We start from the raw sequence: 44,510 nt of genomic DNA, 5'->3' as shown, positions 1-44,510 counted from the left end.
TTTTTCGTGCGGCCGGCAGTAGGAAAGCGCGAGCAAGGCGTAGCCGGTGACGAGATTGGCGTCGCCTTCCAGCCAGCGGGCATTGGAGTTGGTCCACGAACCGTCTTCGTGCTGGCGCTTGGCCAACTCGGCCGCCAGCTCCGCACGCCAATTGTGCTTCGTGCCGTCGGCTGCCACAAGCTGGTCCTGGCCGAGAGCGTCGAGCGCCTTGGCGAAGGTGTGGTAGTAGTAATAGAGGCCGGCGTCGCCCATGCCGGGGTTCGTGTCCAGCGAATAGTTCTTTTGCACCCATTCGACCGCAGCACGGACACGCGCATCGTCCGCTCCGACTCCGGCGAAGATCATGCTCTTCAGCCCGGCGTAGGTCATCGAGCCGTAACTGCGCAGGCCGCCGTTGTCGAGCTTGCCGGCAAAGCTCTCGCCGCCCGCCGCCACGGTGTAATAAAAACCGCCGTCGGGGTTCTTGGCCGCAAAGGGCGTCGTGTTGTGCTCGGTCTCCAGGTTCTGGCATCGCGAGACGAAGATCAGCGCCTTCTTCATGGCCTCGTCGTCGGGTCCGTTGCCGGCGGCCTTCAGGGCATCGATGAAGAAACCCGTATTTGACAGGTCGGGCCGTTTCTTGCCGCCGTATCCGGCGCCCCCGTAGTTGAAGCTCGATTCGTCCTGGCCTTCGGCTTCGTCCCATTGCAGACCCGTGACGAAGCGTTCGGCGTTCTTCAGCAGCTTGTCGTAGCGGCCGTCGCGGTTGGCCTCTCCGAAGACGAGCATGGCCAGGCAGGTCTCGTAGTTCTGGTGCGCGCTGCCGCTGTGATAGATGCCGCCGTCGTCCTGCACGAAGCCTTCCACGTATTTCAGCGCCTTGGCCACCATCGGGTCTTTCGCCGAGAGGCCGCTGCGCAGCAACGCGGTCGTGACGAGCGCCGTGACGGCGGGACCCGCTTGCCGGCTGAACGAGCCGTCTTCGGCCTGACCCTTCTGACGCAGATAGTCGATCGCCTTGCCCACCGCCCGCTGTCGGGCCTGGTCGCCGTCGTCCTTTTTGCCATCGGCGGCACGGACTGTGGAGGTCGAAATGATCGAGGCGGTGAAACAGACGACCGTTATCTTAAGGCGAAGCGACGGCATGACAGTCTCCCAAGCAAAAACGTGGCCCTTTTCACGACACGTCAGGCTGGAAAGCCTGACCTACGCATAATCTTAGCTTGTCGGGCCGTTTCCGGCATCCCCTGGTCCCGCGTCAGGCAAGCTGATCTTGGGCCAAAAGCGCCGGTCGCGATAGAATTGCGGCCGCAGTCCATCCAAGAAACCCAAAGCGGTTATGTCACTAAGTCGAAGCCCCGCGGCCCTGCTGGTGGCCATCGTCGGCCTGGCGATTGCCTTGCGCGCGCCGAACCTCATCGACCGCGATCTTTGGGGCGACGAGTTGATCCAATACCAAATCTCGTCGGCGCCGTCGTTGCCCGAAGTCTTCTCGCGGCTGCGTTTGCTCGACCGCAATCCGCCCGGTTACGCACTGCTGGCCCACGCGGCGCTCTGCCTGCACCACAGCGACGCCATGCTGCGTTTTCCCGCGGTGGCGGGCGGCGTCGGGGCCGTGGTGCTGGCGTGGTATGTGGGCAAGCTGTGGCTCGGCCTGCGGGGCGCGGTGCTGCTTGCGGCCCTGAATGCGGTCGCACCCAGCTATGTCTTTTATTCGTGCGAATCGCGTCCCTACAGCCTAGGGATTGCGGCGCTGCTTTGCTTTCTTCTCAGTCTCGGCAGGTTCCGGCGGCGTGCGACGCCGGGCCACGCGGCATTTCTGGCCACCAGCGCCACGGCGGCCATCTCGGTGCAATACGCCAACATCATCGTCGTCGCCATTGTCTTGACCGTCAGCGCGGCGTTCTCGCTCGCCACCGGACGACTCACGCTCCGCGGCGCCGCTCTGGGCGGCGCGGTAGCCGCGACCACCGCCCTGGCCGCGGCGCTGAATATCTTTGCATTCATGTGCCCGCAAATCGCCACGCATGGCACAGGCAACTCCGATTTTCTGGCGCGCTATTTCTTCGAGCTCGGCTCCTATGCCTCGCTCAAGACATTCTTAACGACCAATCTTAGCGGTTTCGTAGGGCACACCACTTTCAGCGAATATATGGGCCACTTAAGTCCGGCCTGGCACAAGGTGTCACTGATCGGCTTTTTGCCGCTGGCGGGCGTGCTTGCCGCCGCCCTCCGCCGCGGGACACAAGCCAAGTTGATCGCCGCCCTTTCTCTGTCGACGTTCCTTGTGTTTCTTTTGCTGGCCGGCGTCGGTGCTCACCCCTTCGGAGCGGTCCGGCATACCTTGCCGCTGACGCCGCTGCTGTTTTTGCTCTATGCGACCGGTATGGTGCTGTTGCGGCGGCATGTTGTCTCACGCGCGGCCGGCAGGCTGGCGTTCGCCTTGTTGGTCCTTCAAATGGTGACCGCCGATGTCGAACTTGTGCCGGGCTACATGCGCTTCGATTATCGGATGATGCAGGCCCACATCGCCGGCAAGCGCCGGCCGCGGGAGTGGGTGGTGGTCACGGGACCGCTCGCTTCGCCGGGGCTGAAGCACCTTTCCGGTTCCGATCGCTGGGACCAGGTTCCTTGGTTCTATGTGCCTCACTCGCCGCGGACGCCCCACGAAGCGGCTGAGATTCGAGGATTATTAAAGGAAGCCTTCAAAAACTCGTCCGGCATCTGGTTTGTCGAAGACCTGGCCCCGGCGACCGACCTGCGAGAGTTCGGCGCCGATTGCGACGAGACGTGTACGCTGTCGGGAGTCGTCGTCAGTCATTGGAAGCAGCATGTCGACCGTCGCTAACACACACGAGCTTCTCGCCGGCTGGGGAAACTGCCCGGTCGAGCCTTGTCACGTGGTCCGCCCCGACACGCTGGGCCAATTGCGAGAGTTGGTGGCCGCGGGCAGGCAGCCGAGCTACATCGCCCGTGGCTGCGGACGCGCGTATGGCGACGCGGCCCTGAATCGCGACCGCGGCGTGGCCTGCACGGCCGCCCTCAATGAAATCGTCTCCTTCGACCCGCAAACCGGCACGATCGACTGTCAAGGCGGCGTCTCGTTGGAGCAGATCATCGACCGCTCGTTGCCGCACGGCTGGTTTCTGCCCACCACGCCGGGCACGCGCTTCGTGAGCGTGGGCGGAGCCGTCGCGGCCGACGTTCACGGCAAGAACCACCACCTCGACGGTTCTTTCGGCAACTTCGTGACCGACCTCGGCTTGCTCCTCGCTTGCGGCGAAATCGTCCGTTGCTCGCCTACCGCCAACGCCGATCTGTTCTGGGCGACGGTGGGCGGAATGGGCCTGACCGGCATCGTCGTGCGCACACGACTGCGACTCGTCAGAACCAACTCGGCCTGGTGCGAGGTGGAATACCGCCGCACGGCCGATCTCGACGAAACACTCGACGCCTTCGCGACCGCCCGGCAATATCGTTACTCGGTGGCCTGGCTCGACTGCCTCGCTCCGCGTCACTCCCTGGGCCGCGGCGTGGTGATGTTGGCCGACGACGCTCCGCCCGATCGGCTGCCGCCCAAGCTGCAACGTTGCCCGCTCGAACTGCGAACGCGCAAGACGCGAAACGTGCCGTGCTTCCTGCCGAATGGGCTGCTGAACCGGCACACGGCCCGCGCGTTCAATTCGCTCTATTACGCCCGGCACGGCAATGGCCGGCGGTTGGTCGATTACGACCGGTTCTTTTATCCGCTGGACGGGGTGCGTCACTGGAACCGGATTTACGGCCGGCGCGGATTCGTGCAGTATCAGGCGCTGCTTCCGCCCGACACCTCGCGCCGCGGCCTGATCGAGCTATTGGAAACGGTGGCCGATTCGGGAGCGGCGGCGTTTTTGGCCGTGCTCAAGCCGAGCGGTCCGGCGACGCCGGGCATGTTGTCGTTTCTCTATCCTGGCACGACGATCGCGCTCGATCTACCCAACACCGGCGAGCCTCTGCGGAGGCTGGGCGGCAAGCTCGACGAGCTTTTGCTCCGTCATGGCGGCCGCGTCTACCTGGCCAAAGACGCGCTTACCGGGCGAGAAGCGTTTGCGGCCATGTACCCGCGGCTGGCCGAGTTTCGCGCGATCAAGGCCCGCATCGATCCGCACGGTCGCTTCTCATCGTCGCTGGCCCGGCGGTTGGGCCTGTCCGCGCCGGGCGACGCGTGATTATCATAGGGTCGGTTAAGCTCTTCGCGGCATGCCGCCTGCAAAGCGAGGCAGAGATCGTTTAATCGCGAGCTATCAGGACCGTTCTAATGATACACACCGATGATCCGCGTAGGAACGGTGGCGCCACGTCACGGCGGTCTTTCCTTGGCGCGTCGGCCGCGGCCACGGGCATCGTGGCGGCCGGGCGCTGGTTGACCGCCGGCAGCACTCAAGCTGCCGAGCGGCCCGCGGCTAAAAACAACGCGGCACCGCACACAGCCCATCCGCTCGATCCACTCACGGCCGAAGAGATCGAACGGGCCGTGGCCGCCGTCCGCCAACCAAAGTCGCTCGGTGAATCCTGGCGGTTCGTCAGCGTGGCTTTAGACGAGCCGGTCCGATCGCTCGATCGAGAATCTATTTGTTCCCGCCGCCGGCAATTTGTTCAATGCATTCTTGGGCGCGCGATGCCCCATATAAACTGGAATGGTGGTTGGTCCAAAGCGGCAAATCGGGTGCGGCCGTCAAAGGTTGCCAACGACCGACCGACAACCTACAACACCCGATCGTGCGCCCAGGGATAACGCCGGCCTGTCAACAACTCCTTGTAGGGCGAGGCAATCGACACGTGGATCGATTCGGGCTTGAAGTTCGTGTTCACCAGTTCCAACAGCGGCACGATGTCGGCGTCGGCATAGCCGATGCCGCGGACCTCGAAAAAGTCGTGGTTCACGTCGAACACCTGCAAGCGGTCGGTCCAGACGCGCACCATGCGCAACGTGCGCAACTCGCTGCGCGTCCGCTTGAGAAACTCCAGTGCTTCATCCAAGCGGCCGGGCAGATAGTCGAATTCCGCCTGCGGTCGTGCTTGCGACTCATTCATTCGGCTTGTTGTCGGCCGGCTCGCCCTTCGGAAACGGATCGTCCTCGAGCTTCGGCGGCGCTCGACGCTCGTTGCTGGCCGCGGCGCCCGACGAGGCCTTTGACAGCGCTCGGCTGAGTGAGTTGCCCAGTCCGCGGAGCAACTTGCCGCCGGCACCCTTGGGCCTGGCTGGCGCGGCCGAAGCCGCTTCCTCGTCGGCGACAGTCTCGTCGTTGGCCGCGGCATCTTCGTCGGGCGTCTCGACGGTCTTCTCGGCAGGCGTGTCTTCGACCGTCATCTCCTCTTTCTCTTCCGCGGGCATCTCCTCGGAGACCACTCCCTGTCCAGCAGGCGACGCCGGCTCTGCCTTCTCATCGACCGGCGGGGCCGACGGCGTCCCAGAATTCGCGGGCGGCTGAAAGGCTGGCGCGGGGCCGGGCGGCGGGTTCGATTGGCCGCAGCCCAACAACAGGGCTGCCAAAAGCGCCACTACGCATGACGGTCGGTCCATCGCTTTCGCTCCTTAAAATGGTTCCAGTGTTACAGCCGGGCAAACTCGCGCATGAAATCGCGCAGCTTCTCTACGCCTGCCATCGGCATGGCATTATAAATCGACGCCCGAATCCCGCCCACCGAACGGTGCCCCTTCAATTCCACCAACCCCCGCGCCTTGGCCTGCTTGACGAACTCGTCTTGCGTGGCATCGTCGGGCAAGCGAAAGGTGACATTCATCAGCGACCGGGCGTTCGGCTGGGCATGCCCGCGATAAAAACCGCGGCTCCCGTCGATCACGTCGTACAGCAGCCCGGCTTTGCGGCGATTGATTTCCAGCATGGCCGCCAGCCCGCCCACGTCGTCAAGCAGCCACCGCGTGACGAGCATCACGAGATAAATCGCGAACACCGGCGGCGTGTTGATGAGCGATTTCTCTTTGACGAACGACCGATAATCGAGCATGGTCGGCAGCCCCTCGTCGATCTGGGCCAACACGTCGTCGCGCAGGATGACGATGGTCACGCCTGCCGGCCCGGCGTTCTTTTGAGCGCACGCATAGATCAAGCCATAGCGCGACATGTCGAGCGGCCGGCAGAGAAAATCGGACGACAGATCGGCCACCAACGGCACGCCGCCCGCGTCGAGATCGCTTTGAAACTGCACGCCCTGGATCGTCTCGTTCGACGTGAGGTGGACGTAGCGCGCCCGCGGGTCGAGTTCCAACTCGCCGTGCTGCGGCAGGCGGTCGAAGTTGTGGGGCTTGCTGTTGTAGGCGGCGCGAGCGGTCCCCTCGCGGGCGGCTTCCTGCATGGCCATTTGCCCCCAGCTTCCGGTGACGACATAGTCGGCGCTGCGGCCGGTGCCCCGCAACAGGTTCATGGCCACCAGCGAAAACTGCAACCGCGATCCGCCCTGCATGAAGACGATGCGGTAATGATCGGGAATGGCCAGCAAGCGGCGCAGGTTGGCCTCGGTCTCGTCGAGCACCCCTTGGAACCACGGCGAGCGGTGGCTGATCTCCAGCGGCGAGATGCCGATTTGCGGCAGCGCCACCAGGTTCCGCTGCGCCTCTTCGAGCACCTTCAGCGGCAGCACGGCCGGACCCGGCGAAAAGTTATAAACGCGCTCAGTCATCACGAAGTTTGGTTGTGGGCGAAGAAGTCTGCATAGTCGGGTAAACCGTTGATGATAAGCTTGCCGCGTTCGAACCGCTAGGATGGGCCCGGTTGGGTAGTGGTGATACCATTTGGCGAGACGTAAAGAGAGTTTCTGTAGAGAACGGACTCCGTGCCGTTCCGCGAACTGCGAATCGACCGTATTTCCGGCTCCTCGGAACGGCACGGAGTCCGTTCCCTACAGAGCAGCTAACTCGTGTGACGCGCGCCGCTATTCGTGGCGCATAACCCCGCGACGGCGCAACCGGTCGCGCAACTGCCGCAGCCGGGGCGCCCGCTTGCGGGCCCGGCCGCCTCCTCAGTGCCGCAGCCGGGACCGCAGCCCTGCTTGAGCACGTCGGCGAACGTGCCGATCTGGGCCTCGGCGTCGTAGGCCGCAGCCAGCTCCGACGTCACGGCCTGAAGTTCCGGCGGCTGAGGTCCCAGAAAATAGAAGACCAGCGTTTGCCCGTCAAACAAGTGTTCTACCTCGAGCAGCACCGTGTCGAAGCGAAGCTCTTGCAGGCGGCGGCGGCAAGCGTCGTAAGCCGCCTGCCGCTTGCGGCCGAGCCGAGCGTCGAGCAGTTCATCTTCCAGCGTCATGCCCCGCAGGAGGGAGCCGTCGGCCTGGGCGTCGCTCTCGACGCCCGGCGGTGCGAGCACGTGGCCCACTTCCAGCCCGCGCGCGGTGCGCACGATCACCCGCGAGCCGCGCGGGAAACGCGTGGCATCGACGGAGGCAAATCGGCCGACGTTGCTCAGCGCGCCGACACGGACCAAATGAAAGCGGGCCATGATTCATCCATTCTGCTCCGCTGGCCGATTCGTGCCAAGACGAAATGTATTCCAGGAGTGTTTCTGTCGTGGACTCGTTGCGAGCAGGAGTTTTAAGACGGTTGTGAACCGGACCGCTCGCGGACCCATCATTTCCAGCGTTCCTCGATCGTAGGTCATTCTCACGTGCCCGTTGGCCTCGATGTCGCCCAGTGCCACGTAAGTATCCCACGGCACGCCGTGCAAAATGAATCGCCGCTCGCTTGCTAGTTGCTGTACGGTCGCCATTGGTGGTCCTTCCAAAAACGAGCTCGACCGGGGCTTTCGCGCGTTGTGCCCAGCCGCTACCAGTGTAAGCGGCCAGCGAGCTGTTGAGCAATGTTTCGCCTTGAGCCGGCAGCGAAATCGGCGGCCAAAACGCCGCAGGGTGTGAAAGGGCATTTACTCGTTCTATTGGCCGCGGTCGCGGCTCGGCGTTCAGCGGCCCGACCGGGCCGTGTACTTGAGGTCGTCGAGATAAATCCGCACGATCTGCCCGCCGATGTTCGAGGTGAACAGCCCGAAGCGATCGAAGCTGGCGGTTTGGGCCTTCATGCCTTTCTTCAAAACGGGTCGTCGAGCGACAATCTCCCTACGCGATCGGCATGGTAGCCGTATTTGCCCGAACGCCAGAAAGTGCCGCCGACCTCTCCCACGGCTCCGCCGGCGTAGTGCGTGGGGCTGAAGCCGAAGTCATGGGCGCCGGGGGCGTCTTTCGCCTGGTAGGTCGCGCGGTTGCCGGAGGCGTCCCACCTCGGATCTCGCGTGGAACCAGCGAAGAAACACGACTTTGGCATACTGAGGTGGCCATTCAAGGATTCTCATCTCCGAATTGCCTTTGGCGGCGAGAGCTTCGACTGTCGCTTGGCTTAGGGACTACCTTGACTCAATCATACGATGCGCGGACCGCCCCGATTATTGGCCGAACGATGACCGACTAACGCCCGATCACTCCGCGGGCCTTTCGATGAGCAACGCCACCTCGAACCGGCTGTAGGGGGCGTCGGCACGCACCACGCGCGCGGGCTTGATCCGCAGTTCGCTGATCACCTTGCGACCGTCGCGCACGCGGTACAAGAACAGGCCCGGATCGTCGTTCAACTCGCGCACAAAGCCGAACTTGCTCGCCAGCAGCGCCACCAGCCGCCGTGAGTCGCCGGTGGTGCCGAAAAAGGTGATCCGCCGCACGCGCTGCCGCTGGTTGAAGTAGTACGTGAGCGAGCCGGCCAGGTCGTCGGTGGCAGTGCCCGTAACCAAGGGCACACGATAACCCTGCATCTCGACCTCCGACAGCCCGGCCGAAACCCGCGGCCAATGTCCCAGAATCCACGACGTAGTCATGTCCCAGCGGAACACCTCGGCCAGATCATTTTGGGTCGGGGCTTTGTCGAGCAGTTCCGGTGACAGCGCGGGGGGCGGTCCGTCACTGGCGGGCGCCGATGTCATCGTGCCGCCGTAGGATGCGGTCGCCGCCGCGGGCCGTGCTTTTGCCGATCCAAACGACGCCGAGTAAAGGTACGGTAAGCCGACCGATCCCGCCAGCATCAACGCGAACCAAGTCCGGCTGAACATTGTGCAGAGTTCGTTGAGGGATAAGGGATGAGGGGTGAGGTACGGCTTCGCCACCAATCCCTCATCTTCGGCATCGGCTGCTTCGTGCGGTGAGTCGCCACGACGCCCGCCGTGCTGGCCGCGCCGCTACAACCGGCGCAGCTTACGGACCGCTCTCGTCGCCAGCCGGCCCATCGCCCGCGACAGTGGCGGCCGCGTACTCGTCAAAATCGACAAAGCGGCCGCGACGCTCTTGCGGGTCGATGCCGAGCGAGGCCAGCATGTGCTCGCAACGTTCGGGAGTATAGCTGCGGCGGAGTTGAGCGACGTAGCGGGTAAAGCGTTCGTCATCCAGAGCGTCGGCGAACTTCGGATAGCGACCGATCAGGTGCCCCGGGTTGTGGGCCAGGATTTCGCGTCGGCAGAGCGATGCCACGGTGTGGCGGCCGCGCTCGGCGGCGACCATGCCGGCCAGCAGCAACAGCTTGTCGCGGTCCCAGGGACGATTTCGGATCTTGGCGGCACGCGCCAGTTCCAGATACAGGATCACGGATTTGTCGGCGGCGGGCATGGCGTTATTCGGCCGGGGGCGAGTTGCTGGGCGGAGCAAGCTTCATGGCGATGTCGCCGATGCGAACCGTGCCCGCGCGAACAACCTTGGCATTGACGCCGCGGAAGTGCAGGTCTCTGCTCCAATTAACGAACTTCATGGCGTCGCGGCCGAAGCGGGCCATGAACTTGCGGCAGCCGGTGTGCGGCACGGCCGTCACTTCGACGACCGCGGAGCCGATGGCGAGACGGGTTCCGGGCGGCAGGTTCTCGGCACTCAGATCGAGATCGACATAAAGCTGATCGCCGGCCAGCGGCCAGCGCTCTTGGTCTTGCGCCAGCAGCGCGATGACGCGCGTGTTCATCAGCGTGAGCTGCATGTCGGGATGGGCCGAGCCATCGGCCGTGGCCGCACTCGCTTTTTCGCTCCAGTTATCACCGACGAGTCCCCGCACCGGGTCGAGTTGTGCCTCGGCCAGCACTTCGCGCTCGTTGACGCGCGGCCTGCGCACGATCATCACCAGCGGGCCTTCCCCCTTCGGCGATTGGCGGATGTGATTGAGTCCGGCCTCGAGCTCGGCCATAGTAAAGTGCTTCGCGGAATTCATCGGCTACAGCCTCAGCATGCGTCCGGCTTTGATGTCCTCGACAAAGCGCACAATCTCGTCGCCGCCACCCGGATAAACCGCGTCGCCCAAGTTGCGGAGCCGATCAAAGTCAATCTCGTTCTGGTTCCGCCGGACCATTTGCGCAAAATCGCTGGCATCGGAAAGTTTTTTTGGTATCTCGCGCATCCGCGATACCATCGCGGCGAACTTTGCGGCGAGGGCCAGCTCCAGGTTCGGCACATCGTGTGTCTTGCCGACACGGACGCAATTCTTGAAGGTCTCGCGATAGAGATCATTCGGACGCATCACGTCGATCACCGGTTCTTTGTTGGCCGGATCGAGAAAGCGCGTGACAACGGGGAATTCCTTGATCACTAGATCCGGCCAAACAGCATGGATTGCGCGCACCGCCTTGGAGAAGTGCCGTTTTTGCACCACCACGTCCACGTCGCGCGTGGCACGTGGCTCAGAGAGCCAGCCGCTGATGCCATGATGCCCCATCAGCACAAACTTGACGCCCGCCTCGTTCAAGACACGGATCAACTCTTTGGGTTCAACCTGCATGGCATCGGGCCTGTGCATCTCATATTGGGTGCGGGTTAAAAAGCGAACGCTTTCCAGCGCGGACCGATGGTCGATCGGCCCCGTTTTAACCGGGGGATCGTGGTCTTTCCAGACGCCCGACCCGCCGCGCGGCGGCACTGTCGCTAGCTTCTTTCCGGCCATTTTTTGAGTTTCCCGAAGCGCGTGAACTTCAACCATCCTATTCTACCTTTTAACGCGCGGCCGCCCAAAGATGTCGGGCGCTTTCAGGCGCCAGTACGAGGCGGCTCGCAAGAACTCGTCTCTCTTGCCGGCCCGCACTTTTTTGCCGATCAGATTCTCAGGCATAAAAAAGCAGGCAATGCGCCCGGTTTGCCGGGCGGAACGGAGTTGCCGCATTAAACTTCCCTCCGCCCGTGGCCGAAGAGTCTGGTGAGAGGCTTGATTTTGCCGCCGGTGCCGCCTAGGATTAGCGGCAGCAAGACTTCAAGCTGGGAATTCCGTATCCGTTGGGCAAACCTTGACGGCTGGCGTTTTATGTTCCTCAACCGGGCCATCGCTCCTGTGCGTTTTCTGAGCCTGCTGTGCCGCTGTCCGGAGTGACCGGACGCGTTCTTTTGCCTCTACGGCGCGTGCCCGCTCCCCCGGCGCCGCAACTCCACGGACCCCAGTCTAAAGAAGATTCGCCATGGCCTCCGACTTCCGACTCAAGGAACAGTTGCCTGAACTGACCCGCCGCATCGTCGAGACCTACTCACAGGTCGGCACGATCAACCACCTGGCCCATTGCCCGTTGCCGAACTATGAAGTGGTGATCGAGATCACCGAGGCGTTGAAGGAGATTCTCTACCCCGGCTATCGGCGTCGCGAGGGGCTGCACTTCGGCAACGTGCTGTATCACGTCGGCGATCTGATCGACGGCCTGCACGACAAGCTCACGGTGCAAATCGGCCGCGCCCTGCGGCACGAGGCCAACGGCTCGACCTGCCGCGAGGAAGACGTCGATTTTGAGGCGCTGGGGCAGGCCAAGGCCCTTCAGTTCCTGGAGCAGTTGCCCGAATTGCGGCACCTGCTGGCGCTCGACGCGCGGGCGGCCTACGAAGGCGACCCGGCCGTAAAATGCCCCGACGAAGTCGTCTTCTGCTATCCCGGCTTCGAGGCCGTCACGGTCTACCGCCTGGCGCATCTGTTGTGGGATTTGGAGGTGCCGCTGGTGCCGCGAATGATGACCGAATGGGCGCACAGCAAGACGGGCATCGACATCCATCCCGGCGCCCGCATCGGCCGGCACTTTTTCATCGACCACGGTACGGGCGTGGTCATCGGCGAGACGTGCCAGATCGGCGATCGCGTGAAGCTCTATCAGGGCGTGACGCTGGGTGCCTTGAGCTTCCCGACCGACGGCGACGGTCAGCTCGTGCGCGGCACCAAGCGGCATCCGACGATTGAAGACCGCGTGGTGATCTATGCCAATGCCACCGTGCTGGGCGGCAACACGGTGATCGGCCACGACAGCGTGATCGGCTCGAACGTCTGGCTGACGCGAAGCGTGGGGCCGCGCACGACCGTGGTGCTCGAAAAGCCCAAGCTCCGCATGCGGGCCGAGAGCGACGAGCTGCAGCCGGAAATGAATTACCAGATTTAACGGCCGCCAAAACTTCTGGCAAAGTGTGCGCTGCTGTTCCGTAATCGGCCGATGCCGGTTGAGCCGGCACCATTGCGCGATGCTCCGCATCGCACGGCTGAAACGGCTCTTGGCCGTTCTGCGCTTCACGGCCCAGTTCCCCTTCCACGACCGCGCCCAATAATACGGCTGGAAGAACGACCCCCAAAGGTTTTGAGGGAGCGACCGCCAACTAGAAACCAACGTCAGCGACCGGCGGGGCAAGCCCGCGGCATGGCCTCTGATTCACCTTTGAGGCAAGCTCATGCGGGCATGCGGGCGTTGCCGTCTTGGCGCTCTCTCGTCCACGCGCCACAATGGAAGGCAATCCTCGTGCCGGAGTCGCCATGGCCATCGTCGAAAGCCAACCCACCGCCTTAACCATCAACGATCTCGCGGAGCTCTTTGGAAATATGCCCGCTTGGCGCATCCGTAATGTGCCGGCGCCGGGCACGGCGACGGAAAACGACGTGGTCGATGTCGAAGAGCGCGAAGACCGGCTTTGCGAGCTCGTCGACGGCGTGTTGGTGGAGAAGACTGTGGGTTATGAAGAATCTTGCTTGACGGTTGACCTGATAACCCTGCTGAACAGCTTCGTGAAAGCTCACAAGCTCGGCAAAGTCTCGGGCCCCGATGGCATGATGCGGCTGTTTCCCGGTCTCGTGCGCATTCCGGACATTGCTTTCGCATCGTCGAAGAGATTTTCGCAGCGTCGTGGTTCGAGAAAGATGCCGCACCTTGTGCCCGATTTGGCCGTGGAGGTGCTGAGCGAAGACAACACACCCAAGGAAATGTCGCGAAAGCTGGACGACTATTTCGACGCGGGCGTGCGTCTGGTTTGGTTCGTCGATCCGCGAAAGCGCACCGTGGAGGCGTTCAGCGGCAAGAAGTCGTCGAAGGTGCTGGCTGAACCTGAAACCCTGACCGGGGGAAAGGTCTTGCCCGGCTTCTCCGTGCCGCTGGAAGAGTTGTTTGCCGACGTGGAGCGAGATCCTCCTCCGGCGCGAAAAAAGCGGTCGCGATAGGCTGGAAAGCCCGAAAGGGTTCAGGGTTCAACCTGATAGGCTGGAAAGTCGCGCTATGCCTTGCGTCGGGCGGCCAACTGGGCCACAAATCGCTCGTGCTCGTCAGACCGCAAACCCTGCTGCAAGCGGTCGAGCACCTGCCGCAGGTTGCCCGACAAAAGAGCCTGGCCATCGAGCCAAAGGCCGGGAAAGACTCGCGAGCGATAAAGTCCGTCGATGTCGGGCGAAAGAAACTGGTAGCGGCCGTCGACGAGCGCGTGCCAGCGGATTTCCCGTTCGAAGACCACCACGGCCAGGTATTCGGGAATGCCGGCCGACTGGTAAAGCCTGAGTTTCTGGTGCAGATCGTAGGAGGCGGTAGAAACAGAAACCTCCGCAAGCAACTCGGGCGTGCCGCGCAGATAACGGCCCTCCATCCACGCTGCGCCGCCACATTGCGGCAGCAGGCGCAAACTCAGGTCGGGTTGCGGGGCGTCGTCGAGCATCAACAACGTGGTACTCCTGCCGCCGGCCGTACCTGCTGTTGCGATATGATAGGTGCTCAACCAATCCGCCACTCCGCCGACCATGTCGCCATGCTCGATCGCATTGCGGAAAGGCGCGTAGACGGTCCCTTCGATCAACTCGGCCAGCTTGATGTTCGGATCAGCTTCCCAACGGCGCAAGAACTCGTCGCGGGTCAATTGATCGCCGGCCGTCAGCGGCGCGACGCGCTGTTCGGTTACAATTGCCATAGTGCCACCTCCTGCTTCCATTCTACGCCAAACTCGTCTGGCCCGAAATGGCGTCATTTGCGACACTCTGGCGCCATGTTCCTAAGCTCATTTGCCCGGTTGCTTCGATCGCGGTTGCCCGGCTGGCTCGAACCGCAGGCCGTGCTATTGGTGCTGATCGTGGCCGCGATCTACTTCGCTCGGCTCGACGACCTGACGTTGCGGGGCGAGGAAACACGCCGGGCACGAGTCGCCATCGAGATGCTCGAAACGGGCGACTGGGTCGTGCCGCGCGAACAGGGCCGCGTCTTCCCCGACCGGCCGCCGCTGGGCAATTGGCTGATCGCGCTGAGCATGCTCGCCACCGGCGGCAGCGGCACGCTCGCGGTCCGCCTGCCGACCGTGCTGGCAACGCTGGCCACGACGCTCATCATCTACGGTTATTCGCGCACCGCGCTGACGCGCAACGGCGCACTGGCGGCCGGGCTCGCCTACGCCACGATGGGGCAGGTGCTGCAGCTCGGCATGCTTGCCGAGACCGAGGCCACCATGACGCTGTTGGTCGGCGCGTCGCTGCTCTTGTGGCACCGCGCCTATCGCGGTGGACTGCCCGCCCGGCAAACGTGGTGCCTGGGCTACGCGCTGTCCGGGCTGGCGGCCTTGGCCAAGGGGCCGCAAGGGCCGATCTACTTTGTGGCGGCGACGGTCGTCTACCTGGCTGTGCGGCGAGATTGGCGGTTTTTGCTGAGCTGGTCGCACCTCACCGGCATCATTGCCGGCACGGCGGTGGTCGCCGTCTGGCAAGTACCGTATTCGATGGCCGTCGAGTGGAAGCTGGTGCTTCAAACCTGGGGACACACGTCGGCGGCGCGGTTCGACTATTCGTCGCTCGGACCGGTGTTCCGGCACCTGCTGGCATTTCCCTGCGAAATCTTCGGCTGCCTACTGCCGTGGTCGGTCTGGCTGGCGGCCTTTGCCAGCCGCGACTTTCGCCGCGGTCTGGCCGGGGCCAGCGACATGGCGGTCTTTCTCGGCATTGCCATCGCCGTGGCCTTTCCCACCTGCTGGCTGGCGCCGCAAGCGCGCGGCCGCTATTTCATGCCGCTCTATCCCTGCTTTGCGCCGCTGGTCGCGATCGCGGTCGAACGCGCCTGGTCGCGCGCCGCCACGCGCACGCTGGCGAAGCTTTGGCAACGCTACCTCTCGCTGGCTGCCGCCGGCGCGGCGATCGCCGCCGTAGCGGTGTTGGCCGCGAGCCTTTCACCCTGGCTGGCCGCGACGCCTTTGCACCAATCGCCGGCCTTCGCGGTTTGCTATTCGCTGGGGGCGCTGGCCGCGGCCGCCGTCGCCTGGCAAACGCGGCGGCCGGAGTCTGGCCGTCAGGCCGTGGCCGGCGTGGCAGCCGTGGCGGTTTTCTTAGGGCTGACCAGCAATGGTCTGTTGATGAACGACGTCATTCGCCGCAGTGAAGACATCGCCGGACAGGTGGCTCAGCTCAAGCAGCGGCTGCCCGATGGCGTGCCGCTGGTCAGCCTGGGCCGGGCACACCATCCGTTCGTCTATCATTATGGCCAAACGATTCCCTGGCTCGACTGGCCAAAGCCGGGCGGCCCGACGGACTATGAATACTTCTGCTTTCACTGTGTGCGCGGCCGCCGAAAGCCGTTGCCCTTCGAGTGGGAGGAGATCGGCGTCGTTCGCTGCGACCGCTACCGGCGGATGCAGCCGGTCGACGCGATGGTCATCGGCCGGCGGCGGCCGCAGATCACGAAGCGACATGACCGCCCGCGCGTTCGATAAGCGGTGGCTGGGGCAGAGCTTGGCCAGATAGCGGTCGGTGCCCATCAACGGCGTGGCGGCCAAGCGATGCCCCGGTTGGACGCACCGGGGGATCGTCTGGCCGCCGAGATGAACGAAGCGCCACGCTCCACCTGGCCAGACTCTGCCCCAGCCACCGCAGACGTCTCATTCTCGGCCGCGTGAAGTATCATCAGTATTCAATCCGCTCGTACATGGCGACGGCCACGGGCACGAACACCATCAGTGGCGCCCAGGCCGCCAACGCCGGGCGAATCAACGAAATCTGTCCCAGATACTGGCAGCCCATCACCACCAGCATGAACGCCGTGCAGACCACCCCGCACAAGCCGATGGCAATGAACACGTTGCGGTTGGTGCCGTGCAGCACCAAGGGAAGCCCCAGAAAGAGCAGCGTCAGATCGAGAAACGGCTGCACGACGCGGCCATGAATGGCCACCCGCACATCGGCTCCGAATTCGCCCGCCAGGCCGAGACTGGGGTTCGAGAGTCCGGCGATCAACTGCCGCGTCGACGAAAACTGCCGCCAGCCCCGGCCGCCGCTGAGCTGCTCGAAGCTGACGTTGCTCGCCACGAAGCACTCGTCGCTTTTCAGCCAGCGCGGCTCGTCGAGCGGCGTCAGCACCACCGGCTTGCCGTCCATCGCCAGCGAATGGTTCGCCAGCAACCGCTCTGGGCTGGTCACGCCTTGAAACAGGTAGCCGCCGGGATGGTTTTCCTCCGGCGCCAGGTAATAGGCGTTGGGGGCGGAGAGCTGCTTGCCATATTTATTGAGCGCTTCGGGCAGCAGAAAGCTCGGCTCTTCGATCCGCGACTTGTTCGAATAGGTGGCGCGGCCCTGCATCAAGATGCTGGTCTCATTGTCGTAGCGCGGCTGAAACTCCTGACCGCTGTCGCCGCGCAGGTTCTTGGGGTCGCGGTCGAGTTTCTTCGCCAAGAGCGGAATCAGCAGCTCGCGTCCCGCACAGGTGATCAGGCTGATGCCGACGGCCGCCACCACGATGGGCCGAATGACTCTGGCCCGCGAGACGCCCGCCGCGGTGAGCGCCGTCAGCTCGTTGTGCCGCTGAATCCACGTCACCGTGAACATGCCCGTGATCATCGTCAACATGCTGCTCATCCGCTCGAACATGAAAACCGAGCGGTACGAATAGAACTCCACGATCAGCCCGTAGACGGTCCCTTCGCTCTCGGCGTAGTGCAGGAACTCGTCCAGGTTGCTGAAGGCGTCGATGACGATGTACAGCCCGTCGAGACTGAAAAAGCAGATCAGCAGCACCTGCAGGAACTGCCGGAGCAAGTAGCGGTCGATAATCAGCATGGACGGCAAAGGCAAAGCGTGGGATCTGGCGGCAGAGGCCAAGAATAGGCCAAAAGCGAGTTGGGGGTCAACGCCGGTACGGCCGATGCTACGCAGTTGCTACCTGCGTGTTGGGCACCTCGACGGAAACCGTCGTCCCCTCGCCCGGTTGACTCGTGATCCGCGCCACTCCCTCGAACAATTCGGCCCGCTTCAGAATTCCTTTCAGGCCGAAGCGGTCGTCGGGCACACGGGCCGGATCGAATCCGATTCCCCAGTCGCGAATTTGCAAGTGAATCCGCGCGCCGCGCTCGACCAGCAGGACTTCCGCCCGCCGCGATTGGCTGTGGCGCCGAATGTTGGTCAGCGCCTCCTGCGCGATGCGGAACAGGGTTCCTTCCAGCAGCGGATCGAGCCGATCGAAAGCGACATCGTGCCGGAACTCGACTACCAGCTCGCCCGGCGACGACTGCTCGGCCGCCAGATAGGAAATCGCCAGCACGATCCCCTCTTCGTCCAGAATCGGCGGGCGCAGTCCGCTCATTACCCGGCGGCCATCGGCAACCGAGCGCCGCGCCAAGTCGATCGCCAGCTCCAAGGCGGCCTGGCCCTTCGGCGCAAGCGATTTCTCGGCGGCCAACGACTCCAGGTGCATCAAGCCGGCCGAAATGTATTGCACGACGCCGTCATGGATTTCGTAGGCCATCAACTGCCGGTCATGTTCGTGCGCACGAATCAGTTGCTTCAGAAAGGTCTGCTCCGCCCTGAGCCGCTCTTCGGATTGCTTCCGTTCGTTGATGTCGGTCGAAATGCCGCAGAGGGCATAGGGCGGCTGGCGCACGTCGGGCAACGGGAACTTGACCGAGAGAAAGGTCTTTTGCGCGCCGTTGACCGGCACCGTTTCCTCGAACTGATAGGCCAGCCCGCTGCGCAACACCTGCCGGTCGTTGCGTCGCAGTTGCTCGGCCGTTGCGGAGTCGAAGAGGTCATTGTCGGTCCGTCCCATCACCTCTTCGTTGCGGCGGCCCAGGTTGTCTTCGAACGCTCGGTTGACGAACAAGTATCTTCCCGACGAGTCTTTCAGATAGACGATCGACGGCGTGTGTTCGAGGATCGACTGGAAGCGTTGCTGTGTCTCGCGGAGCGCCGCCAAGGCGCGTTTCTGCGGCGTCACATCGCGAAAAACCACGATCGCGCCACGGCCGATGCCGCCGAGATCGACCAACGGACTGGCGCTGACCTGCACCCAAATCGCTTCCCACGTCTCCGGATGAAGGAACAGGATTTCTTCGCTGTTCACCCTTTCGCCTTGGAGCGCGCGGGCCACCGGACGCTGGCTGGCGGGATAAGGCGAGCAGCCGTCGGGCAAGTAAGCGCCGCTGAACCAGTCGTCGGCGCCGTCCGCTAGCGCGGCGTTGATGCCCAGGATTCGCGCGCCGGCCGGGTTGATGCGCGTGGGGCGGCCATGCCGATCGGTGATGATGACGCCGTGGTCCATGCTGTCCAGCACCGACAACATGCTCGACAGCGGCTCGCGCACCGCTTCCGCCTCACGTTTGCGTGCCAGCAGTTCCCGCTCCAACTCGGCAATCCGGCGGTGCAGCGACTCGATGTCCATTTCTTCAACGCGGCGCGGTCGCGGGTTGGCCGGCATGATGGCAAGCTCGACGGCACAAACTGGGATACGATCAAATGATCGTAACCCGCCGGCAACCGAATGGGCAAGCGGGCGTAGACCGCTACGTAGCCCGCTTGCTCCGCAAGCGGAGGGGAGTTGCAGCTTGTTTCGTAGTCACTAAAGTGGAAGCCGCTGGCGCGATCGACGCGGTTCCGCTTGCGGAGCAAGCCGGCTACTAAACGTCCAGCGGCGTTTGCCCGACATACAGAGACAGAATCTGGCTCTGCACCTTGATGGCCCGCACCAACACCCAGATTTGGTCGGGCGAGAACTTTTCGGGATCGCTGCGGGCAAGCGCTTCGAGCTCCTGAGTCATGGCCGCATGCTGGTCGGTGGCCGCTTGCAACCGCAGCCCCGTTTGCTTCCAGGCATCGGTCAGACGCCCGTCGTCGTCCAACGCGCCGAGGTCGTCAACCAAGTTCGTCAGCAGCAAGCAGAGCCGGGCCACGTCGCGCGGCGCCGATGACGGTTGAATGCGCTGAATACGCTTAGCCAGATCTTCGCAGGTCGTCATGCGTTGGCCTCCAGATGATCGTTGGGAATTGAGCGGACATCAACGGCGCCGCCGCGCGGCTCCGCCAAGCCAAGATGTGAATGCTTGCCTTGAAGGCCGTTGGCGGATCGCGTCGTCGGCCGTCCGACACCGGAACTTTAGGTCAAGCGTGCGCGGTCCGCCAAAAAAACGGTTGCCTCCGCGGCCGATCGCTGCGATGTTCGGCATTTCGGCCCTATAATCGTTGAATGCGTTTTCATCCTCCCCACGCCCTCGATCGACAGCAAAGCCTTCCCTCCGGCCGCGACGAGCTGGAACGCTGGGACCGCGAGATCGTGTGGCACGCTTTTACGCAGATGGCCGAATACGAGCCGCTGCTGATCGAGCGCGGCCAAGGATGCCGGCTGTTCGACATCGACGGGAACGAATATATCGACGGCGTGAGCAGCTTGTGGTGCAATGTTCACGGCCACCGGCATCCCCGCATCGACGCCGCCGTCGTCGAACAACTTGGCCGTATCGCGCACACGACGTCGCTGGGGGCGTCGAACAGCACCACCGTCAGGCTCGCTCGCCGCCTGGTTGAGCTGACGCCCGAAGGGCTGAACCATGTCTTCTTCTCCGACAACGGCGCGACGGCCGTCGAGGTGGCCCTCAAGATGGCGTTCCAGTATTGGCGCCAAAGGCCCGACCCGCGGCCGCAGAAAACAACGTTCCTGGCCTTGGGCGGCGCCTATCACGGAGACACGCTGGGCAGCGTGAGCGTGGGCGGTGTCGAGCGGTTTCACTCGCTGTTTGCGCCGTTGTTGTTCGAGGTGGTACGGACCGCCGCGCCCCAGACGTATCGGCTTCCGCAGGGCGTCTCGCGCGCGGGCGCACTGGGGTTTTATGTGGCCGAGCTGGAGGCCGCTTTGAGGGCAAATCACCAGCGACTGGCCGCGATGGTCATCGAGCCGCTGGTGCAAGGGGCCGCCGGCATGGTCCTGCATCCGCCCGGCTACCTTCGCGCGGCACGCGAGCTCTCGCGTCGCTACGACGTCTTGTTGATCGCCGACGAAGTGGCCGTCGGCTTTGGCCGCACCGGGCGAATGTTCGCCTGCGAGCAGGAAGGGGTCGCGCCCGACTTGCTTTGCCTGGCAAAAGGTCTGACGGGCGGATACCTACCGATGGCGGCCACCCTGGCCAGCGACGAAATCTGGCGGGCGTTTTTGGGAAGCTATGACGACTCGAAACAGTTCTTCCACGGCCATACCTACGGCGGCAATCCCTTGGCCGCCGCCGCCGCGTTGGCCTCGCTGGAGGTGTTCGACGAGGAGCGGGTGTTGGCCCGCATGCCTGAAAAGGTTTCTCGTTTGAGCCGGCATCTAGCGCGACTGAAGCGGCTCGATCACGTGGGCGACGTCCGCCAATGCGGGCTGATTGCCGGCATCGAGTTGGTGCGCGACCGTGCCCGTCAAGCGCCGTTCGACGTGCGGGAGCGCCGCGGCTGGCGCGTTTGCCAACATGCGCGGCGGCGCGGCGTCTTGCTGCGGCCGCTGGGCGACGTCGTGGTGATCATGCCGCCGCTGGCGATCGCACTCGAGGAGTTGGACCGCATCGCCGAGGCGGTTGAAAGCGGCATCGTCGCGGAGACCTCGGCCTAGCGTGCAAATCACGGCACGCAGTTCAGGACGCGCCTCGCATGGGCCCAAGAGTCCCTACAGAATCGACAATCGCGAAACGTCTGTCCGCTTTGCCGGCGGGCCGGCCTTCTTTTTCTTGCGCGGCTTGCGCCTCGTTTCGGCCTGTCCGATATGCCACGCCAGCCGGCCATACAGCCGCGCTTCGATGAAAACCAGCGTCGCCAGCAACAGCGGCGATAACGGCAGCGCCACCATCGGCAGCCAATACACGCCCAAAGTCAGCAGGCCGACCGTCAGGCCAACCGCCAGCAACGATTCGATATAGACCAGCAGCCAACCGCCGGCGACTTTCAGCAGGCTGCCATACATCACGGGCGAATAGGGAACCAGCAGCGTGTCGGCCTCCATCGACGAGAGCATGAAAAGCGGGAAGAAGAGATTCGCGGCCAGCGCCGTGGCCAAAGCGCCCCGTAGCGGACCGAAGAACATGCCGACCGGCCAGGCCAGCGCCGAACCGGCCGCCACCGCCAGGGCGAAGTGCAAGCCGACGTAGAGCAGGGTGATCACGCGCTCTCGCCAATCGCCTTCGGGCCAATTCGACACTTCGTCGTTGCCCGAACCCGTGTCTTGCACGATCGCCACAAAACAGGCCGCGGCGTAGGAGAGCGCCCAGACCCAGGTCCAGATCAGGGGGAGGATCAGGTACACGGCGACGGTCATGGCCTTGTCGACGCCCTGCGAGCCGGCCAAGAACGCCACGACACCGGCCACGAACAGCGCGGGAACGAACAGCATGGCCAGCACCATCCAGCGTGCCCCGGCTCCGGGCCACCAGGGGAACGTGAACACGCCGCGGACAAACCAACCTTGTTCGGGCGGGGCGAGCGGTTCCGGCTCGGTCACGCGATCGACCGTGAGATAATGGAACTCGGCCTCCACGCGCTTGCTTTCTTCGCCCACGGCGTATTTGCCCGGCGAGGGCAGCGGTTTCGCCTTGGTGGGTTCGCGCGGAGGCGGCACGACGAACACCGTGTCGCAGTCGGGGCAGCGGGCACGCTTGCCCACGTGCGACCGCCGCGGGTGCAGACGTGCCTGGCAGGTCGGGCAAAGCACGGGGAAAAAGTCGGCGCTGTGGGTTTCATCTCGCGCGGGGGCCAGGGCCTCGCGAACACCGTAGGCTCCGGGATCGCGGGTCTTGGGCGGCCGTTCCGGTGCCGACGGCTGAGGGACGAGCACGGCCGAATAACAGTCGGGGCACCGCACGTGCCGCCCGGCTTTTTCCACGCGCGGGTGCAGCACCGCCCGGCACTTGGAACAAACGACGCGGACATATCGAGGATCGTCGCCGGCAGCCATCCCGTCAGCTTAAGGTGGCGGCAGGCACGGGGCAAATGCCAGGCGAGGTCGGCCGGTTGGCCGTCGCAGCGTGGCGAACCCGCGGCCACAGCGATAGAATGCAGCATAGGCGTTCTTGGAAGTGTTCGTTTCCTGTTTGTTCAACCACGGAGGTTCCCGTCATGGCCACAGCCACCAAGCCCGAAAAAAAGTCCCAGCCGAAAGTCAAACACACGGAGTGCTTCATTGGCGGCAAATGGGTTCCGGCCGCGAGCGGCAAGGCCTTCGAGACGATCAATCCGGCCACCGAAGAGGTCATCGCCCAGGTGGCCGAGGGCGATGCCGAAGACGTGGATGCCGCCGTGGCCGCTGCCCGTGATGCCCTGGAGAACGGCCCTTGGAGTACGATGGATGCCCGCGACCGCGGCCGGCTGATCTATAAGCTGGCCGACCTGATGGAAGAAGAACTCGACGACCTGGCGGCGTTGGAGACGCTCGACAACGGCAAGCCGATTCGCGACGCCAAAGCCGCCGACCTGCCGCTGGCGATCGACTGCCTGCGTTACTACGCCGGCTTTGCCGACAAGATTCACGGGCAAACCATTCCCGTCCGCGGCAACTACTTCACCTACACGCGGCGCGAACCGGTGGGCGTCGCCGGGCAAATCATCCCCTGGAACTTTCCCATCCTCATGGTTTGCTGGAAATGGGCGCCGGCGCTGGCCGCCGGTTGCACGGTGGTGATGAAACCGGCCGAGCAGACGCCGCTGAGCTGCCTGCGGCTGGCGCGGCTGGCGCAAAAGGCGGGCATTCCCGACGGCGTGATCAACGTGGTGCCCGGCTATGGCCCGACCGCCGGAGCGGCGATCGTCAAGCATCCGGGCGTGGACAAAATTGCGTTCACCGGCGAATATCGCACGGCCCAGATCATCATGCGCGACGCCAGTCAAACGCTGAAACGGCTGACGTTCGAGTTGGGCGGCAAAAGCCCGAACATCGTCTTCGCCGACGCCGATCTCGACGCCGCCGCGGCCGGCTCGCACTTTGGCCTGTATTTCAACCAGGGACAGTGCTGTTGCGCCGGCAGCCGGTTGTTTGTCGAAGAAAAGGTCTACGACAAGTTCGTCGACAAGCTTGTGGGCATGAACAAAAGCCGCAAGCTGGGCGATCCGTTCGATCCCGCCACCGAGCAGGGTCCGCAGGTCGACAAGGCCCAGTTCGACAAGATCATGCACTACATCGGCGTGGGCAAGCAGGAAGGCGCCCAGTGCCTGACCGGCGGCAATCGCTTCGGCCAGCGCGGCTACTACATCGAGCCGACGCTGTTCGGCGACGTGAAAGACGAGATGTCCATCGCCAAGGATGAAATCTTCGGACCCGTGTTGTCGGTGCTGAAGTTCAAAGACGTACACGAGATCATCGATCGGGCGAACAACACGTATTACGGACTGGCCGCGGCGGTCTGGACGCGCGACGTATCGAAGGCCCATCACCTGGCCGCCAAGATCAAGGCCGGCACGGTGTGGATCAACTGCTACGACGTGTTCGACGCCGGCGCGCCCTTCGGCGGCTTCAAGATGTCGGGCATGGGCCGCGAGCTCGGAGAGCGAGGGTTGGAAGCGTATACCGAGACGAAGACCGTGACGCTGAGTCTGGGATAAGGTGGTAGGGTGGGACCAGCGAGCTTGCGAGCGCCGGCCCACCATTCCATTTTAGATTTTGGATTTTGGATTTTCGATTGGGTCATCCGAAATCCAAAATCCCCGCAGTCGAAAGCGACGAGGTAACGATGCCAATACACGATTGGACACGGGTTGATGCGAGGCTGTTTCAGAGCTTTCACCTAAGCTGGATTTGCGCGATCAGCGACTCGTTGAACAACGGCGGGCTGCCCGGGAGCCACTACGCGATGATCGAGCGGAAAGAGCTTCCGCCGCTTTATGATTTTGCGGACTTGGGACCGCCGCCGAAGCTCGATCCGCACGACGAAAAAGCGAATGCCGACGTCGTCGTGAGTGTCGCCGCGGAGCCTCCGCCCGGACGTATCCTGCGACTGACATCAGAATACGGTTATGCAGCGGCGGCGAACCGCATCACCATTCGTGGCGTCGAAAGCGAGGTCGTGGCAGTAATCGAGATCTTGGTTCCTGGCAACAAAGCCACGACCGCGGCGTTGCGGTCCTTCGTCGATCGCGCGGCATCGTTTCTGCGTCATGGCATCCATTTGCTCGTGATCGATCTTTTTCCGCCGACGCGCCATGCCCCCTTCGGCATTCACGCAGCCATCTGGCAGGAATTCGCCACCGAGGACACAGCCGAGATCGCCCCACCGAAGGAACGACCTCGGATGCTGGCAGCCTATTCTGCCGGCCAAGAACTCACCGCGTACATTGAAACGCGTAACGTCGGCGATCCGCTGACCGACATGCCCGTCTTTCTCAGGCCCGAAGAATACGTGCGTGTGCCTTTGGAAGCGACCTATCAAAAAGCCTGGAGCAACTTTCCGGGGGTGCTCAAACGACGCGTCGACACGTGGGAGTAGTTGTCTGCCGAGCATACGACATAGCACGACGTACAGAAAGCTTTGGGCGATCACGATTCCGGCCAACTAGAAATTGCAGTGGAAAACGGCAGGTCTTCCAAGAATTGTCGAATTGGTTTCGTGAACTGCGGTGGATCCGAACGCGACATCGCATCGAGAAGCGTCCGAAGCGCTTTGATCGCCCGCACTCCGTGGTTTTCCATCGTAAGGCCGCAAGCGGCCGTCACTAACTGTTCCGACGCCGCCGACCAAAATGGGTATTCCGTGTTTTCGGCGAGGACCGTCAGCGGCTGCAAATTTCCACGTTCATGGTCGGGCCTTAACGCAAATCGGGCCGCGACGCAGTCTGCCAGCCCCTGATCGCGCAAGCCAACGGCGAGATCTTTGTGGTCTGACCAGTTCAAGTCATTCTCCCGACAGCTCTGGAAACTCTCGATAGAAAGCTTCGCCACGATCGTCGGGACGGACAAACCAACAATCTTTGGTTCGCAATTGTCGGACAGCCGGATGATTCGGATGCCGTCGAATGGCCCGTCGCAAGCCATCCGGCGTCACCAGGTACAGAACGATTGACCGCGCTCCAGGAACCGCATCTCCGGCAGACAATCCGATCCCCTCCAGATCCGGCCCGGGACCTTCCGGAGCTTCGTCCGAGATTTCAAGAAGATGCACGTCGGCCGCGTCGTGCGTGTCAAAGCAGATCGCGTACCGCGGCGCCGGCTGGCCGTCATGCATGTGAGACTCGACTAGTTCACGCACGCGGTCGCGGATACCATGGCGCCCCAGCAACGGTGCGCCCCGTAGGTTGAAGCCGCTGTCACGAATAACCTGCTTCACCTGCTCCGCCACATCCGCATCGACCTCGACCGCGAAATCTGCGACTAGCATGCGGTTGGAATCGCTCGGCGACATCTGGATGCGGTTGTAGAGTTTTGGTCGCTTGGCCGCAATATCGGGAACAGCACTCAGACGCTGCCGAAAATCCTCGATCTGTTGGGCCGTTACAAACGCATCGCGGATTTCAATCCGCTCACGCCGCGACGATTGCACGAGCTCGCCGACCAAGCTATCAACGCGTCGGCGCAGATGATCGGTCGGCGCGAGCTCGTCAGGGGCGAAATCCGCCGCCGCGTAGCCGAACGGATCGCTCAATGCAAGCGTGAGCACGGGACGCCGTTGCTCGTCGCTTCTTAAATCCCAGTATGCCCTGGCTGTGGTCGGCACGATCTCGTCGATGACCGAGTCACAGCCAGCCACCCGTGCGGCCAAAGCCTCCTCCGCTTCAAGAACATTGCTTAATTGAGCTGGCATGGTTTCCGTCCGCGCCTAAACCGACCTGAAGGAACCATAGTATTCTATGCCGCGAACCGCCTACCGACAATCAGACAATGCGATTGGCAGGAAACGTCGAAGCCCGTCCTCCGTCTGACGGCGGCAACGCATGCCGCGCAACAAACCGGGCTGGCGGCGGGAACCACCAGCCCGGTGTCGAGGCTTGAACCATCGAGCAGGCACGTCGTGCCGGCGATATTAGATATCGTAGTACAGGCAGAACTCGTAGGGGTGCGGTCGCAGCCGCATGGCGTCGACTTCCTTCTCACGCTTGTACTTGATCCAGGTCCCAATCACGTCCTCGGTGAACACGTCGCCCCGCAACATGAAGGCGTGGTTGCGCTCCAACGAATCGAGCGCTTCGTCGAGACTGCCCGGCGTCTTGGGCACCTCGGCCAGTTCTTCGGGCGAGAGGTCGTAAATGTCCTTGTCGAGCGGCTCGCCCGGATTGATCTTGTTCTGAATCCCGTCGATCACGGCCATCAGCATGGCCGAGAACGAGAGATAGGGATTGCAGCTCGGATCGGGGCAGCGGAACTCGACGCGTTTGGCCTTGGGGCTGGGGCTGTACATCGGAATGCGGCACGAGGCCGAACGGTTCCGTTGCGAGTAAGCCAGGTTCACCGGCGCTTCGTAGCCCGGCACCAACCGCTTGTAACTGTTGGTCGTGGGGTTCGAGAAAGCCAGAATCGAAGGAGCATGCCGCAGCAGCCCGCCGATGGCGTAGAGGGCCATTTCGCTCAGGCCGGCGTAGCCGCTGCCGGCGAAGAGCGGCTCGCCCTGCTTCCAGAGCGAGATGTGCGTGTGCATGCCGGAGCCGTTGTCGCCGTAAAGCGGCTTGGGCATGAACGTCACCGTCTTGTTGTACTTCTTGGCGACGTTCTTGATGATGTACTTATACATGCACATGTAGTCGGCCATCTTGACGAGATCCTGGAAGCGCAGGTCGATCTCGCACTGCCCGGCCGTTGCCACCTCGTGGTGCTGGGCCTCGACGTCCATGCCGCACTCGATCATGGTCTGCATCATCTCGTTGCGGATGTCCATCAACTGGTCGGCCGGCGGCACCGGGAAGTAGCCTTCCTTGTGACGCAGCTTGTAGCCCAAGTTCGGGCTTTCCACCCGGCCGCGGTTCCACTCGCCCTCGATGCTGTCGATGTGGTAGTACGACTCCTGGGCTTTGGCGTCGAAGCGGATGTCGTCGAAGACGAAGAACTCGGCTTCGGGGCCGATGAAGCAGGTGTCGGCAATGCCGGTGCTCTTCAGATAGTTGACCGCCTTGCGGGCAACATTTCGCGGATCGCGGGTGTAATCCTCCCGCGTGATCGGATCCTGAATGTTGCAGATCATGCTGATCGTGGGGAGGGTGGTGAACGGATCGATCACCGCCGTCTCCGGCTGCGGCACGAGAATCATGTCGCTCTCGTTGATGGCCTGCCAGCCACGGATGCTGGAGCCGTCGAAGCCGAGGCCGTCTTCGAAGATGTCCTCTTCCAGCTTGTTGACCGGGATGGTGAAGTGCTGCCAGATGCCCGGAAAGTCCATGAATCGCAGATCGACCGCCTTAACGTCTTTTTCTCGGCAGAGAGCCAATACCTCTTTGGGTTTCACAATTTCCTCGCTTAAAAATCGACCAAAGACCAGAAGGAACGACGAACAGCCCCAATCGAGCCCCTGTAGGGAACGCACTCCGTGCCCCTGTAGGGAACGCACTCCGTGGCGTTCCGGAGCCATCTCGCGAGCGCTTGCCGGCCAAAGGCAGCCGCGAGAATAAGCCGGCCCTTCAAAGCAAGTCGGGTGCCGACCACTCTGCCAAGAAGGCATCGTATAACACAAAGCGAAAAACGCAAGTAGGTTACGGCGAAAAGAGGTGAGCGAGCGAGGGGTGCGATTGCCTGGAATCTGTGCAACGACTGTCGAAAAGATGGGCAGTTTACGATGACATCAGCACCAGCTTGGTCAACTCCGGCCGGCATCGCCAACGAACGGGGTGGCGACCGGAGATGCCGCGCGAGACGTAGAGCAAGGTTGGTGGAGCGTCGAAGACGCCGGAGGCATAGCGGCAGCCGTGCTTGCTCGGCGAGTAGATCGGTCCCACGATCGGCAGCACAACCTGGCCGCCGTGGTTATGACCGGAGAGCATCAGATCGATCCCCTGACGCCTGGCCCACGGCAAATTGTCGGGGGTGTGGCTCAGGAGAATGCGAAAGGCATCGTGCGGCGAAGCCGAAAAGTCGGGATGCCGGCCCATCCACGGCACCTCACTGCCGCCCAGCACCAAGGGAGACTTATCGCCCGCGACCACGGCGGTGCGGCCTGCCAGGTCGTGCCAACCTAAGCTCGTCATCGCTTCACGAATGCGGTCGGGCTGCAAATACCAGTCGTGATTGCCCAGAATAAAGTAGCGGCCCAGGGGCGCCTCCAGCCGGCCCAAGGTCGGTTCGAGCCAATCGAGCAGCCGCATATCGTCCAACAGGTCGCCGGTGAACACGATCAGGTCTGGGCGCGTCGCCTGGCCAAGCTCGATCAGGCGCTCGAAAAACGGTCGATCGAGCGTGCCAATGTAGTGGAAGTCGGTGAGGTGCAAGATGGAAAGTCCGTCCCACTCGCTCGGCAGCCGCGGCAGGCGATACACCTTTTCCGACACTTCGACCTGAAAAAGCTGATTTCCCGGCAGGCGCGTGAGCGAGGCGTAAGGGCCGTCGCCGAGCGGCCGGTAGCCAAGTTGCTCGGCGACGTTTACCACGTGGGTGTGATTCGAGAGTTGCGCCGCGGGCAACGACCGCAGGGCATATCGCACCGCCGAGTAGAACATGCCGAGCGTGCCCATCCCACAAATCGCCAAGTAAACGAACCAACCGATCGGCAACGCCAGCCAGCTTCCGCCCGCCAGCAGCCGCGTGCCGTGCCAGCCCACGACCCAAGCCATGAAGACCGGCAGAAGGAGGATCAACAGCTCGTGTAGGTCGCGGACCCAGCGCAGCGCAGGTCCGCGGATGCGGTAGGCGTGCAGCCGGTTGACGAGCATCACCATCAGCTCGAACTGCCCGGCGGCGAGCAGGAACAGGATCAAGGCATTCAACATCGACGCTCAGACAGCCCTGGGATGAAGGGATTCGAGGCCCGAAAATCCAGCATAGCTCATTTAACCGCCTGCGTTGAGGGCCTTTCCGGTCCGCTACGTGCTAGGCTTGATGGAGAGTCCAGAACCGGAACCGTTTGGAGTGTCATGTCATGCGCGTCCTGCTGCGATTTGCCGTTTTTGCCGCCGCTCTGGTGCCCGCCGCCGCTTGGGCCCAACTGCCGCCCGGTTACTGGAGCTCCTATGACGCCGGTAATGCCCATTACCACCGGCATCGAGCCAACTACGAGCTAGAGCGCCAGCGAGCGCCGAGCACAGCCGCGCACGGACCGTGGACCAACCACTCCGGGCCTGACGATCCGATGGATTATGAAGGGCGCGGCATGACGGGCCAGGGACTCAGCTCGTATCAAAGCAACGGCTACCGCGGGCCTCACCAGAACTATTACTACGGCTATTGGGACGGCGGCTTCACGCCCGGCCTGTATGGTTTTTCGATGTACCCGCACTTCGATCGCCCCGGCTTTACGTACTGGCAATACTGATACCTCCCGTTTGGCGACAGTTTTCGGTATGATAGCCGGATGCACGATGCCGGACCCTATTTCGTTGGCTGGGGCAGCCTGGCCCTGATCAATGCCGGGCTGGCTCAAGGCAAGAACCGTAGCGGACTCAACTGGTTCCTGCTGTCGTTGCTGTTAGGGCCGCTGGCCACGTTCGCGCTGGTGGCCTTCTTCCCCAAGAAGCTGCTCTGAGAAGCCAACTGCCCGCCATGCCCCAAGTTTTAATGCCGATCGGCGACGCCAGCGAGGTGATGGACACGCTCTATCCCTTCTTTCGCTTGCCCGAAGACGGCTTCGAGGTGGTCGTTTGCGGTCCCGAAGCCCGCCTCTATCACCTTGTCACGCACGAGATCCCGCCCGGCGACGACCGTTGGGACATTACGCGCGAAGGCCCCGGCTACCATCTGCGTGCCACGGCGGCCTTCCGCGACGTTCAGCCGGAACGGTTCGCCGGGCTGTTCATTTCCGGCGGCCGGGCACCCGAATATCTGCGCTACGACCAGGATCTGCTGCGAATTACGCGGCACTTCTTCGAGACCGGCAAGCCGGTCGCATCCGTGTGTCACGGGATCGAAATCCTGACGGCCGCGGGCGTCATTCGCGGCCGCAAGGTGACGACCGTGGCCAAATGTGCTCTCGACGCCCAACAGGGCGACGCCGCCTACGTGGACCAGCCGTGCGTAGTCGACGGCAATCTCGTGACCGCTCGCACCTGGCACGACAGCACGCCCTTCATGAAGGCATTCGTCGGCCTGCTGCGTTCGGCGGCAACCGTAGCATAAGCGTCCTCGCTTGTGCGGCGAGGCTGAAACGCGTGAGGAACTAAATGCTGACGATCGACGCCACGGCGTGTGCCAAGGCCAGCGGACTCATCAGCCAGATACTCCTGGGAAGCCGGTTCCAGAGAAGAACCCGGCCTGCGGATGGTTCGCCCGAAATTCCCTCATCTAAAGTTGAGAGGGAAGACTGGCGGCCGGTGGCTCTGTTTCCGGCCGAATCGGCGAGCGATTCAAGATGAGAAGAGGGGTTTGTCGGAATTGAGTTTACCGAAGACGGAGGTTCGTCTGTCCGAGACGGTAAAGGGTCTTCGCTTTGGGAGTTACCACCGAGGTCGCCTGCGACCATCGATTCTACCTTTCGTGAAAGAGTTGACTTCTACGCCAAGACGAATTGCGATCGCCATTTGGCTACACTTGGCGTTAACATTTTAACCAGTGGCGGTCAAGAGGTAAAGGAATTTTTCGCCCTCGGCACGGCCGGCGCTAGCATTTCACGTCGGCCGGGCACCTACCGCCGCTTGAATCGAATTGCACAAATCATTCCAAAGAGCATACACCCGCGTGATTGGCCCTGATTCTTCGCAAAATGACGTTTCCCCGTCGCCACCGACTGCCGCCGTTTTCGACATGGACGGCCTACTTTTCAACACCGAGGACCTTTACCAGGATGTCGGCGGCGAGCTGCTGCGGCGGCGAGGGCACGAATTCGGGCCGGAATTGCTGCACGCCATGATGGGGCGACCCGGCCGGGTGGCCCTGCAAATGATGATCGACTACCACGGCCTAAGCGACACCGTCGAAACCCTGGCCGCGGAGAGCGCCCGGATTTTCCCCGCCATTCTCGACCAGCGGCTGGCCTTGATGCGGGGCGTGCCTGAATTGCTGGCAGCCTTGGAACAATCGGAAATCCCCAAGGCGGTCGCCACCTCCAGCGGCCGGCCGTTCACCGCCGACGTTTTGGGACGCTTCGACCTCGAACCGCGCTTTCAGTTCGTCCTCACGGCCGAAGATGTCGCGGAAGGCAAGCCCCACCCCGAAATCTACCTCAAGGCGGCCGCCTGTTTCGGCGTGCCGCCGGGCGAGATGGTCGTGTTCGAAGACAGCCAGAATGGCTGCCGGGCGGCGGTCGCCGCCGGGGCGGTCGTGGTGGCCGTGCCCGGCGGGCACAGCCACTTGCACGATTTCAGCGGCGCCACGCTGGTGGCCGACACGCTGGCCGATCCCCGGATTTACGACCTGCTGCAGATTCCGGGTCCTCGAACCGGCTTTGGCACCATCGAAGAATAACGTCGTCCTCGATGTTCGCGGCCAACCCACAGGCATCACCAGAGACGTGGCATGTACTCCGCGAAATCCTTCAGATGGTCGTCATTGTCCGCAAGGATCGTGATGTAACCCTTGCCGAGGCCAGGCGGGGGGCGCAGGCCGGGCTTCGGCGGGGGTAACTCGCTGACCAGTTTCGCTACGGGACGGTCATTTTCGGTGATTGTCACCTCTTCACCCGGCGTGAGTCGATGGACCAAGTCCGACAGCTTTGCTTGGGCCTCTTGAAGCGTGATCGTGGCCATAGCTCGTTTCTCCCTTAAAGCGACCATCCAGCCCCGTTTCCCATTCTACCATGCGGTGCCGTCCGCTGACCTTGGCCGAAAGCCGCGATTCTGGTAGCTTGCCGGCCGTTTCCGTCCGCTCGATGCGCGCCACTGGATTTGCAGGGATGAACAACTTCGGCAGGGCACTGCGCCTGGCGCTACGTTATCCGCTGACGCTCGCCGCGTCAGTCGCGTGTGCCTTCGTCGTGGCCGTGCTTTGGGGCGGCAATATCAGCACCGTCTATCCGCTGGTCGAAGTGACCACCAAAGGCCGGTCGCTGCAACAGTGGGCGGACGAGTCGGTCGTCCAGTCCGAAAAAAAGGCGTCCGAACTCCGAGCGGAAGCCGCCAAACTCGCCGCCGAGATCCCGGCGACGGCCGCCGACCAGCGTGACGGCCTCGAAAAAACGCGGCAACGTCTGCTGCGCCAGGCAGAGCTGGAAGACCACGACGCCGCCCGATATCGGTGGGTCAACCAACACCTCCTCCAGCCCCTCTTCCCACAAGATCCCTTCCTGACGTTGATGCTCGTGGTCGGGGCACTGCTGGCGGGCACAATCGTCAAGAGCCTGTTCTTCGTCGCGCAGCAGATCCTGGTGGCGCGGCTGGCCCAAAGGGTGGTGTTCAACCTGCGCAAGGAGTTCTATCGCCGCACGCTCCGCATGGACCTCGCCACCTTCACCAGCGAAGGCACCAGCGAGCTGATGAGCCGCTTCACCTTCGATATGGAGAGCCTTTCGAGCGGCCTGAACGACTTTTTCGGCAAGCTCATCCGCGAGCCGCTGAAAATGATCACCTGCCTGGTCGGCGCGGCCTGCGTCTGCTGGCAGTTGCTGCTGCTGTCGCTGGTCGTCGCGCCGCTTTCGGCCTTGCTCATCCGCTGGCTGGCCAAGACGCTGAAACGGGCCAACCGCAAAGCGATGGAAGAGATGTCGCAGATTTACAACATCCTGGAAGAGACGTTCCAAGGAGTCAAGGTCGTCAAGGCCTTCACGATGGAACGCAGCGAGCGCTGGCGGTTCCACCAGGTCAGCAAAAAGTACCTCAAAAAGGCCATGCGCATCGCCCGCTACGATTCGCTCACGCGGCCCGTCACCGAGGTGATGGGCATGACCACGGTCTGCGTGGCCTTGCTGGCCGGCGCCTACCTCGTGCTGAAGCAGAAGAACAACCTGTTCGGCATCCCCATGGGACGGCAGCCGCCCAGCTTCGAGGCCCTGCTGCTGTTCTACGGCCTGCTGGCGGGCGTCAGCGATCCTGCCCGAAAGCTGTCGGAGGTGTTCAGCCGCATTCAGCGTGCGTCGGCGGCGAGCGACCGCATTTATCAGTTGCTCGACCGCGAGCCGCGGATCGTCGACGCGAAACACCCGACGCCGCTGGCCCGCCACCATCGCGACCTGGTGTTCGACCAGGTCACGTTTCACTATCAGCCGACGCAGCGGGTGCTCGACAACATCGAGCTGCGGATCGCGTTCGGCGAGACGATCGCCGTGGTTGGGCCAAACGGCTGCGGCAAGAGTACGCTGGCCAACCTGATTCCGCGGTTCTTCGACCCGATCTCCGGCGCGGTCTTGCTCGACGGCGTCGATTTGCGCGACGTGCGTCTGCGCGACTTGCGCGGCCAGATCGGCCTGGTGACGCAAGAAACGCTGCTCTTCGACGACACGGTGCTGGCCAACATCCGCTACGGCAGTCCCTGGGCCACGCGCGACGACGTGCTGCGGGCGGCCCAACGCGCGCACGCCCATCGTTTCATCGAAGAGAAACTGGAGCACGGCTATCAAACCATCGTCGGGCAGCGCGGCAATGTCCTTTCCGGCGGGCAGCGGCAGCGAATCGCCCTGGCCCGTGCCATCTTGCGCGACCCGCCGGTGTTGATTCTCGACGAGGCGACCAGCCAGGTCGATCTGGAAAGCGAGCAGGTGATCCAGCAGGTGCTGGAACAGTTCATCCGCAATCGCACGACGGTGATCGTCACGCACCGCATGGGAACGCTGGCCCTGGCCGACCGGATCGTGGTCATGGAAGCCGGGCGAATTCTCGACGTCGGCTCGCACGACGAACTCTTGCGCCGCTGCTCGCTCTACGGCCGGCTGCACGACATCCAGTTCAAGGAAATCGCTTAGCTCGGGCGTCTAACGGGCGGGTTTCGCGTCGCGTTGCCACTTGGCTGGGTGTCGCGACCTGGCCGCCTGGCCCTGAGCTGACCAATGGCGAGCATACCTTCCTCGCCGCAAAGCGGCAATTCAAGGGCCGCTTTCCTTTCTCTTATCGCTTTTTTCTTCCGACCACAACATCTTGTAGCCGCGTGTAACTCACCCCCAACATTTTGTGCTAGCAAAGACTTGACAACGATAACGCATTTATGTACACTTATCGTCGGCCGGTGCGAACAGCGCGGCCGCGATTGCCCGCTCTCGCGGTGAAAGCCCGCAGCGGGTCAAATGAACGTTGTTTTCCACCACGTCAGGCAGGCGCCTGCCGGTCGCGTCACGCCGTCGAGTGACGCCTAGACCAAATCTCTCGCGGTCGAGTTCTTGAACACGAGTGTCCCATCCGCGCCTTTGCGCGCGCGGCTGGCCTCATTACTCCCCACCCCTAACTCAAGGAGACCTGTATGAACCCTGCAACCAACGTCTCGTCACCCGCCGATGTTTCGAAACCCATCGTGATGGCGCCGGGCGAGCCCGCCCGGGCCCTCGGCGTGCATCCGGCGGCGGAGCTGTTTCCGCTCATGAGGGGCCCGGAGTTCGGCCTGCTCGTCGAAGATATCAGCGAACACGGCCTGCGCGAACCGATTGTCATCTGTCAGGGACTCGTGCTCGACGGCCGCAACCGCCTCCGCGCGTGCGAGATCACGAAGGTCGAGCCGCGCTTCGTCGAATGGGACGGCGTCGGCTCGCCGCTGGCATTCGTCCTTTCGCGCAATCTGCACCGCCGGCACCTGAACGAGGGCCAGCGGGCCGTCATCGCCGCGCGTGCCAAAGCGATGTTCGAAGAGGAAGCGGCCGCGCGCGAGCGCGCGGGGCAGTTTGGCCACCAGCGAAAAACCCCCGCTGCCGAAGGGGTTGCCGTCGAAAAATCTCGGGAAATCACGGCTGCTGCAAATTTGCAGCAGCCGGGGCGCGCCGCCGCCAAAGCCGCCGAACTGCTCAACGTTTCCGAGCGCTCGGTGTTCACCGCCTCGCGCGTGCTGAAATCGGCCGACGAGCAGGTGATCGCCGCCGTCGAAGCGGGAGACGTGGCGGTCAGCGACGCGGCCGCCGTCGCCAATCGTCCCAAAGAGGATCAACGCCGAGCGCTCGAAGCCGCGCGCCAGGGCCGCGCCCGCACCTTGCGGCAGGCCGCCGAACTGGAAGGCGGCGGAAATCCCGAGGCGGCGGATTCGGGCGAGAAGGACGGCGCACGGTCAGCGCGGCGACGAATTCAAAGTGAAGCCAACGGCTTCGCGCGCGAGCTCGATAAGCTCCTGCTGCGCTTGGACGCCCTGACCGCCGCCTGCGGCGGCGCCAATCAGCATACCGACCGCATGCGCGACTGCCTTCGACGCCTGATCGACCACTTCCACGACTTCGTCCGCCATTTTCTGCCAACGGAAAAATAGTGCGGCGCGAAAACGCCCCGCTCTGTAGGTCAGACTTTTCCAGCCTGACGACCTGTCAGGCTGGAAGGGGCCGGGAGTTGGAACGGCAAAACGTCTTTACGACTCCCGACCCCTTTTTTACCTCCAAGTGGAAGCCGGCTTACGGCCCCAAGGCTGGTATCCGCATCGATATCCAGCCCGCTAGGCGGGTGCCGCAGTTCCACCACTCGACCACCCATCTGTGCATTGGGTCAGGAAGAGCCTGAGCAAGAAATGCCACCGGCGCAATGCTGAGCGGGTAGCCGATCAGCAGGGTGGCAACGGCCGTCAAGATGACCGCGGCAAGTCGGCTCCGCTTCCTTTCCATTGCCGAAGTCTAGCGAACCCGACCCAACAGGCGAAGGCCGGTTTTTTGGCCCCTGTGCTGCCGCGGTATCCTCAAAGGCATGGAAGACCGAACCGTGGCAATGCCGCGCGGTCTCGCAGGTCGTCGGCTGACGGCGTAAGATGGAAGCACCGTTCGAGGCGGATTCAGAGGTGCCTCGAGATGCCGATGCTTGAACTGAGTGAGTCTCGTACGTGTGCGAAGGCTCCGCCGAAAGGGAAGAAAACATGACAACGCAGGTTACCGCAACGTTTGTCAACGGCATGCTTAAGCCGGATCAACCGCTGCCGCTGGCGGATCAGACGCGCGTGAAATTGACGGTTGAGCCGATTGAACCGTGGTCGCAAGAAGGAGCAGCCGCTGCGTGGGAATCGCTCAAGGCTCGACTTCGCGAGCGCCCGATTCATGGCGGGGGGAAACGCTTCACTCGAGACGAATTGGATGAACGCCGTTGATACCAACGTTTTCATCTACGGGCTGGACGACAGCGAGCCGGCCAAACAGACAGAAAGCCCAAGGGCTGATCGCCCGGCTGGTTCAGCCGCCGGTGGAGACGGTGCTGCTGTGGCAGGTGGCCGGAGAGCTGTTGAACGGCTTGCGCAAGTGGGAGTCGGCGGGCCGGATCACGAGCGCCGACGTGGAGGCGCACTTTCGCGACGCTTTCGCGCTGCTCCCGCTTAAGATTCCGACGGCCAAGATGTTCGAGGCTGGCTTTGATTTGCACGCGCGTTTCAGTCTCTCCCATTGGGACAGCATGTTATTGGCCGCCTGCAAGGAAGCCGGGGTGACCACGCTTTTTTCGGAGGACATGGATTCGGGAACCGACTACGACGGATTGACCATCGTAAATCCGTTTGTTTGAGGACCGGGAAAAGGGGATAAACTTCATTAGTGTCGGATCAATTTGAGTGCCCCAAGTGCGGATGCAGTTACAGACGCGAAAAACGGCGCGTCGGCAAGGCCGTGATCTGCGCTTGCGGCCACAGATTCTTGTTACCTCCGCCAGAAGGCCAACTGCCTTCGACCACGGTGCCGCCGATGTCGTCGCAAGCGCATCCTCGTCCTCCGCGGCCGCGAGTCCCTCCGATTTCTCGTACTTCGTCAACGCGCCGACAGGCCCCATCCGTGCGCAGCGATGAATCGCCTTCAACGAGCGCGAGCTTGTCGATCCGCTCGGCCTGTGGGCCATCGTCCGCCCCGTCGTCCGCGACCAACTGGCCGTCGTCTCTGACGGGTGACCAACCGCGTAGCAGAACTCGTGAGAGTTCTGGTCCCGTCGCGTCACCTGGCCGGCGGCAGCTCCACTCCCCGCCGCCGCCGACCGTGGGTGGCGGCGGCAACTGCGGCGATCCGCAGGCGACCACCCCGACGTTGGCCAAGAACACGACCGCCACCTGCCTGGCGGAGCAACAATCCAATCCGGCCTCGCCGTTGGTCCTCCGCGAAATCAGCGGCCCTATCGCGATCCTTCTTTGCCAAGCACTGCAACTCGCTGGCGAGGCCCGCCGGCAGAGGCCCCGGTTTGGCGAGTTCAATAGTTAACATGCTCATACAGCGCGAGGCCGACCGTCCCCGCCGCCGGCTCGGGCGGGTTGTTGGCGTAAGCCGGCGAGTTGATGATGTTCAGTTCCACCTGCGTCTGCGTTACCCCGGCGTTCAACTCGTCAATGTAGGGCGTCGGGTCCGGGGGTGTCACGTCCAGGAAATACTCGCCGAACAGGAAGTCGACCACCAGGGCGTGCTGCTCTGCGCTCGACTCGAAGCCGGCGGCGACCTGGGACCGCGTCAGCATCCCGGAGTCGAGAAGCCCAGTCCAGTAGCCCAATCCGGCGGCATCGGGCGCACGTCCCAGGACCCGCTGGTAGAGTAACGTGACGAAGCCGTCGTTGGTGTCTCCCGCGTCATTGAAGAATTCCTGGGAATCGAGAATGCCCACTTGGACATTCGCGGGATCCCCGGTGGCCTGCCAGTCGGCGACCCAGAAGCTCAGCCCGCCCGGATCGGGCCCGCGCAGCAAGTACTGCTCGTAGTACTGCGTGATCAATGGATCGAGCCGTTCGGGACTGTTGAAGATGCCCTCAGCCACGACATCCAGGCTGTCTCCGGCATTGAGCAGGGAGGTCCAATAAGTCAAGCCCGCGTCTTCCGCCGAGCGATGAAGCACTTGGTGGTAGAGCTTGTCGACCAGGCTGGCATTGTATGAGAGGAGCGTGTCGGCGACCTTGTTGCCGACTCGGGTGCCCTCGCTCACCTGATACGCGAAGCTATCGCTGCCCTGGAACGTGGAGTTCGGCGTGTAGCTGAACGAGCCATCGGAATTCAGCGTGAACTGGCCGTGGGCTGTGCCCGTGACCAGCGTCGCAGTCAGCGGCTGATTGTTGATCGGTACATCGTTGGCCAAGACACTCGTCGGCCCCGAGCCGTTGCTCGTCGCGCTCTGGCTGAGCACGAATGTGTCGGGCACGGCCGTGGGCTGCGAGGTGTACCGCTGAGCGTAAATACCGTAGCCGCTGCCATCCTGCGCGCCGTCGCTTTCCCATGCGATCACCGCGTCGCCGTTCGCATCCAGCGCCACAGTGGGCTGTTTCTGGGCGCCCGCGGCATAAGTATTGACCTTGAATTCGCCTCCCACAGGAGCGCCGGCGGCGGAGTACTGCTGGGCATAGACGCTGCCGGGGCTGCCGTCCTGCGGGCTTTCCCAGGCAATCAGGAAGTCGCCGTGGGCGTCGATCGCCAGCGACGGCTGTTGTTGATCACCGGCGGTGTACGTATTGACCTGGAATTCGCTCCCTTGGGCCGCGCCGGCGGCGTTGTAGCGTTGGGCATAAATCCCATAGCCGCTGCCGTCCTGCCCGCCGCTCTCCCACCCGACCACGAAGTCGCCGGCACTGTCCATGCCTACCGTCGGATAGATCTGGTCGCCCTTGGTGTACGTATTGACCCGGAATTCGCTCCCCTGGGCCGTGCCGGCGGCGTTGTAGCGTTGGGCATAAATCCCGTAGCCGCTGCCGTCCTCGCCGTCGGCGTTCCAGGCGATCACGAAGTCGCCCGCCGCGTCCATGCCGATCGTGGGAAACGTCGTGTTACCCGCGTTGTAGGTGTTGACCTGGAATTGGCTCCCTTCGGCCGCGCCGGCCGCGTTGTAACGCTGGGCATAGATCCCGTAGGTGCTGCCGCCCTGGTCGCTGTCCCACGCGACCACGAAGTCGCCGGCTGCATCCATTGCAACGGTGGGGAACGACTGGTCGCCGGCGGTGGTGGTGCTGACGTGGAACTCGCCTCCTTGAGCCGCGCCGGCGGCGTTGTACCGCTGGGCATAGATTCCGTAGCCGCTGCCGTCCTGGTTATAGCTGGCCCAGGCAATCACGAAGTCGCCCGCCGCATCCATCGCCACCGAGGGAAACGTTTGGTTGGCCGCCGTATGGGTGTTGACGCGGAACTCGCTTCCCTCCGCGGTGCCCGCGGCGTTGTACCGTTGCGCGTAGACCCCGTAGCCGCTGCCATCCTGGCCGAAACTGGCCCAAGTGACCACGGAATCGCCGGCGGGGTCCATCGCCACCCTTGGTATGTATTGATTGCCCGCGGTATAGGTGTTGACCTGAAACTCGGCGCCCGCGGGCACCACGCTTAAAAGCGAGCGGTCCTCGAGGGGTTCAAACGAGAGCGTCGCCGCGAGTCGCCTTTGGCGCGGGTTGCCGTCCCTTGCAACGCGACGCAAACTACGACGATGAATCGAACGCTTCCAATTACGAAACATTTCAATGGACCTCTGAGCTGGGACGCAACCAATAAGAAAACTCGGGTGCCGTGACCGCTTGCCGCACGGCTTCGTTCCGCACGTTGACAAACCAAGGCTGACAGAGCACCAGCAACTAGCTCGTCACCGGCCGGTTCGGATTGCTGTAGAACTGCGGGGTTTCGAGCATCAGCAACTGGATGTCGTCCCAGTTTCCGCCAGCCACCAGCGAATTGAAGAAGCCGTCGTTGCCCTGTGGCGAGCTACCATACGCTCCCTCCAGATAGAGGTTTTCCCATCCGCCGCCGGTGAGCAGCGCCAGCTCGGTCATTCCCGTGCCGGCCGTCGTGCCCGGTGTGGCCAAGGGCGTGCTGGCGGTGCCGCCCGCCGCCGGATAGAAGCTGTCGAGCAGGTCGTGTGCCACTTCGGGCGTGGTCAACAGGTCGCGTACGATGCCGTCGCGGTCGCCGGATCCGCGGGTCTTGAGCTCGTTCGACCAGAACGTCAGGCCGCCGCCGTCGGCGGCGCGTCCCAAGAGGTCCTCATACAGGGCGTTGATCCAGCCTTGGGGCGTGCTGCCCGAGTCGAGGTAGAACTCGTCCGAACCGTACAGGGCGGCGATGATGTATTTTTCATCGGCGCTGCCGGTGTTCTGCCCCGGCGTGCCCGGCTGACCCATCTTGTCGGTCCAGAATGCCAAACCGCCGGCATCCGGCGCGCGGTGCAGAATGACGTTGAATGCGGTCGTGATGTAGTGGACCGCATACTCGGGCGAGTTCATGAAGGCCTGAATCACCTGCTGTCGCCCCGCGGCGTTGTCGTGGGCGCTGAGGTAAGAGAGCCAGAAGGCCTCGCCGGAGGAGTCGGGTTCGCGGCCCAACAACTCGCGATAGACGTTTTGCACGAACGTTTGGATCGTTCCGTCGCCGGACACGCCGGCCAAATAGCCGACGCCCGTCGGCGGAGCGACACCTCCGATGGTCGTCGTGGCGCTCGACGTCTGGGTGGTGGCGTCAAAGGTCAACGTGGCCGTGTTCGTCACCGCCTGGCCGCGAAGGCTGGCGCCCGGCGTGGCCGTGATCGTCAGCGTTTCGACGCCGGTGGTCGCCGCCAACGAGCCCAAGCTATCGGTCACCGTGTTGCCGGTGACCACCACCGTCCCGGCGAGATCCGTGGCCGTAATGTTGGTGAATCCGGCGGGCAAGACGTCCGTCACGGTTGCTCCGGTGGCCGCGGCGCCGCCGGTGTTGGTAACCGTAACCGTGTAGGTCAACGCGGCGCCGACCGTCCCCGTGGCTGGGGCTGACTTGACGATCGTCAGCGTTGGGGTCGCTGCAATCGCAGTGCTTGCCGTGGCCGTGGTTGGAGCGCCCAACACGTTCGTCGTGGTCGTGGTCACCTTGGCACTGTTCGTGACCGTCGTGCCGGCCGTCGACGCGCCCGGTGTGGCGACCAACGTCAGGGTGTCGGTCGAGCCCGCGGCGAGGTCGCCCGAGAGCGTGTCGGTGACGGTGCTGCCGCTGTGGGTAATCGCGCCGTTGGGATCGGTTGCCGAGACAAACGTCACGCCGGCGGGCAAGGTGTCCGTGACGATGACGCCCGCCGCTGCGGCGCCGCCGGCGGCGTTGCTGACGGTGATGGTATAGGTCAAGTTGGTTCCGACGGTGCCGCTGGCCTGGCCGGCTTTGGTAATCGACACGTTGGCCGTGGGCTGGGAAGTGTACCGCTGAGCGAAAATGCCGTAGCCGCTGCCATCCTGCGCGCTGTCGCTTTCCCATGCGATCAGCGCATCGCCGTTCGCATCCAGCGCGACGGAGGGCTGTTTCTGGTCGCCGGCGGTATGGGTATTGACCTGAAATTCGCCTCCCACGCGAGCCCCGGCGGCGGTGAACTGCTGGGCGTCGATGCCGTTGCCGCTGCCGTCATGTGGGCTCTCCCAGGAAATCAGGAAGTCGCCGTGGGCGTCTATCGCCAGCGACGGCTGTTGCTGATCACCCGTGGTGTACGTATTGACCTGGAATTCGCTCCCCTGGGCCGCGCCGGCGGGGTTATAGCGCTGGGCATAAATCCCGTAGCCGCTGCCGTCCTGGCCATCGCTCTCCCACCCGACGACGAAGTCGCCGGCACCATCCATGCCTACCGTCGGATAAATCTGGTCGCCCTTGGTGTACGTATTGACCCGGAATTCGCTCCCCTGGGCGGTGCCGGCGGCGTTGTAGCGCTGGGCATAAATCCCGTAGCCGCTGCCGTCCTCGCCGTCGGCGCTCCAGGCGATCACGAAGTCGCCCGCCGTGTCCATGCCGATCGTGGGAAACGTCGTGTTAGCCGCGTTGTAGGTGTCGACCTGGAATTGGCTCCCTTGGGCCGCGCCGGCCGCGTTGTACCGCTGGGCATAGATCCCGTAGGTGCTGCCGCCCTGGTTGCTGTCCCACGCGACCACGAAGTCGCCCGCGGCATCCATTGCAACGGTGGGGAACGACTGGTCGCCCGCCGTGGTGGTGCTGACGTGGAACTCGCCCCCTTGAGCCACGCCGGCGGCGTTATACCGCTGGGCATAGATTCCGTAGCCGCTGCCGTCCTGGTTATAGCTGGCCCAGGCAATTACGAAGTCGCCCGCGGCATCCATCGCCACCGAGGGAAACACCTGATTGGCCGCCGTATAGGTGTTGACGCGGAACTCGCTTCCCTCCGCCGTGCCCGCGGCGTTGTAGCGCTGCGCGTAGACCCCGTAGCCGCTGCCATCCTGGCCGAAACTGACCCAGGTGACGACGGAATCACCGGCGGGGTCCATCGCCACCCTCGGTATATATTGATTGCCCGTCGTGTAGGTGTTGACCTGGAACTCGGCGCCCGCGGGCACCGCGCTCAAAAGCGAGCGGTCCTCGAGTGGTTCAAACCAACGAGTCGCCGCGAGTCGCCTTTGGCGCGGGTTGCCGTCCCTTGCAACGCGACGCAAACTGTGACGATGAATCGAACGTTTCCAAATGCTGAACATTTCAATGGACCTCTGAGCTGGGACGTAACCAATAAGAAAACTCGGGTGCCGTGACCGCTTGCCGCACGGCATCGTTTTGCACGTTGAGAATCATGGGCTGCCGCACGCCCGGCAAGAATTGCACGTCGTACAGTTCGCGACAGCCGGAGGTGAACTCCAACATTCCGGCGAGAACGCCGGTCCGCAGGTCGATGACGGCAATCCCGCAGAGCAGCTTGTCGTGCCGCTGCTGCACGGGCAAGTTGCCGAAAATGTGCCGTTCGCGCACCTGGCTCATTCCCACCAAGGCGTAGGGTCCGACGAAGCAAAGGCCGCGCAAGTAGCCAGGCAGGGCGCAGACCACGGCGTGGTCGCCACGCTGGGGATCGACGGTCCACAATTCGCCGGCCCCCGAGTTCAAGAGCCACCATTTTCCGTCGTGGAGGCGCGGGGAATGGGGCATCGACAAGCTGGCCACCGCGATCTCGCCCGATTCGACGTCGATCAGGACTCCACCCGCCGCCTTGTTCGCTCGCCAGCCGCCGGCCTCATCGGTGGCGCCCAAGGCGGTCACATACTTCGGCCGGCCGGCGTCCATTCCCAGGCCGTTGAGGTGGCAGCGGTCCTCGGGAGCGAGTTGCGAGATGAACGATGGCTGCCAAGCGGGCAGGAAATTGAACTGCGGGCTGAGGGTCGAGAGGCACGAAAAGCGGGTATTCACCAGCCACAGCCCATCGTGTCCGAAGGCGATGTCGTGCAGGTTGAGATCTCCCGTGAACCATGCCGTCCGCGGCAGGTAGAGGGCGTCGTAGCGGCCCGGTTGATGTTCGACATAATCGTGCGCCAAGAGCGGCGCGTTGGCGAAATGCCAGACCTCATGCCGGCAAGCCAAGGCCAAGCCGGCGCCGTTGACGGCCAGCCCCATGGGCTTGTCGAAGTGCCGCATGAGCAGTGTCACTTGGAAGCCGTTCCAGCCCGCCAGAACGACTTTACCGGCCTGGTAGGTCGTCGCCGCCACCGAACCGCCGGCCGCGCTCAACCATTGGGCGAACGCCGGTGTTGCGAAGCAGTCGACGCGCAGCCCCTCTGGCGACGGGGGCCGGTCGCCCCCGGGTCGATCAAGCGATGCCGCCCCTCGCGCATCGCGGTCGCCGGTATCCGAAGCGGGGCCTCGGCAGGTTGCGATCTCGGCTGAAGAATGCATGGCGGTCTCGCTGTGCTCTTTCTAAAAAAAACCGACCAGATAAAATGGGGCGATTGTAGGGTTGGCGGAACATGCAACGCCACCAGTCTATGAGGCTTGCGTGGTGCTGTCAACGAAAAAAGAAGGCACGGTCGAGAATAACCTTGCGGGTGCGATGAAACAAATAAGCGGGACAGCGGGGTATGCGTTCCAGGAATTTTCCCGGCGGGGGTGTAATGCGCAGATAGAAATGTCCCCTTAAGGCGCAGGTAGAAATGTCCCCACAATCACCTCTTCAAAGGAGGTGTTCATGGAGACAATTCGGATGAGCGGCAAGGAGCGGCGTCGTTTGGAGGTTCTAAGTCGGGTGA

Annotated in this window: 40 protein-coding genes; 16 read left to right on the top strand and 24 right to left on the bottom strand. The window is 63.2% G+C overall.

Translation table 11 applies throughout. From position 1 onward, the window contains the following. On the bottom strand, positions 1 to 1,125 hold a 1,125-nt coding region (locus VNH11_14275), incomplete at its 3' end, for a hypothetical protein (protein HVA47533.1). 193 nt (positions 1,126 to 1,318) lie between these two features. Between VNH11_14275 and VNH11_14270 the strand changes: the two genes are divergently transcribed. Together VNH11_14270 and VNH11_14265 are read left to right on the top strand one after the other, a co-directional pair. Then, positions 1,319 to 2,827 carry a glycosyltransferase family 39 protein gene (locus VNH11_14270; protein HVA47532.1) on the top strand — a complete coding sequence of 503 codons (1,509 nt, stop codon included), beginning with the start codon at positions 1,319 to 1,321 and terminating at the stop codon, positions 2,825 to 2,827. Continuing rightward, positions 2,811 to 4,187, top strand: a complete 1,377-nt coding sequence (locus VNH11_14265) for an FAD-binding oxidoreductase (protein HVA47531.1) — start codon at positions 2,811 to 2,813, stop codon at positions 4,185 to 4,187. The genes VNH11_14270 and VNH11_14265 overlap by 17 nt, the downstream gene beginning before the upstream one ends. A 535-nt stretch (positions 4,188 to 4,722) precedes the next feature. Here the strand turns inward: VNH11_14265 and VNH11_14260 are convergent. The 10 genes from VNH11_14260 to VNH11_14215 form a co-directional block, all read right to left on the bottom strand. Further along, entirely contained in the window at positions 4,723 to 5,052 is a 330-nt protein-coding gene (locus tag VNH11_14260) for a hypothetical protein (protein HVA47530.1), read from the bottom strand. Beyond that, positions 5,045 to 5,542, bottom strand: a complete 498-nt coding sequence (locus VNH11_14255; protein ID HVA47529.1) for a hypothetical protein — start codon at positions 5,540 to 5,542, stop codon at positions 5,045 to 5,047. Before VNH11_14255 ends, VNH11_14260 begins: the two co-directional genes overlap by 8 nt. Before the next feature lie 29 nt (positions 5,543 to 5,571). After that, positions 5,572 to 6,660 (bottom strand): 3-phosphoserine/phosphohydroxythreonine transaminase, encoded by a 1,089-nt coding sequence (gene serC, locus VNH11_14250; GenBank protein ID HVA47528.1) that lies wholly within the window; start codon positions 6,658 to 6,660, stop codon positions 5,572 to 5,574. A 230-nt stretch (positions 6,661 to 6,890) separates the two neighbouring features. Next, entirely contained in the window at positions 6,891 to 7,475 is a 585-nt protein-coding gene (locus VNH11_14245) for a PSP1 C-terminal domain-containing protein (protein HVA47527.1), read from the bottom strand. A 3-nt stretch (positions 7,476 to 7,478) separates the two neighbouring features. Continuing rightward, positions 7,479 to 7,742 carry a hypothetical protein gene (locus VNH11_14240; protein HVA47526.1) on the bottom strand — a complete coding sequence of 88 codons (264 nt, stop codon included), beginning with the start codon at positions 7,740 to 7,742 and terminating at the stop codon, positions 7,479 to 7,481. Positions 7,743 to 8,056: 314 nt separating this feature from the next. Next, positions 8,057 to 8,290, bottom strand: coding sequence for a hypothetical protein (locus tag VNH11_14235; GenBank protein HVA47525.1), 234 nt, complete (start codon positions 8,288 to 8,290; stop codon positions 8,057 to 8,059). A gap of 151 nt (positions 8,291 to 8,441) precedes the next feature. Continuing rightward, a complete protein-coding gene (locus VNH11_14230) occupies positions 8,442 to 9,065 on the bottom strand; it encodes a DUF6690 family protein (protein HVA47524.1) in 624 nt (207 codons plus the stop codon). A 142-nt stretch (positions 9,066 to 9,207) separates the two neighbouring features. Next, complete coding sequence (locus tag VNH11_14225) at positions 9,208 to 9,615, bottom strand: hypothetical protein (protein HVA47523.1); 408 nt, start codon at positions 9,613 to 9,615, stop codon at positions 9,208 to 9,210. A 4-nt stretch (positions 9,616 to 9,619) separates the two neighbouring features. After that, positions 9,620 to 10,201, bottom strand: a complete 582-nt coding sequence (locus tag VNH11_14220) for a hypothetical protein (protein ID HVA47522.1) — start codon at positions 10,199 to 10,201, stop codon at positions 9,620 to 9,622. A 3-nt stretch (positions 10,202 to 10,204) separates the two neighbouring features. Beyond that, positions 10,205 to 10,927, bottom strand: a complete 723-nt coding sequence (locus VNH11_14215; protein ID HVA47521.1) for a hypothetical protein — start codon at positions 10,925 to 10,927, stop codon at positions 10,205 to 10,207. 505 nt (positions 10,928 to 11,432) lie between these two features. Between VNH11_14215 and epsC the strand changes: the two genes are divergently transcribed. Then, positions 11,433 to 12,389, top strand: a complete 957-nt coding sequence (gene epsC / locus VNH11_14210) for a serine O-acetyltransferase EpsC (protein ID HVA47520.1) — start codon at positions 11,433 to 11,435, stop codon at positions 12,387 to 12,389. A 365-nt stretch (positions 12,390 to 12,754) separates the two neighbouring features. Continuing rightward, entirely contained in the window at positions 12,755 to 13,432 is a 678-nt protein-coding gene (locus tag VNH11_14205) for a Uma2 family endonuclease (protein HVA47519.1), read from the top strand. Positions 13,433 to 13,485: 53 nt separating this feature from the next. Here VNH11_14205 and VNH11_14200 read toward each other — a convergent pair whose 3' ends face one another. Next, positions 13,486 to 14,166: a Uma2 family endonuclease gene (locus tag VNH11_14200; protein ID HVA47518.1), complete on the bottom strand. Its 681-nt coding sequence runs from the start codon at positions 14,164 to 14,166 to the stop codon at positions 13,486 to 13,488. A 75-nt stretch (positions 14,167 to 14,241) separates the two neighbouring features. On the opposite strand from VNH11_14200, the gene VNH11_14195 reads away from it, so the two are divergent. Next, on the top strand, positions 14,242 to 15,945 hold the full coding sequence (locus VNH11_14195) for a glycosyltransferase family 39 protein (protein ID HVA47517.1): 1,704 nt from the start codon (positions 14,242 to 14,244) through the stop codon (positions 15,943 to 15,945). A gap of 190 nt (positions 15,946 to 16,135) precedes the next feature. On the opposite strand, the gene VNH11_14190 is transcribed toward VNH11_14195, so the two are convergent. The 3 genes from VNH11_14190 to VNH11_14180 all read right to left on the bottom strand — a co-directional run bounded on the left by VNH11_14190 (position 16,136) and on the right by VNH11_14180 (position 19,455). Then, on the bottom strand, positions 16,136 to 17,284 hold the full coding sequence (locus tag VNH11_14190) for an LptF/LptG family permease (protein HVA47516.1): 1,149 nt from the start codon (positions 17,282 to 17,284) through the stop codon (positions 16,136 to 16,138). Between the two features lie 88 nt (positions 17,285 to 17,372). Then, on the bottom strand, positions 17,373 to 18,917 hold the full coding sequence (locus tag VNH11_14185) for a PAS domain-containing protein (protein HVA47515.1): 1,545 nt from the start codon (positions 18,915 to 18,917) through the stop codon (positions 17,373 to 17,375). Between the two features lie 199 nt (positions 18,918 to 19,116). Continuing rightward, positions 19,117 to 19,455: a hypothetical protein gene (locus tag VNH11_14180; GenBank protein HVA47514.1), complete on the bottom strand. Its 339-nt coding sequence runs from the start codon at positions 19,453 to 19,455 to the stop codon at positions 19,117 to 19,119. A gap of 227 nt (positions 19,456 to 19,682) precedes the next feature. Between VNH11_14180 and bioA the strand changes: the two genes are divergently transcribed. Continuing rightward, complete coding sequence (gene bioA / locus VNH11_14175) at positions 19,683 to 21,077, top strand: adenosylmethionine--8-amino-7-oxononanoate transaminase (GenBank protein ID HVA47513.1); 1,395 nt, start codon at positions 19,683 to 19,685, stop codon at positions 21,075 to 21,077. Positions 21,078 to 21,131: 54 nt separating this feature from the next. Here bioA and VNH11_14170 read toward each other — a convergent pair whose 3' ends face one another. Continuing rightward, positions 21,132 to 22,412 (bottom strand): hypothetical protein, encoded by a 1,281-nt coding sequence (locus VNH11_14170; GenBank protein HVA47512.1) that lies wholly within the window; start codon positions 22,410 to 22,412, stop codon positions 21,132 to 21,134. 161 nt (positions 22,413 to 22,573) lie between these two features. Between VNH11_14170 and VNH11_14165 the strand changes: the two genes are divergently transcribed. Together VNH11_14165 and VNH11_14160 are read left to right on the top strand one after the other, a co-directional pair. Then, positions 22,574 to 24,052: an aldehyde dehydrogenase family protein gene (locus VNH11_14165; GenBank protein HVA47511.1), complete on the top strand. Its 1,479-nt coding sequence runs from the start codon at positions 22,574 to 22,576 to the stop codon at positions 24,050 to 24,052. 128 nt (positions 24,053 to 24,180) lie between these two features. Then, on the top strand, positions 24,181 to 24,933 hold the full coding sequence (locus VNH11_14160; GenBank protein HVA47510.1) for a DUF4058 family protein: 753 nt from the start codon (positions 24,181 to 24,183) through the stop codon (positions 24,931 to 24,933). A gap of 50 nt (positions 24,934 to 24,983) precedes the next feature. Here the strand turns inward: VNH11_14160 and VNH11_14155 are convergent, their stop codons facing one another. From VNH11_14155 to VNH11_14140, 4 genes are all read right to left on the bottom strand, one after another. Beyond that, entirely contained in the window at positions 24,984 to 25,337 is a 354-nt protein-coding gene (locus VNH11_14155) for a hypothetical protein (GenBank protein HVA47509.1), read from the bottom strand. Position 25,338: 1 nt separating this feature from the next. Next, on the bottom strand, positions 25,339 to 26,244 hold the full coding sequence (locus VNH11_14150; protein HVA47508.1) for a hypothetical protein: 906 nt from the start codon (positions 26,242 to 26,244) through the stop codon (positions 25,339 to 25,341). Positions 26,245 to 26,463: 219 nt separating this feature from the next. Further along, on the bottom strand, positions 26,464 to 27,876 hold the full coding sequence (gene glnA / locus VNH11_14145; protein ID HVA47507.1) for a type I glutamate--ammonia ligase: 1,413 nt from the start codon (positions 27,874 to 27,876) through the stop codon (positions 26,464 to 26,466). 322 nt (positions 27,877 to 28,198) lie between these two features. After that, entirely contained in the window at positions 28,199 to 29,350 is a 1,152-nt protein-coding gene (locus tag VNH11_14140) for a metallophosphoesterase (protein ID HVA47506.1), read from the bottom strand. A 149-nt stretch (positions 29,351 to 29,499) separates the two neighbouring features. On the opposite strand from VNH11_14140, the gene VNH11_14135 reads away from it, so the two are divergent. The 4 genes from VNH11_14135 to VNH11_14120 all read left to right on the top strand — a co-directional run bounded on the left by VNH11_14135 (position 29,500) and on the right by VNH11_14120 (position 31,976). Continuing rightward, positions 29,500 to 29,892, top strand: a complete 393-nt coding sequence (locus VNH11_14135; GenBank protein ID HVA47505.1) for a hypothetical protein — start codon at positions 29,500 to 29,502, stop codon at positions 29,890 to 29,892. 39 nt (positions 29,893 to 29,931) lie between these two features. After that, complete coding sequence (locus tag VNH11_14130) at positions 29,932 to 30,102, top strand: hypothetical protein (GenBank protein ID HVA47504.1); 171 nt, start codon at positions 29,932 to 29,934, stop codon at positions 30,100 to 30,102. Positions 30,103 to 30,119: 17 nt separating this feature from the next. Continuing rightward, positions 30,120 to 30,692 carry a DJ-1/PfpI family protein gene (locus VNH11_14125; GenBank protein HVA47503.1) on the top strand — a complete coding sequence of 191 codons (573 nt, stop codon included), beginning with the start codon at positions 30,120 to 30,122 and terminating at the stop codon, positions 30,690 to 30,692. A 558-nt stretch (positions 30,693 to 31,250) separates the two neighbouring features. Further along, positions 31,251 to 31,976: an HAD family phosphatase gene (locus tag VNH11_14120; GenBank protein HVA47502.1), complete on the top strand. Its 726-nt coding sequence runs from the start codon at positions 31,251 to 31,253 to the stop codon at positions 31,974 to 31,976. Between the two features lie 35 nt (positions 31,977 to 32,011). On the opposite strand, the gene VNH11_14115 is transcribed toward VNH11_14120, so the two are convergent. Continuing rightward, complete coding sequence (locus tag VNH11_14115; protein HVA47501.1) at positions 32,012 to 32,257, bottom strand: type II toxin-antitoxin system prevent-host-death family antitoxin; 246 nt, start codon at positions 32,255 to 32,257, stop codon at positions 32,012 to 32,014. A gap of 146 nt (positions 32,258 to 32,403) precedes the next feature. Here VNH11_14115 and VNH11_14110 point away from each other — a divergent pair, with 146 nt between their 5' ends. From VNH11_14110 to VNH11_14095, 4 genes are all read left to right on the top strand, one after another. Further along, positions 32,404 to 34,404 carry an ABC transporter ATP-binding protein gene (locus VNH11_14110; protein HVA47500.1) on the top strand — a complete coding sequence of 667 codons (2,001 nt, stop codon included), beginning with the start codon at positions 32,404 to 32,406 and terminating at the stop codon, positions 34,402 to 34,404. Positions 34,405 to 34,895: 491 nt separating this feature from the next. Beyond that, positions 34,896 to 35,882: a hypothetical protein gene (locus VNH11_14105; protein ID HVA47499.1), complete on the top strand. Its 987-nt coding sequence runs from the start codon at positions 34,896 to 34,898 to the stop codon at positions 35,880 to 35,882. A 591-nt stretch (positions 35,883 to 36,473) separates the two neighbouring features. Then, on the top strand, positions 36,474 to 36,701 hold the full coding sequence (locus VNH11_14100) for a hypothetical protein (protein HVA47498.1): 228 nt from the start codon (positions 36,474 to 36,476) through the stop codon (positions 36,699 to 36,701). Next, entirely contained in the window at positions 36,698 to 37,108 is a 411-nt protein-coding gene (locus VNH11_14095) for a PIN domain-containing protein (GenBank protein HVA47497.1), read from the top strand. The genes VNH11_14100 and VNH11_14095 overlap by 4 nt, the downstream gene beginning before the upstream one ends. A 669-nt stretch (positions 37,109 to 37,777) precedes the next feature. On the opposite strand, the gene VNH11_14090 is transcribed toward VNH11_14095, so the two are convergent. The 3 genes from VNH11_14090 to VNH11_14080 all read right to left on the bottom strand — a co-directional run bounded on the left by VNH11_14090 (position 37,778) and on the right by VNH11_14080 (position 44,160). Next, entirely contained in the window at positions 37,778 to 39,868 is a 2,091-nt protein-coding gene (locus VNH11_14090) for a DUF4214 domain-containing protein (GenBank protein ID HVA47496.1), read from the bottom strand. A 250-nt stretch (positions 39,869 to 40,118) separates the two neighbouring features. Beyond that, positions 40,119 to 42,842 carry a DUF4214 domain-containing protein gene (locus VNH11_14085; GenBank protein HVA47495.1) on the bottom strand — a complete coding sequence of 908 codons (2,724 nt, stop codon included), beginning with the start codon at positions 42,840 to 42,842 and terminating at the stop codon, positions 40,119 to 40,121. Between the two features lie 136 nt (positions 42,843 to 42,978). Then, the gene (locus VNH11_14080; GenBank protein HVA47494.1) at positions 42,979 to 44,160 is read right to left on the bottom strand and encodes a TIGR03032 family protein; all 1,182 of its coding nucleotides are present in this window, start codon (positions 44,158 to 44,160) and stop codon (positions 42,979 to 42,981) included. Positions 44,161 to 44,510: the final 350 nt, after the last annotated feature.

It is taken from the genome of Pirellulales bacterium (assembly GCA_035533075.1).
Classification (GTDB): domain Bacteria; phylum Planctomycetota; class Planctomycetia; order Pirellulales; family JAICIG01; genus DASSFG01.
Note: the sequence above shows the minus strand (reverse complement) of the source record. Positions and strands in the feature narration are given on the sequence as shown.

What these genes read in the sequence shown, in the direction of transcription:
- VNH11_14270 (HVA47532.1), top strand. Translation starts at nt 1,319, where the DNA reads ATGTCACTAAGTCGAAGCCCCGCGGCCCTGCTGGTGGCCATCGTCGGC.
- VNH11_14265 (HVA47531.1), top strand. Translation starts at nt 2,811, where the DNA reads ATGTCGACCGTCGCTAACACACACGAGCTTCTCGCCGGCTGGGGAAAC.
- VNH11_14260 (HVA47530.1), bottom strand. Translation starts at nt 5,052, where the DNA reads ATGAATGAGTCGCAAGCACGACCGCAGGCGGAATTCGACTATCTGCCC.
- VNH11_14255 (HVA47529.1), bottom strand. Translation starts at nt 5,542, where the DNA reads ATGGACCGACCGTCATGCGTAGTGGCGCTTTTGGCAGCCCTGTTGTTG.
- serC (HVA47528.1), bottom strand. Translation starts at nt 6,660, where the DNA reads ATGACTGAGCGCGTTTATAACTTTTCGCCGGGTCCGGCCGTGCTGCCG.
- VNH11_14245 (HVA47527.1), bottom strand. Translation starts at nt 7,475, where the DNA reads ATGGCCCGCTTTCATTTGGTCCGTGTCGGCGCGCTGAGCAACGTCGGC.
- VNH11_14240 (HVA47526.1), bottom strand. Translation starts at nt 7,742, where the DNA reads ATGGCGACCGTACAGCAACTAGCAAGCGAGCGGCGATTCATTTTGCAC.
- VNH11_14235 (HVA47525.1), bottom strand. Translation starts at nt 8,290, where the DNA reads ATGCCAAAGTCGTGTTTCTTCGCTGGTTCCACGCGAGATCCGAGGTGG.
- VNH11_14230 (HVA47524.1), bottom strand. Translation starts at nt 9,065, where the DNA reads ATGTTCAGCCGGACTTGGTTCGCGTTGATGCTGGCGGGATCGGTCGGC.
- VNH11_14225 (HVA47523.1), bottom strand. Translation starts at nt 9,615, where the DNA reads ATGCCCGCCGCCGACAAATCCGTGATCCTGTATCTGGAACTGGCGCGT.
- VNH11_14220 (HVA47522.1), bottom strand. Translation starts at nt 10,201, where the DNA reads ATGAATTCCGCGAAGCACTTTACTATGGCCGAGCTCGAGGCCGGACTC.
- VNH11_14215 (HVA47521.1), bottom strand. Translation starts at nt 10,927, where the DNA reads ATGGCCGGAAAGAAGCTAGCGACAGTGCCGCCGCGCGGCGGGTCGGGC.
- epsC (HVA47520.1), top strand. Translation starts at nt 11,433, where the DNA reads ATGGCCTCCGACTTCCGACTCAAGGAACAGTTGCCTGAACTGACCCGC.
- VNH11_14205 (HVA47519.1), top strand. Translation starts at nt 12,755, where the DNA reads ATGGCCATCGTCGAAAGCCAACCCACCGCCTTAACCATCAACGATCTC.
- VNH11_14200 (HVA47518.1), bottom strand. Translation starts at nt 14,166, where the DNA reads ATGGCAATTGTAACCGAACAGCGCGTCGCGCCGCTGACGGCCGGCGAT.
- VNH11_14195 (HVA47517.1), top strand. Translation starts at nt 14,242, where the DNA reads ATGTTCCTAAGCTCATTTGCCCGGTTGCTTCGATCGCGGTTGCCCGGC.
- VNH11_14190 (HVA47516.1), bottom strand. Translation starts at nt 17,284, where the DNA reads ATGCTGATTATCGACCGCTACTTGCTCCGGCAGTTCCTGCAGGTGCTG.
- VNH11_14185 (HVA47515.1), bottom strand. Translation starts at nt 18,917, where the DNA reads ATGCCGGCCAACCCGCGACCGCGCCGCGTTGAAGAAATGGACATCGAG.
- VNH11_14180 (HVA47514.1), bottom strand. Translation starts at nt 19,455, where the DNA reads ATGACGACCTGCGAAGATCTGGCTAAGCGTATTCAGCGCATTCAACCG.
- bioA (HVA47513.1), top strand. Translation starts at nt 19,683, where the DNA reads ATGCGTTTTCATCCTCCCCACGCCCTCGATCGACAGCAAAGCCTTCCC.
- VNH11_14170 (HVA47512.1), bottom strand. Translation starts at nt 22,412, where the DNA reads ATGGCTGCCGGCGACGATCCTCGATATGTCCGCGTCGTTTGTTCCAAG.
- VNH11_14165 (HVA47511.1), top strand. Translation starts at nt 22,574, where the DNA reads ATGGCCACAGCCACCAAGCCCGAAAAAAAGTCCCAGCCGAAAGTCAAA.
- VNH11_14160 (HVA47510.1), top strand. Translation starts at nt 24,181, where the DNA reads ATGCCAATACACGATTGGACACGGGTTGATGCGAGGCTGTTTCAGAGC.
- VNH11_14150 (HVA47508.1), bottom strand. Translation starts at nt 26,244, where the DNA reads ATGCCAGCTCAATTAAGCAATGTTCTTGAAGCGGAGGAGGCTTTGGCC.
- VNH11_14140 (HVA47506.1), bottom strand. Translation starts at nt 29,350, where the DNA reads ATGTTGAATGCCTTGATCCTGTTCCTGCTCGCCGCCGGGCAGTTCGAG.
- VNH11_14135 (HVA47505.1), top strand. Translation starts at nt 29,500, where the DNA reads ATGCGCGTCCTGCTGCGATTTGCCGTTTTTGCCGCCGCTCTGGTGCCC.
- VNH11_14130 (HVA47504.1), top strand. Translation starts at nt 29,932, where the DNA reads ATGCACGATGCCGGACCCTATTTCGTTGGCTGGGGCAGCCTGGCCCTG.
- VNH11_14125 (HVA47503.1), top strand. Translation starts at nt 30,120, where the DNA reads ATGCCCCAAGTTTTAATGCCGATCGGCGACGCCAGCGAGGTGATGGAC.
- VNH11_14115 (HVA47501.1), bottom strand. Translation starts at nt 32,257, where the DNA reads ATGGCCACGATCACGCTTCAAGAGGCCCAAGCAAAGCTGTCGGACTTG.
- VNH11_14110 (HVA47500.1), top strand. Translation starts at nt 32,404, where the DNA reads ATGAACAACTTCGGCAGGGCACTGCGCCTGGCGCTACGTTATCCGCTG.
- VNH11_14105 (HVA47499.1), top strand. Translation starts at nt 34,896, where the DNA reads ATGAACCCTGCAACCAACGTCTCGTCACCCGCCGATGTTTCGAAACCC.
- VNH11_14100 (HVA47498.1), top strand. Translation starts at nt 36,474, where the DNA reads ATGACAACGCAGGTTACCGCAACGTTTGTCAACGGCATGCTTAAGCCG.
- VNH11_14080 (HVA47494.1), bottom strand. Translation starts at nt 44,160, where the DNA reads ATGCATTCTTCAGCCGAGATCGCAACCTGCCGAGGCCCCGCTTCGGAT.